Below are 57,671 nucleotides of genomic sequence, written 5' to 3'. Positions count from 1 at the left end.
ATTGGCGTAACCGATTCGCTCAGTTCCTTAAATCCGTTGACGATTGATGCAACGGAAATCAATAAATACGCCACTTCCATGATGTTTCTGCCGCTGGTGGAGCTGAACAGCAAAATGGAGTTTGAGGGTGCGCTTGCGGACTCCATCACAACCAAAGACAACAAAACCTTTACTGTTGCGCTCAATAAAAATGCGGTTTGGTCAGATGGCAAGCCGGTCACTGCGGATGACGTGGCGTTTACGGTGCTGCGGCTGTGCAGTCCGGTGATTGCCAACACCACCATGTCAATGAGCGCGCTTGTGGGCACCGGCGAGGACGGCTTTGTAAAAAAAGGTGCCACCTCGGTTTCCGGTGTGAAGGTGCTCAATGACAAAACGCTGACGTTTACCATGAAGCAATCCATGGCACTGACAACCTTTGAAAACAGCTATGCGCGCTACATGATGCCGGTACCCAAGCACGTTTTGCAGAATGTTTCGGAGGAACAGCTTGCCAAGTATGCGTGGTTCAACAGCCCCACGGTGGTGGACGGCCCGTACATTGCAACCGCTGTCGATACCAATCATTATATTTCTTATAAAGCAAATGAGAAGTATTGGAAAGGCGCCCCGAAAATCAGCAAGATGAATATTAAAATTCTGGCGGCAAGTCAGATTTACGCGGGGCTGAAATCCGGCGAAATCGACTTTGTGCAGCAGACCATGGCCGCCATTCCGCAGGAGGACTACACCAACATTGAAGCGCTGGACAATGTCACCGCCAAGTACGGTAAGCCGGTGACGACGCAGTCACTGTTTTTGAACACCAAAACCATTCCGGACGTGCGCGTGCGCCAAGCAATTCAGTATGCGATTGACCGGAACCTGCTGCTGAAAAATCTGCTTAATGGCAAGGGAGAGGTTGTGGACGGCTTCCTGACCTCTGCCAGCCCATTTTATAACAAATCTTTGACACCTACGACGTATGACCCGGAAAAGGCGAAGACCCTGCTGCGGCAGGCGAACTGGGGCAGCGGCAAGACCCTTTCCTTTTATGTGAATTCCGGCGATACAACGTTTGTCAATGGCAGCAGCGTGATTAAGGAGGAACTGCGCCAAGTGGGCATTAATGTGGAAATTCATACCGTGGATCTTTCCACCCTGATGTCTACGGCAGGTTCACAGAAGTTTGACCTGCTTGCGGTGCAGTACACCTATGCGCCGGTAGACCCGTACCCGGATGTGCGCTGGCTGCTCGGCGGTGCGGGCAGCTGGACCAACTTCAGCTCTCCGGTTGTGGACAAAGCGCTGGCACAGACCCAGCAGACCAGCGACAAAGCGGAAATTGCCAAGCAGTACCTAACCATTGATCAGACCGTGCAGAAACAGGTGCCCATGATTAACACCTATGTAATCAGCGCGCTGGGGGCGGTCAGCAAGCGGTTAGAAAATGCGGAGCCGACGGTTTACGGTTCTTTTATCAATATTCAAAACTGGGAAATTCAGTAAGGCAGATACAGGGGGCAAGCGGCTGCTTTGCGGGCCGCTTGCCCTTTTGCGGAAAGGACAAGCAAGTGGCAGATTTGTTGGAAGTAGAAGATCTGGAGGTCACCTTTGCCGGTGAGGCGCAGGCAGTGCGGCTGGATCGCGTCAGCTTTTCGGTCAGGCAGAAGGAAATCCTCTGCATTGTCGGTGAGTCTGGCTGCGGCAAAAGTATTACTTCGCTTGCGGTGATGGGCCTGCTGCCGGTCAACGGCGGTGTGACCAACGGCCGGGTGCTGTTTGAGGGACGCGACCTGCTGCAGCTGTCGGAAAAAGAATTGGATACTGTACGCGGCAGCGAGATGACCATGATTTTTCAGGATGCGCTCACCTCTTTAAATCCGGTATTTACCATTGGCAGCCAGCTCACGGAAAGTATTCGTGCCCATACACAGATTGACCGGAAGCACGCGCAGGCGCAGGCGGTTTCTCTGCTGGAGAAAGTGGGCTTGCAGGATGCGCCGGCGCTGATGAAAAAATACCCCTTTGCGCTTTCCGGTGGGATGCGGCAGCGCGTGATGATTGCCATGGCGCTGGCGTGCAGTCCGAAGCTGCTGATTGCAGACGAGCCGACCACCGCGCTGGATGTGACCATTCAGGCGCAGATTATGCAGCTGCTCAAGCGGCTGCAGCGCGAAACCAATATGTCGGTTGTCCTAATTACACACGACATCGGTTTGGTGGCACAGATGGCGGATCGGGTGTTGGTGATGTATGCCGGACAGATTGTGGAGCAGGCACCGGTGCCGGAACTGTTTCACCACCCGGCACACCCGTACACGCAGGCGCTGCTGCAGACGGTTCCCGGCATTCATGACGAACCGGGGCGCAGGCTGGCATCCATTCCTGGCAGTGTGCCGGAAGCGTACCAGAACATCACCGGCTGCCGGTTTGCGGGGCGCTGTCCCTATGCACAGGAAGCCTGCGCCGCGCCGCAGCCGATGTATCGTGTGACGGCAGAACACGCCGCCCGCTGTTTGCGCTGTGCACCGGAGAAAGGCGGTGAGGCAGATGGGTGAAAAAAGTCCGCTTTTAAAGGTGGTCAACCTGAAAAAAACATACCCGATTCGCGGCGGTATTGTGACGCATACCGTTGGGCAGGTGCGTGCGGTGAATGGTATCAGCTTCTCTATTGACCGCGGCACCACACTGGGGCTTGTCGGGGAGTCTGGCTGCGGAAAGTCCACTGTTGGCAGGCAGATTGTTGCATTGGAAAAGCCGACGGCGGGAGAAATCTGGTTTGACAGCAGGGAAATTTCCCGCTTTACGGAGAAGCAAATGCGCCCGCTGCGCACAGACCTGCAGATGGTTTTTCAGGACTCGTACTCCTCGTTAAACCCGCGCAAGCGTGTGGTGGATATTTTGGCGCAGCCCATGCGGTACCACAAACTGATTGCACGCGGGGAAACCGAGAAAGAGGTGAATCGCCTGCTGGAAATGGTCGGTCTGCCGAAAAGCAGTAAGGAGCGTTTTCCGTATGAATTTTCCGGCGGTCAGCGGCAGCGTATCTGCATTGCGAAAGCGCTTTCTCTGCGGCCAAAGCTGCTGGTCTGTGACGAACCGGTCAGCGCATTGGATGTTTCTGTGCAGGCGCAGATTTTAAATCTACTGCGTGACTTGCAGAAAGAACTGGGCTTGACCTGCCTGTTTATCGGGCATGGGCTGGGCGCGGTGCATTATGTCAGTGACCGCATTGCGGTGATGTATCTCGGCCGCCTGATGGAGGTTGCAGATGCGGATGCGCTTTTTCACCATCCGGCGCACCCCTACACGCAGGCGCTTTGCGCGGCGGTGCCGAACCCTGACCCGGATGACCGTGCCCCGGCAGTGCTGCTGCAGGGCGAAGCAGCAACAGATACCGCGAACGCCCGCCGTGACACCGGCTGTCCCTTTGCGGGTCGCTGTTCGTATGCGAAGGAGGCCTGCCGGCAGGTGAAAGCCGACCTGCAGCCGGTGACTGCAGGCAGCACCCACCTGACTGCCTGCCCGTTCGTGCGGGCGGAAAGCACAGAGGAGGTGCAGGCAAATGGGTAAATACTTTGTAAAGCGGCTTCTCATTGCGGTGCCGGTGCTTTTGGGCATTACAATCATCGATTATGCGCTGATGAGCCTTGCGGGCAGTCCGCTGGATATGGTGCAGGGCGCGCGTGTTTCGCAGCAGGCGCTGGCGGAAAAAAGTGCGTCGCTGGGGCTTGACCAGCCGGTTGTGGTGCAGTACTTAACATGGCTCGGCCAGATTTTGACCGGCAATATGGGAACCTCTATCAAAAGCCATGAGGCGGTCACCGCTATGATTGCCTCGCACTTGGGGCCGACGCTGCTGCTGATGGGGGTATCGCTGCTGCTGAGCATTCTGTTGGCGGTTCCTGCCGGCATTTACAGCGCAACGCACCAGTACCGCAAGGGGGATTACACCATTGTGGGCTTGTCCTTCCTTGGCACCAGTATTCCCAGCTTCTTTCTGGCGTTGGTACTGATCTATTTCTTTTCTGTGAAATTCAGTATCTTGCCTTCCAGCGGCATGACCACCCTTGGTGCAGGGGGCGGCGTGGCGGATGTACTGCAGCACATGATTCTGCCGGTGATTGTGCTGGTGGTCAGCATGACCGGCACAAACCTGCGCTACATTCGCAGCGCGGTGCTGGAGATTCTGCAGCAGGACTACCTGCGCACGGCACGCGCCAAGGGAATCGGGCACTTTAAAGTCATCAATAAGCACGCGTTGCGCAATGCATTGGTGCCGGTGATCACGGTGTTCGGTATGCAGATTCCGGCGCTGTTTGGCGGCGCGATTATTGTGGAGCAGGTCTTTTCCTGGCCCGGACTGGGGCTTATGACCATGAACGCTATTTTGTCGCGCGATTATCCGGTGATTATGGGCGTCAGTTTGGTATCTGCCTTGGTGGTTCTGCTCGGCAATTTGCTGACGGATCTTTTGTACGCGGCAGCGGATCCGTCCATTCAGTATCGGTAAGGAGGAGAGCAGCGTGAAAAAACGAACAGAGCCGCAGTCCCGTGCGGGTGAAAGTTACGGACGCTTGGTGTGGCGGCGTTTTTGCCGCCACCGAGCAGCTTTGGTGAGTCTGGCGGTGGTGGCGGTCCTCGCGGTGGCTGCTATTCTGGCGCCGCTCATTGCGCCCTACGGACCGGATGAGTTGGCGGGGCCGTTTAACGCTGCGCCCAGCGCGCAGTTTGTGCTGGGAACCGACCAGATTGGCAGGGATGTTTTCACCCGCCTGCTGTATGCCACGCGGGTTTCGCTGTTGGTAGGTGCCATGGCGACGGTGATTTCAACCGCAGTGGGCGTACTGCTGGGCTTGGTTTCTGGTTACTTCGGCGGTGCGGCGGATATGCTGATCATGCGTTTTACGGATATGGTGATGTCGTTTCCGTACATTCTGCTGGTGCTGGTGGCGGCAGCAATCTTTCAGCCGGGACTGTGGAATATCATTTGGATTCTCGGCTTTGTGGATTGGCCGGGGGTGGCGCGCCTGGTGCGCGGCAGCACACTTTCCCTTCGCGAAACAAATTTTGTAAAAAGCAGTATCGTGGCAGGAATGCCGCGGCGGCACATCCTTTTTTCAGAAATTCTGCCGAACACAGTTGCACCGATTCTGGTGTATTCCACGTCTGTACTGGCGCTTTCCATGTTGGATGAAGCCGCGCTCAGCTTTCTGGGCATGGGCGTGCAGCCACCGGATGCGAGCCTTGGCAATATGCTCAACGGCGCGCAGTCCCTGACGATTCTCACCTCGAAACCGTGGCTTTGGGTACCGCCGGGGGTAATGATTATTGTGTTGGTAACGGCGATTAACTTCATCGGCGATGCTTTGCGTGACGCGGTGGACCCGACTGCGGCGGGCGGCGGTCATTTTACGTTAAAAAAGAAGCGCCTTTCCGCTAAGAAACGGAAAGCGGCATAAAGTACGGCGGCATACGGATTTTTTCTGTATGCCGCCGTTTTGCAACATTTTGCCAACCTGCGGCGTTTGTAGGGCAGAAGGGAGGAGAAAAGCATGGAAGAAAAAACAGGACGACCGGAAACCTTTTTGCAAAACGCAATGGAGCAGTATGGAAGCACCGTGTACCGCACGGCGGTCAGTATGACAGCCAACCGCGCAGACGCGGAGGATGTGTACCAGGATGTTTTTTTGCGTCTGCTGCGCAGTACGCGGGATTTTCAAAATGATACATATCTAAAGGCGTGGCTGCTGCGTGTAACAGTGAATCGCTGTCACGACTACACGCGTTTTTTTGCCCGTCACCGAACGCTGCCGCTTGCAGACCTGCTTGTGGAGGATGCGGCGGTGCAGCCGGAAGAAACGGAAATTTGGGAGCTGCTGCAAAGTTTGCCCCCAAAGCAGAGAACGGTACTTTACCAATTCTACTTTGAAGGGTACACGACAGAAGAAATTGCGCAGATTTTTAGGTGCAGACCAGCTACTGTGCGCAGTTGGCTGCACCGTGCCCGGAAAAAACTAAAGCTGGAGATGGGAGGTCTTTCAGATGGATCTGGAATCATACAAATTGCTTTACCAAAGGATTGAAGTGCCGCCGCAGCTTTCTGAAAAAGTACTGCAGCATGCCGGCAGGCAGCCTGCATCCACACCGGTTTTTCGGTGGAAAAGGGTAGGTGTGCGGATTACAGCGGTTTGCTGCGCGCTTGTGCTTGCTGTGGGTGCGGTAGTTATTGGTATGCGCCGGTCAGCGGTTGCCCCCACTCCGGTGGCTTCCCAAAATGCTGTGGTGCCAGCCAAACAGCAAAACTTTTTTGACCTTGCGGTTTACGCAGCGAAAGGGGGAAACAGCCGGGGCAAAACGGTTTCTCTAAATATGACAATGGATTGGGGCCTCAATGGCGGTTCGTATTGGGCAACCGGACCTGACGGCGTATGGGTAGAAAGTCAGCGTGTTGAAGCTTTGACTTACCACCCCAATATCCTGTGTACCGGAACCAACCTAAAGTCTGTGCAGTACAGCTGGGATACTTCCAAGCTCAGTAAATGGGAACTGGTGAAATTTAATAAAGAATTTTTGAGCGCTGTGGACAAAAACGGGAAGAAAATTGCGGACCCGCAGAAATATGGGCAGTATGATTGCCGCTATTCCATGGACAATACCACTTTAACTTCCAAATTCACAGTGGATTATACGAAGAAGGACATTTCGTCACAGATTTTGCCCTTTTATATCCGTATTGAAACACCGATGACTGCTGCACAAGCGAAAGCATATGACCAATCAGTAACAGAGCAGCAGAAAAAGGAAGCCAAAAGCGGAAGCACGGAAATAACTGCAAATCCACAGGATATCGCTTGGCGTTTGAAAAATGCGAAAACATTGGAAAAAGCACGACTGGTGCTTAAAGCAACCTTTACGGATGGCACAACACAGCAAAAGAGGTACCGCATTTCTCCGATTGAAGAAAAGGCGTACAATGCCAACTGGGATGCGTTTTACAAGTTCGCTTCCGCACTCTATGCAAAACAACAAAAGCTGGTTGCTTCCTGGCCGGTGGAAACGGATGCAGACGGCAAACAGCAGCCAAAAGATGAGGAAAAACTTAACGCAACACTCAAGGAACAAATCAACCAGCCAATTTACGACTTTGAGGCCAAGCATCCGCTTTTTACGCTGATGCAGGTAGATAACTAAACACAACTTTGCAAATACAACCACACAAAACAGACCGCCGTGGGAAATCCACAGCGGTCTGTTTGCTGTTAAGCGGTGCGCCCGGTTTTTGCGGCGGTGCGTACCATATCCAGAAAGTATGCGTGTACGCGTGTATCTGCGGTCAGTTCGGGGTGGAACGCCGTGACCAGTAGGTTTGCCTGCCGCGCCGCCACTACTTTGCCATCTACTGTGGCAAGCGGCTGTGCGGCGCCAAACGTGCGGGAAATGTACGGCGCGCGGATAAACACCATCGGAATTTCGCCAACATCTGCAAACGCGGCCTGCGCGGTGAAGCTGCCGAGCTGCCTGCCGTAGGCGTTCCGTTTGGCTGCAATGTCCATTTTAGCAAGGTAGGTGGTTTCCTGGTTTTCAATTTGCTTTGCCAGCAGCAGCAGACCGGCGCAGGTGCCGAAAACCGGTATGCCGCGGTCAATCTGTTCTTCCAACGGCTGCTGCAGCCCCAATTCGCCCAGCAGTTTGCCGATGACGGTGCTTTCTCCGCCGGGCAGAAGAAAACCGTCAAAGGAGTCGTCCAAGTCTGCGCGCTGCCGGATTTCCCGAACTTCTGCGCCCAACCGGCGCAAAACCACTTCATGCTCCGCAAAAGCGCCCTGCAGTGCAAAAACACCGATTTTCATGGCGCACCTCACTTTCCGCGCTCTGCCATGAGCAGTGCAATTTCCTGTTCATTGATACCGACCATCGCGTCGCCGAGGTCGGTAGAAAGCTGTGCGAGCATCTCTGCGTCTTGATAATTGGTGACCGACTTGACAATGGCAGCGGCGCGTTTGGCGGGATTGCCGGACTTAAAAATACCGGAGCCGACGAAAACGCCCTCTGCGCCGAGCTGCATCATCAGCGCGGCATCCGCCGGGGTTGCAATGCCGCCTGCGGCAAAGTTCACCACCGGCAGGCGGCCGTTGTCGTGGACAGACAGCAGCAGGGCGTAAGGAACCTCCAACTGTTTGGCGGCTTCAAACAGTTCGTCCGTGCGCAAGTTTTGAATGCGGCGGATTTCGCTGTTCATTTTGCGCATATGGCGCACAGCCTGCACCACGTCACCGGTGCCCGGCTCGCCTTTCGTGCGAATCATAGACGCGCCCTCCGCAATGCGGCGCAGGGCTTCGCCCAAATCTTTCGCGCCGCAGACAAACGGCACGTCAAACTTTGTTTTGTCAATGTGGTACACATCATCCGCCGGAGAAAGGACTTCGCTTTCATCAATGTAGTCGATTTCGATTGCCTGCAGAATCTGTGCCTCCACAAAGTGACCGATGCGCACCTTTGCCATGACCGGAATGGAGACCGCCTGCTGGATGCTGTGAATCATTTTCGGGTCGCTCATGCGGGAAACACCGCCTGCCGCGCGGATGTCTGCCGGAATCCGTTCCAGTGCCATGACTGCGCAGGCGCCTGCCTGTTCCGCAATTTTTGCTTGCTCCGGGGTGGTCACATCCATGATGACGCCGCCCTTGAGCATCTGTGCAAGATTTTTGTTCAGCTCATATCGTTCAGACATTTCAGTACCTCCGTTGCTGTAAACTGGTTTTATTATACTGCTATCTGTACCCTTTACAATATACAATTTATAAAATTTTTAAATACACAGTAAATGAACAGATTTCAGACAGACCGTGCGGCAGCCGGTATCTTACCTGCACTTTTTTGCATCTTACCCATTGTCGGTTGTATTCCGCGACAGCTTCTGCTAGGATAAAATGGGGGAGGCGAAACGCATGAAACTGGTGGTGGAGCAATCCTCTGACTGCCCGGAAACGGAAATTCACATCCGCTGCGGGTTCATTGATGAGCGCCTGCAGCATTTGATTGCGCAAATCCGGCTGCATTCCTTTTCTGTCATGGCGGAAAAGGACGGCGCTTCGGTGCCGATTGCTCCGGAACGGATTTTTTACTTCGATTCGGTGGACAACAAAACGTATTTATATGTGGAAAAAGAAGTTTATCGCTGTGCCAAAAAGCTTTATGAACTGGAGCAGGTGCTGGCAGGGACACCTTTTGTTCGTGTGAGCAAAAACTGCATTTTAAATACGGCGATGGTGGCGTCCGTTCGGGCGCAGCTGAGCGGACGCCTGGAGGCCACTTTGCAAAATGGTGAAAAAATTTTAATTTCCAAGCATTACATCAAGGAATTTCGAAATCGCTTTGCGTAACAGGAGGCAAATCTATGAAAGGTGCATGGCGGCATTTTTGGACGATTACCTGCAGCAGTTTTACCAGCGCAGTTTTGTGCTCTATCCTTTTTTCCAGCTGTGGGCTGATGGCGCCGCTCAACAATTCTCTGGTTCTGGAGCTGCTCTGTATGTGTGTCAGTACAGCGCTGGGCATGGCGGCGGCGGATAAGATTCTAGACGTAGCGAATGTGGAAACATTGCTTCCAGAGGTTTTGCTGCGCTTTGGCATATGCTATGTGCTGATTTTTTCAGAGGGAGCGCTGTTCCAGATGTTTCCGTTTGATTTCCGTCACATGGCGGAGGTTTTGCCGGTATTGGTGCCGACTTATGCGGTTACTCACTTTGCGGCTTACCGAATGAGCGTGGCGTGCGCAAGTGAAATTAACCATAAAATCGAGCAGGAAACGAAGAGTCAAAAGTCCTGAAAGCCGGTGTGGAGCTGCGAGCTATACCGGCTTTTTGCACGCGCTTTTCGGTACCTTACCGTGCAGTTTTGGCGTGTTGCCGCTTTTGCCCTTGCGGGAATCCGGCAAGCTGTTTGCCTTTCTGGGGCCGAACGGCGCCGGAAAGTCCACTACAATTGATATGCTGTGCACCTTGCTGAAACCGACTGCCGGTGCGGTTACGGTGGATGGGCATCGGCTGGGGCGGGAGGACAATGCGATACGCAACAGCATCGGGGTGGTGTTTCAGGACAGCATTCTGGATTCGCTGCTGACCGTACGGGAAAACCTGATGATTCGCGCCGGGTTTTACAAAGGTATGGACAAATCATCCAGAAAGGCGGCGGTGCGGCAAGCAGCCGTGACGGCAGACGTTATGGAATTTTTGGACCGCCCTTACGGAAAACTGTCCGGCGGGCAGCGCCGCCGTGCGGATATTGCGCGGGCGTTGGTACATACGCCAAAGGTGCTTTTTCTGGACGAACCAACCACGGGGTTAGACCCCAAAACCAAGGAAAGCGTGTGGCAGACAGTTTTTCAGTTGCAGAAGCAAACCGGCATGACAATTTTCCTGACCACGCACTACATGGAGGAGGCTGCCTGCGCGGATTACATTCTTTTGATGAATCGCGGAAAAATCGCGGCAAAAGGCACGCCTTACGAACTGAAACAGCAGTACAGCTCCGACCGCCTGCGGCTGCTGCCAAAGGATCGGGAAGGACTGCAAAACATTCTGGAAACGTATCACCTGCCGTACACGGAGGAAAAAGGTGTCTGGGAGGCCGACCTGCCCACAACGATGGCAGCAATTCCGATTTTACAGAGCGCACAGATGTATTTGGAAAGCTTTGAAGTCCTGCATGGCACCATGGAGGATGTGTTTCTGAAGATTACAGGAGGAGAAAACCCATGTTGAATTTTGCGGCGAGAAACATCAAGCTTTTTTTTCGGGAGAAAAGCGCCGTCTTTTTTTCCTTTTTAACTGTGCTGATTATCCTGGGGCTGTATGTGGTCTTTCTGAATGACATTTGGCTGCAGTCGCTGCCGGAGGGGATTCCGCAGGTAAAGGTCCTGGCAAACAGCTGGCTGATTGCGGGCATTGCGGCGGTTGCTTCTGTGACAGCCGCGATGGGTGCCTTTGACCGAATGGTAGAGGATAAGGCTCGCAAAATCAGCCGCGATTTTTTTGCCGCTCCGGTCAGCCGTGTGCGGATTGTCGGCGGCTACATCCTCAGCACCTTTGCAATCGGCACGCTTCTGTGCCTGTTTACGTTTATATTGGGCGAGGTTTATATTGCGTCAAACGGTGGCAGTATCTTGGCGGCGGTGCCGATGCTGCAGTTCCTGGGGGTTTTGCTGCTGGCAACCTTTTCTTCCTGCTGCTTTGTGTTTTTCATCGTCAGTTTTTTTGAGAGGACCAGTGCATTTGCCACGGCGACCACGATTGTCGGTACGCTTATCGGCTTTTTAATGGGCATTTATCTGCCAATCGGCGCGCTGCCGGATTCTGTACAGACGGTAATCAAGCTGTTTCCACCGTCTCACGCGGCGGTACTGATGCGGCGAATCCTCATGCGGCAGCCGATGGAGGTCGGCTTTGCAAATGTCCCATCAAGCACCGTCCGGCAATTTCAGGAGTACATGGGTGTGGTTTATGTGTATCAGGGACATACTATGCCGGCTTGGGGGCACGGCTTGGTACTGGCGATTTCCGGTGCCCTGTTCTTTCTGCTGGCGCTTTGCAATGTGCTGCGCAAAAGCAAAAAGGACAGTACCTAAGCGGTTTCCTATGCCCTTTTCCTCTTGACGAACGGGAGCCGTTCTGCCATAATAGGGAAAAATCTTCTGTATACCGGAGGCGGTTATGAACGGAATCCTGCCTGCTGCTGTTGGGGCCATTACAGCGGCGCTTGTGTTTTATACAATTGGTGTGTTTTGGGAGCGAAGGCGCGGTACTTTAACCGGTGCGCACGTGGTGCTGTTTTGGCTGGGCTTTTTGTGCGACACGACCGGCACGCTGCTCATGCGGCAGCTTGCGCAGATTGGAACCGTACAGAAGCCGGCGTGGGAGCTTGCCCTCCACGGCGTTACTGGCACAGCGGCGATTCTGCTGATGCTGTTCCATGCGTGCTGGGCGGTTTATGTGCTGGTCAAAGGTTCCGACAAGCTGCGCGCAAACTTTCATCGCTTCAGCATCGTGGTTTGGGCTGTTTGGCTGGTGCCTTATGTGCTGGGGATGCTTTTGGGAATGGTTTAAGGAGGCAGAACGATGACGATTGCGACTGCCGTGCATCAAGGACGCCGTCGGCAGAATGTCCAATGTGTGAAGGAGGTTGGCAAATGAATCAAAAAGAACGGATGCAGGCGGGTTTGCCGTACAAGGCATGGATGGACGGACTTGCTGAGGAGCGTATGGAAAACAAACGGAAAATCCATGCCTACAATCTCTGCAGTCCGGACCAAACGGGGGAACTGACACGGCGCATCAAAGAAATTTTAGGCAGAACGGGAGAAGCAATTTGTGTGGAGCAGCCGTTCCACTGTGACTACGGAAAAAACATAGAAGTCGGTGAAAACTTTTTTGCCAACTACAACTTTACGGTGCTGGATGTCGGCAAAGTCGTGATTGGCGCCAACGCACAGATTGCACCGAATGTGTCGATTTACACGGCGGGGCACCCCATTCACCCGGATTCCCGCAACTCCGGCTATGAATACGGCATCGGTGTGACCATTGGCGATAACGTCTGGATTGGCGGCAGCAGCGTTATCAATCCGGGCGTGCACATTGGCAGCAACGTGGTGATTGGTTCGGGCAGTGTGGTGACCAAAGACCTGCCGGACAACGTGATTGCGGTCGGCAGTCCCTGCCGGATTCTGCGGCAGATTACCGAGGAAGACCGGAAGTATTACTATAAAGACCGCGTTTTTGATGTAAAGGATTATTGATTTGGTTTGACAGCCTGCCGCGTTTTTGCGGTGGGCTGTTTTTGGGCTGCGGCGCAACTTGGAAAGGCAGGAATAGTGTGGTATAATAAAGCCGCAGTTTTTGCGGATGGAACAGGGGGGTCAGGGATGGTTCGAATCAGACGTGGGGCGGCGGCTTTCTTTTCTTTGCTCCTTTTGGTGTTTCTGCTTGGTATGGCAAAGGCGGGGACGGTGTTTGTGGCAGTGCCCGACAGCACACAGGGGAGCCGCGCCATTAGAGTTGGCTGTCCGGAGATGAGTGGCTTTTTTGAGGTGGACGACCAGGGAAACAGCACCGGCTATGCCTGCGAACTGATGCGTGAGATTTCAATGTATACCGGACAGACCTACACCTTTGTCAAAACTTCTTATGAAGACGGATACAAGCAGCTGCAGGCAGGGAAGATTGATTTGTTTTTACCGGTGCAGAAAACAGAGCAGGCAAAGAAGCAGTATGAGTTTTCTGCGGATGTGTTCTGCAGGGACAATGCGGTGCTGCTGGTAAAGCCGAATGCTGGCTACTATTTTAATGATTTTGCGCGCTGGAACGAGATGACAGTCGGTGCGCTGCGCAGCAGCCAGGACAACAGCAGCCTGGTTCAGTACCTGCAGAAACACGGGTGCAGTGTCAAGCTGAAAGCGGTTTACTCTGACCTCCATGCGCTGCGCAGCGCTTTGGAAAACGGAGAAATCAACGCAATGCTGGCGAGTTCGAACCAAACGCTCACAAACTGCAAAGTAATTGCGCAGCTGCCCAGTTCGGATGTTTACATAGCCGCCAAAAAGGGAAATACCGCCCTGATGAAAACTTTTAATTACGCGCTGCGACAGGTGGAACTGAATACGCCGCACTTCATGGACGACTTGGAGATGGATTATTTTTCAGTTGGAAAAAATGTGATGCCCGCTTATACCATTTCGGAAGCAAAGTATCTTGGGCTGAATCCGGAAGTCACCGTTGTGGTGAACGGTGAGTTTCAGCGGGAGCGGGAACTGCAAAGTATGCAGACGTTTATTGACCAGCTCAAGCAGAAAATGGGCATCCAAATTCGCCTGCTGCGGGTGGATTCTGTGCAGGCAGCTTACGATAAGTTGGCATCCGGGGAGGCAGACGCCATCCTGCCAATCAATCGGGATGTGAATTGGACAAAGACGCAGAATATGTGGCTGACGCAGCCGTTCCTTTCCATGGGCAGTTACCGCATTACACTGGCTGGCAGTACCGCACAGCAGACCGCCGCTGTACTGAAAGATTCCTATCAGATGTACCTTTGCAGCAATGTCAAAGGGCAGACTCTGATTCCCTGCGACACAACCGACCAGGCTATTGATTTGGTACTGCGGGGAGAGGCGGATGTGACCTACTGCAACCGTATAGAAGGGGATTACTTTTCCTCACAGCCGAAGTACAGCAGCAGGCTGTCGTTTATCATGGATGACAAGGGCCGGCAGCAGTATGCGGTCGGCATTTCTAAAAAAGAGAATGCAATTTTAATTTCGATTTTTAATAAGGCAATCGGCTGCATTCCGCCATCACAGATTAAAAGCATCTTTGCGGTTACCTATGAATCGGAGAAAATGTCTTTGTTTGATTATTTTCAACTGAATCCAGAAATTCTCGTTGGGTTCAGCATTTCCGTGACTGCGGCGGCGGTGCTGCTGGTTCTGTTTGGGGTGTCCAATGCGGCGGTGAAGCGAAAGAACAAACAGCTGGAGTCTGCCATGCGTGCCAAAAGTGATTTTCTGGCACGCATGAGCCATGACCTGCGCACGCCGATGAGTGCCATCTTAGGGTTGGCACATTTGGGCAGTGAGGAATGTACGGAGCCTCCCGTAAAAGAATATTTTAGCAAAATCAATTCTTCAAGCACCTACCTGCTCAGTTTGATTAACGATATTTTGGATATGTCGCGTATTGAAAATAAAAAAGTACAGTTGCACCCGGAGCCGGTGGAACTGGAACCTTTCTATCAATCAATTGATACCATCATGCGACCGCTGTTGGAAGAAAAGCAGATTCGGTTAGTGACGGACAAAAAGGGCGCGCAGGTGTCCTGCCTGCGGTTTGACAGGCTGCATATGCAGCAGGTGCTTTTAAACCTGCTTACAAATGCGGTGAAATTTTCAAATCACGGCGGCAGAGTGCGCTTTACACAGAACTATGTTAGAGAAGAGAATCACATGGTTCATGTCTGTGTGACTGTGCAGGACTATGGAATTGGGATGAGCGAGGCATTTATGCAGCGGATATTCCACCCATTTGAGCAGGAGCACAACCGGCGGATGCCGGAACAAACGGGCACTGGACTGGGACTGTCCATTGTCAAAAATTTGGTGGAGATGATGGACGGTACCGTGTCGGTACAAAGTGAATTGGGTGAAGGCAGCACCTTTACCGTGGATCTGCGGCTGCCAGAGGTGCCGCATACACTGCAGGGAGAAGAAACAGATACAGCCTCCTGCCAGCTTGCCTTGGCAGGACAGCACGTGCTGCTTGCGGAAGATCATCCGCTGAACGCGGAGATTACCTGCAGGCTTCTGCGCAGCCGCGGAATCCTGCCAGAACGCGCGGCAGACGGCAGGGAAGCAGTTGAACGGTTCGCCGCGTCGCCGGACCATTACTACAGCGCGGTGCTCATGGATATCCGTATGCCGATTATGAACGGTCTGGAGGCGGCGCGTGCCATTCGTGCCCTGAATCGTGCAGATGCGAAAACCGTTCCAATGCTTGCGATGTCAGCCAATGCATTCGATGAGGATGTGCGCGAGTCCATGCAGGCGGGCATGAATGCGCATCTGGCAAAGCCGATTGAGCCGCGGCAACTGTTCGAAGAACTGGAGAAATGGCTGGCGAACGGCTCAAATTAACCGAACGGGTCGGTGGCGGAGGGTTCCGCTGCCGACCCGCTTTTTTGCGTTTTCTATGGGGAAATGTAATCGGTTACATAAGAATTAGTCAAATTAGCATAGCAATTTATCAGCTGCTTTCGCAGGCTTTTCAGGGGATTCAGAAAAAAAGAATTCTTTTTTGCAAAAGGTCTTGTATTCCCTTTCAAAACCCCTTATAATACAGTGGTTTTGAAAAAAAGGTGGTCGTTTCACCGAAAACGAGGAGGAAAAAGAATGCTGGAGCTGAAATGGCTTTGGAAGTACATGGGCCCCAAGCGGCGCTACCTGATTATCGGTTTGTGCCTATCTGCGGTGACCTCGGCAATGCTGATTATCAATCCCATGCTTTCGCAAAAGCTCATTGATGAAGTCATTACCCCGCAAAACACCGCAAAATTGCTGCCGCTGCTGGGGCTGATGCTTGCGGCGGAGGTGATTCGGCTGTCCCTTCGCTACCTGATGATTGTCCTGTTGGAAAAGAACAGTCAGCAGATGCTGGACGATGTGCGTACGCGGCTTTATGATGTGATTCAGAACGAAGATTATCGTTTCTTCGGGCGGATGCGTACAGGCGACCTGATGACCCGCATGACAAACGACCTGGACATGATCCGCCACTCCACGGCGTGGATTTCTTACAGCGTGGTGGATTCTGTCGTCATTTTTGCCGTCACGATTATTTACTTTTTTACCGTCAATGTTCCGCTCACGCTGTGCCTGGCGGCAATCACGCCGTTCATTCTGCTGATTACCATGGCTTTTTCCAAAATCGTTCACCCAATGTATGTGAATCTGCGCGCAAAGCTTTCAAGCTTAAACACGGTTGCGCAGGAAAACATTGAGGGAAACCGCGTGGTCAAAGCTTTCGCGCGGGAAGCGTTTGAAAAGCAGAAGTTTGAAGAGCGGAACGAAGAGTTTCGCAAGGAAAACCTGAAGGTCAGCTATGTCGGTGTAAAAATTCAGCCGTTTATTGACCTGCTTTCGCAGTCACTGTCAGTGACAACGCTGCTGGTCGGCGGGTATTTTATGATTCAGGGGACGCTTTCCGCGGGCGAAATGCTGGCATTTTCGTCCCTGACCTGGGCGCTTGCCAACCCGCTGCGAAATCTCGGTATGCTGATTAACGATATTCAACGTTTCTTTGCCTCCTGCGATATGGTTATGGAGGTGTTTTACGCGGTGCCAAGCATTGTGGACCACAGCGATGCGGAGGCGCCAAAGCAGCGCGCCAAGGGCGACGTTGAATTTCGCGGCGTCACGTTCCGCGTGGATGGGAAAGACGCTGTGACAGACGTCAGCTTTCATATAAAGCCGGGGGAAACGCTCGGCATTATGGGAACCACAGGCAGCGGAAAAACCAGCCTTGTCAACCTGATGACGCGCGCTTACGAACCAACACAGGGCACGGTGCTGCTGGATGGAAAGGATGTACAGAAGTATCCGCTTTCCTTTCTGCGCAAAAACATGGCGGTGGCTATGCAGGATGTGTTCCTGTTTTCCGACACCGTGGAGGGGAACATTGCATACGGGCAGGCTGACCTTTCGGAAGAAGGCGTGGTGGCGTGTGCCCGTGCGGCAGATGCAGACGGCTTCATCCGCCGGCTTTCCGAGGGGTATGACACGCTGATCGGTGAGCGCGGTGTCGGTCTTTCCGGCGGGCAGAAGCAGCGCATTTCTCTGGCGCGTGCGTTGGCCATGCGGCCCTCCGTGTTGGTTTTGGATGACACGACTTCCGCAGTGGATATGGAAACGGAGCAGTACATACAAGGGCAGCTGCACAGTCTTGACTTCCTGTGCACCAAAGTGGTGATTGCCCAGCGCGTTTCTTCTGTACAAGATGCGGATGAAATTCTGATTCTGGATAACGGCAGGATTATCGAGCACGGCACACACGAGGAACTGCTGAAAAACCGCGGATTTTACTATAAAATCTGGGCGCTTCAGAACAGTGTGAAAGAGGGTGAGCCTATTGGCGCGTAACCGCTACGATGTAGATGAAGAACTGGAAACTCCATTTAATATGGAGAACCTCAAAAATGTTTTTGTGTATGTTGGGCGCTACAAGTGGAAGATGATTTTTTCGCTGCTGCTCAGTGCTGTGGGCAGTGTGATTGGCCTGACCGGCCCCATGCTGGTGCAGCGCGCTATGGATGTTGCCATTCCGCATAAAAATATGCAGCTGTTAATCCAGCTTTCCTGCCTGCTGCTGGGAACCATTCTCATCAACATCGGCTTTAACGCCATCCGCACCATTTTAATTGCACAGGTTGGGCAGAACATTGTTCATGACATTCGCAAGGATTTGTTTGACCACCTGCAGGTTCTGCCGTTTTCCTACTATGATAACCGCCCGCACGGAAAAATCCTTGTGCGTGTGGTGCATTATGTGAATTCTGTTTCCAATGCGCTTTCCAACGGAATTTTGAACTTCATCATTGAAATTATCAATATTATCTTCATCATCGTTTTTATGTTTCAGGTCAACGCAACCTTGGCAACCATTACCGTGGCAGGGCTGCCGGTGGTTGCGGTGTTTATCCTGCTGATTAAGCCCCGCCAGCGCAAGGCGTGGCAGAGGGTGAATGATAAAAATACCAATGTCAATGCGTTTGTGCAGGAGTCCATTGAGGGTGCGCGCGTGATTGAGTCCTTTGACCGGGAGCAGGAGAATGACCAGATTTTAAACCGCCTGCTGGATGCCCGAAAAAAAAGCTGGATGGGCGCGATTTATATTTCCAATACCGTGTGGTTCACCACACAAACGGTTTCGCAGATTGTGTTTTCGCTGGTGTATATTGCCGGTGCGTACTGGTTTAATCCGATGGTGTCTTTCGGCGTGCTGCTGGCTATGGGGACTTACGCCAGCCGCTTCTGGCAGCCGATTATCAACCTCGCTAATATCTACAATGACTTTGTCAATGCGGTTGCCTATCTGGAACGCATCTTTGAAACGATGAATGAGCCGGCTGTCATTGAAGATAAACCGGACGCACAGGAGCTTCCGCCGATTCAAGGCAGGGTGGAATTTCGCGATGTCAGTTTCGGCTATGAGCCGGGGCAGACCATTCTCAAGCACGTTTCCTTTACTGCCGAGCCGGGCGAGAGCATTGCGATTGTCGGCCCGACCGGCGCAGGGAAAACCACCATTGTCAATTTGATTTCGCGTTTTTATAACATCGAGGACGGTGCGGTCTGCATTGACGGACACAGTGTTATGGATGTTACGATTCATTCGCTGCGCAGCCAGATGGGCATTATGCTGCAGGACAGCTTCGTGTTTTCCGGCACGATTGCGGACAATATTCGTTACGGCAGACTGGACGCGACCGATGAGGAAGTTGAGCGCGCCGCCAAGCTGCTGCACGCGGATACATTTATTCGCAGTCTGCCGCAGGGGTACCAGACAGTGGTCAAGGAGCGCGGCGGCGGACTTTCGCAGGGGCAGAAGCAGCTGCTGGCATTTGCGCGCACGCTGCTTTCTGACCCGCGGATTCTGGTGCTGGATGAGGCGACTTCTTCTATTGATACTTCAACGGAGCAGCTTGTGCAGGAGGGCATCAACCTGCTGCTGAAGGGCAGGACCAGCTTTATTATTGCGCACCGGCTTTCCACAATTCGGGACTGCACGCGCATTATGTATGTGGCAGATGGGCAAATCTTAGAAAGTGGAACCCATGAGGAATTGATGGAGAAAAAGGGACTGTACTACCGCCTGTATATGTCCCAGTATCAGCGCACAGCCGTAACACAGCCGGCCCAGATTTAAAAGCAAATCCCGGTGCTTTGCCGGGGTAAAGTAAGATTTTCTGAAAAAAAGGTTGCAAATGAAAGCGCTGTGCAGTATAATAGCGCATATGATATGGCAAAGACGCCGTTGGGAAAATTCCCAACGGCGTCTTTTTTTGCCGAAAAACAACAGGAGGGTTTGCGATGAATTCAGGAGATACTGCTTTTGTGCTGGTTTCAGCGGCGCTGGTGCTGCTGATGACCCCCGGACTTGCATTTTTTTACGGCGGCCTTGGGCGGCGCAAAAATGTGGTGAACAACATGATGAATTCCTTCTTCATCATGGGGGTTGCCATTGTCATGTGGGTGGCAGTGGGGTATTCGCTGTCGTTTGGCAGCGATCACGGCGGCGTGATTGGCAGCCTGCAGTGGGCATTTTTTCAGGGAGTCGGTGAGAGTGCGGGGCCGTACAGCAAAACCATTCCGCACATGGCGTTTGCTGTGTTTCAGATGATGTTTGCGGTCATTACGCCGGCACTGATTACCGGTGCTGTTGCGGGGCGGATGCGGTTTAAAGCGCTGTTCTTTTTCGTGATTTTTTGGTCGCTGCTGGTCTACTATCCGGTTGCGCACATGGTCTGGGGGCAGGGCGGTCTTTTGGCGAAGCTTGGTTCGGTAGACTTTGCCGGCGGCAATGTGGTACATATCACCTCCGGTGTGAGCGGCCTGGTGCTGTGTCTGCTGCTTGGAAAGCGCAACGGTTACGAACACGTGAATTACCGGGTACATAACATTCCGTTCGTCGCGCTCGGTGCGGCACTGCTGTGGTTTGGCTGGTTCGGTTTCAACGCCGGCAGCGCACTGGCAGCAAACGGGCTTGCGGTGCACGCTTTCACGACAACGGCGCTTTCTGCGGCGGCAGCCATGGTGTCCTGGATGCTGATTGACGTGCTGACCAACAAAGCGCCGACGCTGGTGGGCGCCAGCACGGGGCTGGTGGTTGGTTTGGTTGCCATTACGCCGGGCGCCGGTTTTGTGCCGGTGTGGGCGTCCCTGATTATCGGTCTGCTGGTCAGCCCCATTTGCTACTTTGCGGTTTCGGTGCTCAAGAAAAAGTTCGGCTATGACGATGCACTGGACGCTTTCGGCTGCCACGGCGTCGGCGGTATCTGGGGCGGGATTGCGACCGGCCTGTTTGCACAGAAGAGCATCAATCCGGTTGCCCAGTGGGACGGCTTGGTCTTTGGCGATGTGCGTCTGTTTGGCGCGCAGCTGCTGAGCATTGTCGTGACCATCGCGGTTGCCGTGGTGGGAACCCTAATTTGCGCGGCGGTTGTCAAGCTGATTACGCCCCTGCGCGTGGATTCGCGCGACGAGCAAATCGGGCTGGATCTTTCCCAGCACGGCGAGCGTGCGTATCCGTCCTTTAACGGACTGGACGACTGAGTGAGGAGGCAGACGGCATGATTAAAATTGAAGCGATTGTGCGCGAAGAAAAGATGGAAGACGTCAAGGAAGCCCTGCAGAAAATCCAGGTGCGCGGGCTGACAGTTTCCCAGGTTATGGGCTGCGGTACCCAGATGGGTTACACGGAGCAGGTTCGTGGCAGCAAAATACACATCAATATGCTGCCGAAAATTAAGTTTGAAATCATTGTTTCTACTGAGGAATGGGAGCGCAAAACCATTGATGCCATTTGCGCGGCGGCGCATACCGGCAATGTCGGTGACGGCAAAATCTTCAGCTACGAAATTCGCGAAGCGGTGCGCATCCGCACTGGCGAAAGCGGAACTGACGCAATTCAGCCCGGTGAGGATCCGGCTGACGATTAACGGATCTTCCATTTCTGTTTACACACGGAATCCGCGGGAGGGGCGCTGCCTTTCCTGCGGATTTTTCTGTCTGCTGAGCGGCGCAGATTTATTCTGCCGCTGTACGGACTTTGACAAAATACCGGCTTTGGGCTGGCTATACTGGTTAGCAAGGGGGTGATTTTTTTGCAGACGGTGTACGTGGATGTGCTGGTCGCGGTCAACCTGCTGATTGATTATCTGCTGCTGCTGCTTGTGACCAAATTTTTGCACATGACCGTGCACCGACGCAGGCTGCTTTTGGGTGCGCTGGTTGGGGCAGTCGGCTCGCTGGTCATCTTGCTGCCGCCATTTCCGCCAGCGGTCGATTTCCTGGTGAAGCTGAGCCTTTGCCTGCCGGTTGCACTGGCCGCATTTGGGTTTCAGGGATGCCGCGCGTTTTTTCGGCAAGTGTTTTCTTTCTTTCTGCTGAGCTTTGCGTTTGCCGGTGTTCTGGTGGCAATCTGGTATTTTCTTGCGCCCAGCGGTCTGTTTGTCAAAAACAGCGTGGTCTACTTTGATGTGCCGCCGCTGCTGCTGATTGGTCTGACGCTGCTCAGCTACTTTGTGCTCCGCCTGCTGCAGCGGGTGACCGGCCGCGGCCCGCTGCAGCACACCGTCTGTCAGCTGAAGCTGACACTGGGCGGACAGACCTGCGTGCTGCAGGCGCGGGTAGACACAGGCTGCTCGCTGAAAGAGCCTTTTTCTGGGCTGCCGGTGGTGGTTGCGGAAAAGGATGCGCTGCCGCCGCCGCCCAAAACGCCGGCCAGGGTGATTCCGTTTACCTCGGTCGGTGGGGAAGGGCTGCTGCAGGCGTGGCGGGCAGAGTCCTGCACGCTGGTGTTCCCAGGGGGTGGCATCTGCCGCGCAGCGTGTTACGTTGCTTACGCAGAAAAAAAGCTTTCCGGCGGCGAATATCAAGCGCTGATTCCGCCGTATTTGCTGGAGGGTGGAATCGAAAAAACACAAAAATCCGTGGAATATGGAAGAAAGGAAAATGGGCATGCTGGAAAAACTGAAAAGATGGCTCCGCCGCTTGCTTGCCGCACCGGTTCATTACATCAACGGCCCCGAAACGCTGCCGCCGCCGCTCACAAAGGAGGAAGAGGCAAAAATTTACGCGGAAATTGAGGCGGGCACACCCAATGCAAGGGAACCGCTGATTACACACAACCTGCGGTTGGTGGTATACATAGCCAAAAAGTTTGAATCACCGGGTGCAGGTGCAGAGGATCTCATTTCCATCGGTACCATTGGTCTGATTAAGGCGGTCAATACATTCCGCCCAGAAAAAAAGATTAAGCTGGCGACTTATGCGTCGCGCTGTATTGAAAATGAGATTTTGATGTACTTGCGGAAGTCCAGCCAACTCAAAAATGAAATTTCCATTGATGACCCGCTGAATGTGGATTGGGACGGAAATGAACTTTTGCTTGCGGATGTGCTTGGCAGCGCTGACGACACGGTCAGTGTCGGTCTGGAAGAAGAAAGCGAGCGTCGGGTGCTGCTTTCTGCCGTGTGTGCCCTGCCCGCGCGCGAGCGTCAGATTATGGAGATGCGGTTCGGATTAAATTGCAGAAAGGAGCATACACAGAAACAGGTCGCAGACGCACTGGGCATTTCGCAGTCGTATATTTCACGCCTGGAGAAACGAATTATTGCCAGACTAAAGCGTGACCTTGAAAAGGCCGGCTGAGCCTGCGTCGCTTTTTAACAGAAAACAGGGAGTCCCCGCCGTAGATTTTTATGCGGCGGGGATTTTTTCTGCAAATTTGCGCGTACTGTTTTTTTCACAAAAACACACCGGTTACTTTTAAGCGGATTGGTTAAACTGTAAACAGAAAAACCTTCCATCTGATTTTTGAATGTTCTGAAGGTTGTTCAAATGGGAGGATATCTATTCAAAATAACCGTTGTTCATTCAAAAATCAGACGTTGCGTCATTTTATTTGTGCGTTTATACTAAAATTGCACCGAGAAAGTGTGGCAAAAGTCATCAATATTCAGGCGCAGCACAGGAAGGGCGCCGAACAGGAAAAGGAGTTGTTTACAGATGAAAGGAAAGCGGATTTTGGCAGCGCTTCTTGCGGGCTGTATGGTCACTGCGGGCTTGGCGGGCTGCGGAGAAAGCACGGGGGGCGGCAGCTCAGGCAGCACCGGCAGCACCGCCACAAGCGGTAAAGTAAAACTGACAGCCCTGTTTGTGAAGCATTCCTTAACAAAGGATGTTACTAAAATGAAATGGCTGCAGCAGCTGGAAGACAAGGCCGGCGTCGAAATCGAGTGGCAGCAGATTTCTGCTGACTGGGATCAGAAAAAGAGCGCGATGTTTGCCAGCGGCGAAATTCCGGATCTTCTGTTTAACGCGGTCGATGCTTCTGGCTCCGACTTTGTACAGTATAACGGGCTGTTTGCAGACATGACCTCCCTGATTGAAAAGGACGCTCCGAATATTTCGCAGATGTTTAAGGACCATCCGGAAACGAAAACCCTGGTTACCACCACAGACAGCAAAATCTACGCAACACCGTCTTATCAGGCACTCTGGCCCAAGACCAACGGAACCATGTATATCAACAAAACCTGGCTGGATAACCTCGGCTTGAAAGTGCCGACCACGTGGGATGAGCTGGAGCAGGTTCTGCTGGCTTTCAAGTCAAAGGATGCCAACAAAAACGGCAGTACCTCTGATGAAATTCCGATGGACTTCAACGGCTTTGACGGCGCTTACGGGCTGAAAAACCTGCTGGGCAGCACCGGTATGCAGATTACCGGCATTTCTCCGCTGGGATATTTTGCAGAGGACGGCAAGATTAAAAATTACTATGTTGACGACCGCTTCAAAACGGTGATGAAGTTCGTACAGAAGCTGTATAAAGAAGGCCTGATTAATAAGGAAGCCGTTACACAGGACTACTCCAAATTCCAGTCTGTGGCACGCGGCAGCGGCAAAACCGCCAAGGTTGGCTTTACCTGGGGCTGGGAGGCTGGCGACCGCTTCGGCAATGAGCTTAAAGACCAGTACGTTGCCATTCCGCAGCTGAAGGAAAGCACGGATACCCAGAAAGTCTGCTACTCTTACGATTACTATGACTTGAACTACCGCTCCAACAGCGTCGCCATGAGCAACCAGTGCAAGGATAAGGACGCCGCCATGAAGTTTATTGATGCGTTTTATAACGAGAAAAACAGCATTCAGGTGCTGTTTGGCGGCATGAACGATACCGACAAGGGGACCAAAGAAAACAGTGACGGTACGTATGAAGTCCTTGCTCCGGCAGACACCTCCATCGACCCTGGCACATGGAAGTGGACCAATACCTTTGCGGATGACGGCCCGCTGTATATCCGCGATGAAATGAAAACCAAACTGAAGCTCGGCACGGATATGCAGGCAGTCACCAAGGAAAAGTCGGTTTACGACGACGTGCTGAACACGGTCGACCCGAAGAAGAACGTGTATCCGCAGCAGTTTATGAAGTACAACCAGGATGACATCAACACTATGGCGATGAATCAGGCGAACATCACCAACATTACCGACCAGACATGGTCCACCTGGATGACAAATGCCAACAAAAACATTGACAGCGAGTGGAGTGCTTTCGTAACCTCACTCAACAATGCAGGGCTGACCAAAAACCTGGAAATCCGTCAGAAGGCTTATGACGAATACCTGAAAACCGTCAAATAAAATCTGAATCGACAGGCAAAGGCGGGATGCTGCAGGTTCACATCCTGCCTTTGCTTATCAGGAAAGGGGTCTTTTTTGTGCGACAGGCATCTGCGGGGGGCAGTTTTGCCGCCACTACGCGAAAGCGGAGCGTGGGGTACTATCTGAAGCGGGACTGGCAGCTGTGGGTCATGATTCTGCCCGCGATTGTTTATATCCTTATTTTCTGCTACGGGCCGATGTATGGGCTGCAGCTGGCGTTTCGCGACTATGATTTTAGCAAAGGATTTACCGGCGGCCAGTGGAGCGGTATGAAATACTTCATGCAGTACTTCACCAGCCCCATGTTCTGGCCAACGCTGCGGAACACATTTCTGATTGCATTCTTTTCGCTGGTCTGCGGGTTTCCGGTGCCGATTCTTTTGGCGCTGGTCATCAACTCGATTCACAGCAAAAACGGCAAGCGCGCGGTGCAGACGGCGGTTTATATGCCGTACTTTATTTCTACGGTTGTTATGGTGGCCATTCTGCAGATCATGCTGTCGCCGACCACCGGTATGCTCAGCAATCTGCTGAAAGCCATGCATCTGGTGCCGCAGGCTGCCAACCTGATGGGAGACGCCTCTTCCTTCATTCCCATTTATGTGATTTCGGGCATCTGGCAGGGAGCTGGGTGGAACAGCATCATCTTCATTGCGGCGCTCGCTGCCGTGGACAGCCAGCTTTATGATGCGGCAAAAGTGGATGGCGCCAACCGCTGGCAGCAGGTCTGGCACGTGGAACTGCCGGCGATTCTGCCCACGATCATTATTCTGCTGATTCTCAACATGGGCAATATCTTGAGTGTTGGATTTGAAAAAACATTCCTGATGCAGAATGCACTCAATAAATCCGTGTCGGAAGTCATTGCCACGTATGTTTTCAACGTCGGCATCAAGTCCAGCCAGTTCAGCTTCGGCACAGCGGTCGGTTTGTTCAACACGTTGGTCAACTTCATCTTTCTGGTAGTTGCTAACCAGATTTCACGGCGTGTTGCAGACATCAGCCTGGTATAGGAAAGGGGGATGCAAAATGAAAAAGAATCAAATGACTGCTAAGCATACGCTTTCCGCGCACAACGGGCCGGACGCAGCGTTTCAGATTGTGGTGGTGGCGGTGGCGGTTTTGTCCTTTATCATGGTGGTTTACCCCATGTATTTCATCGTCATTGCCTCTTTCAGCGACTCGACGCTGGTGAACCAGGGGCAGGTCATTCTGCTGCCGAAGGGTGTCAGTCTGTATGGCTATCAGCATATTTTCGACAATGCGCAGATTTGGACCGGCTACAAAAACACCATTTTTTATTCGGTGGTGGGTACGGCGCTGAATATGGCGGTCACGCTGCCGGCGGCATACGTGCTTTCCCGCAAGGCGTTCCGTCCGCGGCGTATCATTATGGCGCTTTTCGTTTTTACCATGTACTTTAACGGCGGCATGGTGCCGACCTATATGCTGGTCAAAAACCTGGGCTTGCTCAATACACCTTGGATTCTGATTGTCATGGGTGCGCTAAACGTGTTCAATCTGATTATTACGCGGACGTTCTTTGAAAACTCCATTCCGGAGGATTTGTACGAAGCGGCCACGCTGGACGGCTGCTCGCACTTCCGGTATTTTTCCACCATTGTACTGCCGCTTTCCAAGGCGGTCATTGCCGTCATTATGCTGTACTATCTGGTGGGGCATTGGAATGATTTCTTCAATCCGCTGCTGTACATCAACAAAGACAGCCTGCAGCCGCTGCAGATTATTCTGCGCAACATTCTGCTCAGCAATCAGGCAATGGCAGGTTCGAGCGGCGGCGGCGCCAGCGGCTATGCACAGCAGTTTGCGGATCAGATTAAGTTCGGCGTGATTATTGTTTCCACACTGCCGGTGCTGTGCGTCTATCCGTTTATTCAGAAATACTTTGAAAAGGGTGTCATGATCGGCGCGGTGAAAGGCTGATTTTCCAAATTTGGTTACATGATAAAGGAGCGAACCATGAAACAGGCAAAACTGCACGTTGAAAAGGATTTTCGCGTTGCACAGGTGGATGACCGGCTGTTCAGCTCGTTTTTGGAACATCTGGGCCGCGCCATTTACACAGGCATTTATGAGCCGGAGCATCCATTGGCGGATGCAAACGGCTATCGGACAGATGTGCTGAAACTCATTCAGCAGCTGGGCATTTCCCATATCCGTTACCCCGGCGGTAACTTTCTTTCCGGTTACGACTGGAAAGACGGCATCGGCCCCAAAGCAGGCCGTCCGCGCCGGTTGGACTTGGCGTGGCACACGATTGAGAGCAACCAGTTCGGCATTGATGAATTTTACGACTGGAGCCAAAAGGCGGGCACGCAGATTATGGGCGCGGTCAATATGGGCACCGGCACACCCAAAGACGCAGGGCAGCTGGTGGAGTACTGCAACTATCCCGGCGGCACGTACTGGAGCGACCTGCGTGCAAAGAACGGCCATAAGGACCCGCTGAACATCAAGCTCTGGTGCATCGGCAACGAGATGGACGGAGAATGGCAGATTTGCCATCTGGATGCGGACGACTACGGCAAAAAAGCAGTGGAAGCCGCGAAAATCATGCGCTGGATTGACGACAGCATCGAGTTGGTCGCCTGCGGCAGTGCCAGCACAATGCAGAAGACATACCCGGAGTGGGATCGCAAGGTGATGGAATACACCTACGATTATGTGGACTATCTGTCGCTGCACCGCTACTATGAAAATGAGGGCAATGACTTCGATTTCCTTGCGTCGTTTGTGGATATGGACCGCTTCATTCACACCTTGGAGGGTACCGCAGACTATGTCAAGGCACTCAAGCGCGGCACCAAAGACATCAACTTCTCCTTTGATGAGTGGAACGTCTGGTATCAGCTCAAGCAGAAGGCACATCCGTGGCAGGAGGCGCCGGAGATTCTGGAAGACCACTACACACTGTTGGATGCACTGGTGTTTGCCGGGATGAGCATGACGCTGCTGAACCACGCAGACCGTGTGAAGATTGCGTGCTTAGCGCAGCTGGTCAACGTCATCGCGCCGATTTTCACGAAAAAGGGCGGCGGCGTTCTCAAGCAGAGCATTTTCTACCCGTTCGCTTATCTGTCGAAGTACGGCCGTGGCACGGTGCTCAAGCCGGTCGTCACAGCGCCGGCCGCCGAGAGCCGCTACGGTGAAACGCCGCTGCTGCAGCAGAGCGTGGTTTACAACGAGCAGGAAAAGACGGTCACCGTGTTTGCGCTGAACATCGGCGCGGAAGAGATGCAGCTTACGCTGAACCTGCGTTCCTTCGGGGAAGTGACCATGCAGGAGCACATCTGCATGGCAGGTGACCTTTCCGCTGTCAATACGTTTGCACAGCCGGACGCGGTTGTGCCAAAGCAGCTTCCGGTACAGCAGGGGACGCTGCGCACCTGCGACGTCATTTTGCCGCCGCAGTCCTATCATGTGCTGCGCTTCCAATTATAAAGCGACCAGCTTTTTCAAAGCCTCTTTTCTGTGGCAGAATGTCTGCTGGAGAAGAGGCTTTTTGCGCGGCTGGCGTGCATGGCTGCCGGCGGAGTGTATTACGCTGTTTGTCGGGAACTGCCCCTGCGTCGCAGCCGAAACCACAGATTTTTTCATCCGGCACTGGGAAAAGTTTTTTGCGTTCCAGGTGAGATTGTGTTAAACTGATTCTCAGCAAGCACTTGCAATCTAACTCGATAGGAGATCAAAATGAACGAAATTGAGACATTGCAAGAGACATTAAATTGTATCAATCAAAATCTGGTGGTTCTGGTGCGTGAACAGCAGCTGCTCTGTATTCTGCTGGAAAAGCTGCTTGATCAATAAAGTAAATCAGCAGTAGACAAAGCCCCCTTTTCTTGACAACCGTTTCGGCTGCCGTGCGAAGGGGGCTTTCCACTGTTCGATTTATTTTTGAAGCCGCGCAAACAGACTCTTGCGGGAGAAGCAAGAAACGAGTAAAATAGAGGCAGCGCTTCCTGCGTCAGACCGGCATGAAGACTGTGAAAATGCGGAGGAATGTATCATGGAGCGAATGCGTGTACCCACGAAAGCAGCAGCAGAAGCCCTGCTGGCGCAGGCCGGAGAGCGAAACCCCGGTCCGTGGACGATTCACAGCAGGCTGACAGCGGCATGTGCACAAAAAATTGCGGAGCACTGTGCGGGGCTGGACTCGCAGACCGCGTATGTGCTGGGCTTACTGCATGACATTGGCAGGCAATTCGGCATTTCCGATATTTGCCATGTTTATGACGGGTGGCGTTACCTGAATCAGCTTGGCTATCCGGATGCGGCGCGCATTTGCCTGACGCATTCCTTCCCGTACCAGGAGATTGATTCTTATATTGGGAAAATGGACGTGACCAAAGCGCAGAAAGCGGACATGAAAGCCGCACTGGATGAATTGACGTATGACGATTATGACAAGCTGATTCAGCTGTGCGATGCACTTGCTTATCCGGCAGGCATTACGCTGCTGGAAACAAGGCTGGTGGATGTGGTACTGCGCCACGGTGCCAATCCGTATCTGCAGCAGAAGTGGCAGGCAACCTATGTTTTGAAAGCATACTTTGAGCAGCAGACCCAACAGAATCTGTATACCCTGCTGAATGCGAAAATTGGCGTGGACAATGCGCTGTAACTTGCAGGGGGTTAAAACGGAGATTAGAAAATGAAAGCATTTAATACGGCACCAAAAACCATCCTGTTCCTGATTGCAGCTGTACTCCTGTTTACACTGGCAGTCGAGCTTTTTCGGTATGTGGTGTACCGAAAAAGTATGCACTTCACCTGCCCGAAGTGCCGGTACGCTTTTAAACCGACTTTAAAGAATTTTTTGCTTTCGGGTGCTTCTAACTCTGCGTCAGCCGGCAAAACGCTGACCTGCCCGAAGTGCGGCACACGCGTTTTTATGGACCCGGAAAAAGACCAGCGTTAAGGGGCCTCCCGCCGGGTGCTGCCCCGGATGGTTAAGTGCGGGTAAAGCTCCGTGACCGGCGCGCATGGTTCCTGATGGATTCCACGCATCAGCAGGTCAAAAATGCGCTGCGCAAAGTCTGGATAATCGAATGCGGCGGTTGTGATGCCGGGGTCAACCACTTCACTGAAAACTTCTCCGTCAAATCCGGTCAGCAGCAAATCCTGCGGTATCTGCAGACCATCGCTGCGCAGCTGCTGCAGAGCACCTGCTGCAACCATATCGTTGATGCAGCAGACAGCGTCGGGCAGTTCGCCGCATTGCAAAAGCTGCGCGGCCGCCTGCCTGCCGCTTTCGATGGAAAAGCCGGTGTCGGTCAAAGCCCACTTGGGCTGTGTAACCATGCCGAAGCGGCACCCGCACGCCAGCATCAGTGCACGACGGCGGTGCAGGACGCTGACATCTTCCGCTCCGCCGAGAATGGCAAAGGTTCGGCAGCCCTGCTCACTGAGGTGTCGCATCAGGGCCAAGACAGCGCCGTCTTCTCTGGAACACAGCTGTGGAATGGAAGTGCCCTCCACACGGGAGGTCAGCAGAAGCGGAACCATCCGGTTAAACTTCTCCAGTTCGGCAATGCCAGCTGCGCTGCAGGGGAATGCGTCAATGCGCCCGCCCATGAACACAATCGCGTCCACCCGCCGACCGGTGAGCGCCTGCAGAATCCGGCTTTCATTTTCAAACGCACCGCGAGAGTTCGCCAGCAGAACGGCATAACCGTTCTGCGAAGCGAGAATTTCAACGTGGTAGTAAATGCTTGAAAAGTACGGGTTCTTGATGTCCGGCACCAGGAAGCCGATGGTGTGTGTTCGGCTGCTCGCCAGACTTTGTGCCAGCGCGTTCGGCAGGAACCCGGAGTCTTGCACCGCTTGCAGAACCGCTTTGCGCTTTGCCTCAGAAACGCGGGCACTGCCGCTGAGCACCCGCGAAACCGTGGCGGGCGAAACGCCGGCCAGACGGGAAATGTCATAGATGGTAACAGCTTTGTGAGGGGAACCGGCTGCGTGATTGCGCACGGGAAAACTTCCTTTCTCAACAGCAAAGTCAGGGCGGCACAAGAAAATGACCGCATTTTTTAGTTTCATTATAATAACATTCTGCGGAATGTCAAATTTTTGGAGTGCTTTGAAAGCCTGCGCCGTAGTGCGGAAAAATACGGTAAGGCAGGAATGTCGCCGACTTTGCGGAGAGAAAATTGGGTCGGCGCAAAATGAGAGAGGCGAGAATGATGGAGCGGGTCAAAAAGTTCATTTCGCACAATTTGCTGACCTTTGTGCTGTGCGGGGCGGTTTTGGTGGTCTTTAACCTTTTTCTATTCTTTTTGTGGGGAGAGGGCATTGCCCGAAACGACAGCGTGCAGAACACGCCGTGGGTACTGGCAGATACTACGGCGGCTGCTCTGCACAGGAACGGAACTCGGTATGTGATTTCGGCGTCACAGGAAACCGACCTGCACAAAAAGCACGTTTGGGCGATGTTGATTGACAATCACACCGGAAGTGTGGTGTGGAGCACCGCCTTGCCGGGGGAGATTCCACGTACCTATTCCCTTTCGGATGTGGCGGAAATGTCCCGTTCCTATTTAAAAGGGTACCCCACGTTTACCAGCCCGCACAAGGATGGTCTGGTGGTGCTGGGCTACCGCAAGAACAGCTATTTTAAGCTGCCCCGCAACAATTTGAACAATGCCTTTCTTGCCAATCTGCCGCCGTTCCTGATTTTGATTTTTCTCTGTGACGGTTTTCTGCTTTTCTTTATGTATATACTTATCAAGCGAAAATTTGTACAGGCGGTGCGGCCGCTGGTGCGGGGGCTGAACGCGCTGCGGGAGAAACAGCCGGTGCATCTGCAGGAAACCGGCCCGCTGGCGCATCTGGCGGCGGCGATCAACCAGGTTTCCGACCGCCTGGTGAAGCCGGACAAAACAGACAGCGGAGAGTAGGAGACCTTTGGAACGGCTTGCATTCTTTATCCTGCTTTGCTACAATGAATGTACCAAAAAACGGATGTAAGAGGCAGAAGGGGACGATGTACATGAAAATTCAGGAGTCGAGGGAAAATTATCTGGAAACGATCCTCATTCTGCAGAACCGCAACGGCTATGTCCGCTCCGTGGATATCGCCAGAGAGATGGGTTTCAGTAAGCCCAGTGTCAGTCGTGCCATGTCGGTGCTGCGGAAAGCCGGCAGCGTCGTTATGGAGGACAGCGGGCTTATTACGCTGACAGATTCCGGCAGAAAGATTGCGGAAAACATCTACGCCCGGCACCGTCTGCTGACGTCTTTTTTTATTTCTCTGGGCGTCAATACGCAGACGGCGGCAGAGGATGCCTGCCGGGTAGAGCACGATATCAGTGAGGAAACGTTTGAGCGGCTGCAGGTATATATGGAACAATCCGGCAAAAAATAGTGTGGCGCAGGCATGATTTATGACAATTTCATTTATCTGTCATACTTTAAGACTTTATTTTCAGGTTGTCTAAGGACAAATGCAGGATTCATTCTTATAATGGAAACCGTAAATGAACAAGACGGCATCGGCCGCTCGGCAGAAACCCGCGGAGCATATGAATGTCTGATTTTTTAGGAGGAAGTATTTCATGGCAGATTACGGAATCAAAGAGCAGCTCCAAAAATTTGGTATCAAAAAAGCGCTCGGCTATTTGGGCAAGGATCCGGACAAAAACATCCCCAAGCTGCTGGAGATGGTTGACAAATTCGATAAGGACGATATGTATAAAGGCCAGCGCGCCATGTTCCACCGGATTGTTGACAATCCGGATAACAACTGGTTTAAGCTGATTAAGCGTCTGTACATGAACATTGACCTGCACGTGCTGCAGACCATCTTCTCCAACTTCATTGTCAACGCAACGCTGATCGGCGGCAAAAAGCAGGATGTCATCCGTAAGGAGCATGGCTGCAATGTGCCGTGGACCATTCTGCTGGATCCGACCAGCGCCTGCAACCTGCATTGCACCGGCTGCTGGGCAGCAGAGTATGGCAACAAACTGAACCTGAGTTTTGACGAGATTGACGATATCATCAATCAAGGCACAGCCATGGGCACCTATATGTACATCTACACAGGCGGCGAACCGCTGGTGCGCAAGGATGACCTGATTAAACTGTGTGAAAAGCACAGCGACTGCGTCTTCCTGTGCTTTACCAACTCCACCCTGATTGACGACAAGTTTGCAGAGGATATGCTGCGCGTCGGCAACTTTGTGCCAGCCATCAGCGTAGAGGGTACAGAAGCCTCTACCGATGCGCGCCGCGGCGAAGGTACCTTTAAGAAAGTTGCCCGCGCAATGGAAATCCTGCGCAACCATAGGCTGCCGTTTGGTGTTTCCTGCTGCTACACCAGCCAGAATGTCGACATGGTTGGCGATGAGAAGTTCTTTGACTGGATGATTGACCAGGGCGCTCTGTTTGCCTGGTTCTTCACTTATATGCCGGTTGGTGCGGACTCCCCGACGGATCTCATGGTTCCTGCCGACAAGCGCGAGTTCATGTATCACCAGGTTCGCAAACTGCGTAACACCAAGGAGCTCTTTACGCTGGACTTTTTCCTTGACGGCGAGTATGTTTATGGGTGTATTGCAGGCGGACGTTACTACCTGCACATCAACGCAAACGGTGACATCGACCCCTGCGTGTTCATCCATTACTCCGACTCCAATATCCGCGAAAAAACACTGCTGGAGGCGTACACCTCTCCGCTGTTTATGGAGTACCACAAGAACCAGCCGTTCAACGAAAATATGCTGCGCCCTTGCCCGCTGCTGGATAACCCCTACAAGTTGGAGAAGGTTGTTAAGGCAACCAATGCACACTCTACAGACTTGGTCAAGCCGGAAGATGTGCATGACCTGTGTGCAAAGTGTGAGATGCGCGCCAACGAGTGGGCGCCGGTTGCAGAGCGCCTGTGGGTGAACAGCGAAGGCAACAAGCATGGCCTTGGCTGCGAAAACACCATTCTGCCGGAAAACCGCATTGACCACAGCAAGGTGCGCCTGATGCGTGATGTAATCCAGGAAGATATTGAGGAAGACAACGCGAAGCGCGCGGCACAGGGCAAAAAGTAAGCATTTGTGTTTTACAAGATTTTTTCTTGTTCTTTCAGAGGAGTCTCTTTGGAGGCTCCTTTTTGTTTTTGCTTTGTTCTGCATAGTTTTTTGTCCGAATGGGGACAAAACTTCACAGACTTTGCTGTATTTCTTTGTGCAGGGATTTGTGATAAACTAAAACAGGATGCGGAATGCGACATAAGGAGAGGTGGAAAAAGTGGTGCAGGCTTGTTTATTGGTTGCGGCTGGCGGTGCGCTGGGGGCGGTTGGACGCTATCTGTGCGGACTGATTCCCTTGCCGGTAGAGTTCCCGCTGATGACCATGCTGATTAACTTTCTGGGAGCCGTGTTGATCGGCTTTGTGACCACTGTACCCAATTTGTCGGCAAATGCCGCCCTGTTCTTAAAAACAGGCGTCTGCGGCGGCTTTACGACGTTTTCCACATTTTCTCTGGATACGGTGAATCTGCTGCAGGGCGGGCGGCCGCTTTTGGGCGTGCTGAATGCCTCTGTCAGTGTGGGAGTCTGCCTGATTGGGGTTCTGCTGGGCAGCGCTTTGGGCCGCGCAGCATACGCTGCGGCAGGATAGAAACCAAATGAAAAGCGAAGCGGAAAGTGCGGCTTTCCGGCTTCGCTTTTTGTCTGCGGGCGGTTTTGTGTTTTCTGCCTTTCCTTGCGCAAGGATTTATGATAAAATGAAAAAACACGGCACAGAGTTTGAAGAACTTCCTTTTTGCGGCACACCCGCACAGCGCCGCGGAAAGTGTGAGCTTCAGCACACAGAAAGCCGGGCAACCGGCGGAACGGGGGAAACGATGTCTAACGTTAGCAGAGTTTTTGTGGAAAAGAAGCCCGGCTTCGACGTAGAAGCGCAGCATATTCGGGAGGACTTGGTCAACAATCTAGGACTGAAGGGAATTACAGCCCTGCGGCTGCTGAACCGCTATGATGTATCCGGCCTTTCGGCTGAGGAATTTGCCCGTGCCCGCGACACCATCCTTTCGGAACCGAATCAGGATCTGGTATACGAAGAAACCTGCCCGTTGGAAGACTGGCAGGCGTTTGCCATGGAGTACCTGCCCGGTCAGTACGACCAGCGCGCAGACAGCGCCGCACAGTGTGTGCAGCTGCTGACACAGGGCGAGCGCCCACAGGTGGTTACGGCAAAGGTGGTTGCGGTGCAGGGCACGCTTTCTGCGGCAGAGATGGAGCGCATTCGCAGCTATCTAATCAACCCGGTGGAAAGCCGGTTGGCCTCCATGGAAAAACCCGACACACTGGAAATGCGCGTGCAGCGCCCGGAAGATGTCGCGCGCGTGCAGGGCTTTACGGTGTGGGGAAGCGACCAGATGCAGGCCTATTATGCACGCATGGGCTTTGCCATGACGTTGGAAGATCTGCTGTTTGTGCGGGACTATTTTAAAAATGAAGAGCAGCGTGATCCTTCGGTGACCGAACTGCGCGTCATTGACACGTACTGGAGCGACCACTGCCGTCACACCACATTCAGCACGTGCCTGCGGCACATCACTGTGGCACAAAGCGCGGTCAGCGGTGCCATTGAACAAGCGCTGCGCGCGTACTATGCAGTACGGGATGAGGTGTACGGCAAGGAAACGAAGCGGCCGGTTTCGCTTATGGATATGGCGGTTATCGGCATGAAAGTGCTCAAGAAGCGCGGCTTGATTCCAGACCTTGACCAGAGCGAGGAAATTAACGCCTGCTCCATTGAAGTACCAGTGACGATTGACGGCAAAACAGAGCCGTGGCTGGTGCAGTTTAAAAATGAAACCCACAACCACCCCACGGAAATTGAGCCGTTCGGCGGTGCTGCCACCTGTCTGGGCGGCGCGATTCGCGACCCGCTTTCCGGCCGTGCCTATGTGTACCAGGCTATGCGTGTGACCGGCAGCGGCGACCCGCGCGTTCCGGTGGAACAGACGCTGCACGGCAAGCTGCCCAGCCGGAAGATTACCACCGGCGCGGCGCACGGCTATTCCTCTTACGGCAATCAGGTTGGGCTGGCAACCGGTCAGGTGCAGGAGCTTTATGATCCCGGTTACGTTGCCAAGCGCATGGAAATCGGCGCGGTGGTCGGCGCTTCACCCAAAGCCAACGTGGTGCGCGAGGAGCCGGTGCCCGGCGACGTGATTGTGCTGCTGGGCGGCGCGACCGGGCGCGACGGCATCGGTGGTGCGACGGGCTCCAGCAAGGCACATACGGAAGAAAGTGTGGAGGAATGCGGCGCGGAGGTGCAGAAGGGCAACCCGCCGACTGAGCGCAAAATTCAGCGGATGTTCCGCAAGCCGGAAGTGGCACATCAAATTAAGCGCTGCAACGATTTTGGCGCGGGCGGTGTCAGTGTGGCAATCGGAGAGCTTGCCCCCGGTCTGCGCATTGATTTGGATAAAGTTCCGAAAAAATATGAGGGATTGGACGGCACGGAACTCGCCATTTCAGAAAGTCAGGAGCGCATGGCGGTTGTGCTGGCTCCTGGCAATGTGGATGCGTTCATCGCACAGGCGGAGCAGGAGAACCTGGCAGCTACCGCAGTGGCCATTGTAACGGAAGAGCCGCGCCTGCGGATGTTCTGGCGCGGAGATGAGATTGTGAGCATCACGCGTGCGTTTTTGGATACAAACGGCGTTACGCAGGAAACCAAAGTAGAAATTGCACCCGCAGACCTGCAGGACGACTACCGAGAGCAGGTTCCGGTATGCCTTGCGGGCAAGCCACTGGTGCAAGCCTTCCGTGATAACCTTACGCGGCTGGAAGTCTGCGGGCAGAAAGGACTGGCGGAACGTTTTGACGCTTCCATCGGGGCAGCAACGGTGCTGATGCCTTTTGCCGGAAAGTATCAGTTGACACCGGAAGAAGGCATGGCGGCAAAAATTCCGACGGACGGAGAAACGGACGATGCAACCGCAATGGCGTTCGGCTTTATTCCCGGCATTTCCAAGTGGAGTCCCTTCCACGGTGCGGCATGGGCCGTGACCGAAAGTCTGTCCAAGCTCTGCGCCATGGGGGCTGACCCGCTTACGGCACGTCTGACCTTTCAGGAGTATTTTGAGCGCATGACCGAAGACCCGAAGCGGTGGGGCAAGCCGACCGCCGCGCTGCTGGGCGCGCTTTCCGCACAGCTCGGGCTGGGACTGCCGGCGATTGGCGGCAAGGACAGCATGAGCGGCACGTTTGAGCATTTGGACGTACCGCCAACACTGGTGAGCTTTGCCGTGACGATGACCAAGGCAAGCCGGACACGTTCCGCGGCACTGCAGGGTGCGGGACACGCAGTTGTGCTGCTGCCGCTGCCGGTGCAGGCGGAAACACATTTGCCGGATTGGAAAGCACTGAAGGCATACTACCAAATGGTCGCGAAGCTGACGGATTCCGGCGCGGTGCTGTCCGCTTCCGTTGTGAAGGAAGGCGGCGTGGCGGCTGCTGCCGCAAAAATGGCATTCGGCAACCAAGTCGGCATCGCGTTTGACCCTGCCATGGAGCGTGCACAGGCACTCTTTGCACCGCGCTGCGGCGCACTGTTGCTGGAGCTGAAAGCGGGTGCCGCTTTGCCGGAAGGTGCGGTAAAAGTCGGCGAAACCGTTGCGGAGAAAGCCGTCATTCTGGGCGGCGTTTCCATGCCGTTGGCAGACTTGACCGCCGCGTGGAGTGGAACACTGGAAGCTGTTTTCCCAAGCTGTGCCGCGGAGGTACCGCTTTCGCGGGACATTCCGCTGTATCAAACCCACTGTGCGCAGGGGCCGGTGTTGAAAACAGCCAAGCCGCGCGTGTTCATTCCGGTATTTCCGGGAACTAACTGCGAGTATGACAGTGCCAAAGCTTTCCGCCGCGCGGGTGCACAGGTGGAAATCCTGGTTGTCAAGAACCGCACGCCAGCAGCCATTGAAGAAACCATTGACGCCATGGCGGCGGCGATTGCCCGCAGTCAGATGATTATGCTGCCCGGCGGTTTTTCCGGCGGCGATGAGCCGGACGGCTCCGGAAAGTTTATCGCGACCACGTTCCGCAGCCCGAAAGTGGCAGAGGAAGTGGCGCGCCTGCTGGAACAACGCGACGGTCTGATGCTGGGCATCTGCAACGGTTTTCAGGCGCTGATTAAGCTGGGACTGGTTCCGTACGGAAAAATTACAGAGCCGAGCAAGGATGCGCCGACGCTGACTTTCAATACGTTGGGACGCCATGTTTCACGTATGGTTTATACGCGCGTTACCAGTGTGAAGTCGCCGTGGTTTGCAGCGGTACAGCCGGGAGAAGTGTTCACAGTGCCTGTTTCGCACGGTGAGGGCCGTTTCGTGGCAAGCGAAACAGTGCTGGATGAACTCGCCGCAAACGGACAAATTGCCACACAGTATGTCACACCGGATGGCAGCCCCAGCGGAAAAATCGAGTGGAATCCGAACGGCTCAGTCTGCGCGATTGAAGGCATTACCAGTCCGGACGGTCGGATTTTGGGAAAGATGGGGCACAGCGAACGCCGCGGTGCCCATCTCTATCAGAACGTACCCGGCGAAAAGGACCAAAAATTGTTTGAATCGGGTGTAAAGTATTTTGAATAATTCACTGAAACGAACCTGGGCGGAAATTGACCTGGATGCTGCGGCGCATAACTACCATGAAATTCGGGAAGCGCTGCAGCCCGGTGTGAAAATGTGCTGTGTTGTGAAAGCGGATGCTTACGGGCACGGAGCGGAGCAGCTGGCGCATTTGTATGAACGCCTGGGGGCGCAGTGGCTGGCGGTTTCCAATTTGGAGGAAGCTATTCAGATTCGAGCCTGCGGGGTTGGTCTGCCAATTTTGATTCTGGGTTACACACCGCCCACCGAGGCGAAAAGGCTTGCCGACCTCAACATCGCGCAGGCGGTGCTTTCGGAAAAGTATGCGCAGCAGCTCAACGCGCAGGCACAGGCAGCCGGTGTCCGGGTGCGTGCGCACATCAAATTGGACACCGGCATGAGCCGCATTGGGTTCCTGTATCAAGATGCACAGCGGGATGCGGGATCCCTGCAGGAGATTGCCCGCGTTTCTGCCCTGCAAAATCTGCTGCCGGAGGGCATTTTTACACATTTTGCCGTTGCGGATGAGGGCGGCGACGGAGAGAATTTTACGCGGCAGCAGTACCGGTGCTTTACCGGTGCGATTGAGCAGCTGGAGAACATGGGGGTGCGTTTCCGCATCCGCCATTGTGACAACTCCGCAGGTTTGATGGATTATCCGGAGTTCCAGCTGGATATGTGCCGCCCAGGCGTGATTCTGTACGGGATGATGCCCTCCGGCAAGGTACGCAGACAGCTGGATCTGCAACGAGTGATGCGGCTGAAAAGCGTGGTGTCTTTGGTGAAAACACTGCCGGCCGGTGTGCCGGTCAGTTACGGCTGCACGTATCGCACTGCGCGCGAAACCAAGGTGGCAACCGTGCCGGTAGGCTACGCGGACGGCTACCCGCGCCTGCTTTCCGGGAAGGTGGATGTGCTGATTCGCGGCAGGCGTGCGCACAGCATTGGCCGAATCTGTATGGACCAGATGATGGTGGACGTGACAGATATTCCGGATGTGCAGGAAGACGATCTGGTAACGCTGATTGGCGCGGACGGCAGCGATGCGGTGACAGCAGATGAGATGGCAGAAAAAATTGGCACCATCAATTACGAGATTACCTGCGGTATCAGCAAGCGTGTGCCACGCATCTATTACCGAAAGGGTCGCGCAGTCGCGGAGATGAACTTGATTTGCGGCGGCTGAGCAAAAAATTTCCACAGAAAAAAGACGTTCTCACCAAGAAAGTGGGAACGTCTTTTTTGCAATGCCGTACAGTTACAGGCGTGGGAAAACGGCAGCGTTCAGCGAATGACCTCCTCATAAAAATCGTATCGCTTTAACAGCCGCATAACCGTCAGACGGTTGCGTACATAAGGCGACAGACGTAGGGAATCTGTTTTTCGCGCAAGGTCCAGACCGATGTCCGCCATGGTACGTACACCGCCGACCTGTTCCAGAATCGATGAAAGTGACGCGGCAGAGGGAACCGCATCCAGAAGGTCAGCAAGTGCGGGGGCTTTTTCCAGCAGGGCAGCATCGGGAATCTGCCCCATGGGGTCCGGCTCATTTTCCACCAGAATACTGTGCAGAAGCCGTTTCGGCAGCTTTTCCCGCAGCAGAGCGGTTTCAATGCCGTGATACGGAACAACGTTTGCGCCGGCGCGCAGCTTTGCTGCGGCACGGTGATAAACTTCTGCTACCAGCAAAAGACCGACACCAACTTTTTGACCGTGGTAGGCATCTACATAGGAATTAAGGGCTTCCATTTCCCACAGATGGGACAGATGGTGCTCCGCACCGGAAGCTGGTCGGCTGTTGCCTGCCATCTGCATGGCCAAGCCGGACAGCAGCAGACCGTACATCAGGGTTTCGTACGCCTGCTCGCTGCCTTTCGCAAGGTCAGGAATGCAGTCCTGCAGTGCCTGCAGCGCTTTGTCCTCTAGTTCGCAGATGTGCGGGCAGATGAATTCGCCTGTCAGCAGGTGTGCGGCTTTCCAGTCTGTTAGGGCGGTGTATTTTCCAAGCAGGTCTGCTACACCAGAGGCGGTGAGCCGCTGCGGTGCCTTGGAAAAAACAGCGGTGTCCGCCACTACATACAGCGGGGAAACCGCAGGGAATGTCTTCTTGAATCCCTCCCAGGTCATGGCCGCAACCGTGGAGACAAAACCATCCACACTGGCTGCTGTCGGTACGGAAATGAATGGAATTTTCTGTTCATGCGCGATGAACCGGGTCAGGTCGTGAATGGTGCCGGAACCGACTGCCACCAGAAGTTCCGGCGCACTTCCCTGCAGGTGCTCCTTGGCAAGCGCAACGCCGCGTTCGTTTGCGTGCAGGCCCGCAGCAGGCAGTTTCACACAGGTGCACCCGGGCAGCAGGGCACAGACAGTCTTGCCGGCTGCGGCAAAGGTGTTTTCGTCGCAGAGAACCGCGGTGCGGCTGCTGCCGGTCAATTCCGGAAGCCGCTGCAGGGCACCGGATTCAATCCAAAGGTCACGAACGTAAAGCGGGTGTGTTTTGCCGCAGATACAGGGCTTCTTTAAGGATGCGATTGAAATTTCCATGTGGGTTCCTCCACTATTTTTGTTGGGATCTGTCGTTGTCATTGTAGCGCATCCTTGGCTGAAAAACAAGCAGTAAAAAGCCGTTCCGGCAGGGCAGAGGCCTTGCGCGGGGCGGCTTTAATTATGGCAGAGCAGAATAGATTCCATTCTTTCCTTTTCCAGGCAGATGGCTTTGTGCTGCTGCACGACATTAGAAAACTCTTTGGCGCGCAGCGCTTCCACCAGGGTACTGATGGTGTTGAACAGCGGAGTCAGCCCAAGGTTTCCCGCCACGCCTTTTAGCGTGTGAGCAGCGTTGAATGCAGCGGTAAAATCCTGTTTCTGCAGAGCGCGTCGCAGCTCGTCAAAGGCCGGGTCTGCGCTGAAACTCTGCAGGCAGCTTTGGTACAGAGCCTCATCCTGCAGAAAGCGCTCCATGGTAACGGCGGTATCAGCACCGTAAACGTTCAGCAAGTCGATTAGCCGGCTCATCAGGCAACCTTCCTTTCTGTGCGGTCAGGCAGTCGTGGAACTGCCCAGTTCCAGAGAACTGGAGAGAAACTGCGCTGAGGCGAGCACCAGTGTCTTCTGGGTGTTGCGGCAAATGACCTGCATCCGCATCGGCACTGTGTACTCTTTACGCGGAATGCTGTAAAATGTTTCAGTCAGAGGCTCACCTGTGCGCACACAGTGCTCCAACCTTGTTTGAAAACGCGCCGGGTCATCCACACAGAACATCGTGGTCAGACTTTCTCCTATGTAATTTCGGACAAAGCTGCAGGTGCTGCAGAAAGCATCATTGGCCCGAATGAGCAGCAGCTTGTCGGTTTGGTACTCAAACAGCGCCAGTGGCCCGATAAAGGAGTGAAAAATTCGGTTGAAAATGGAATCCATCTTCCAGATTTCTTTCTGCGAAATCAGGCAGTTGCTGCCACCCAGATAAGTGGGCTTGACTGAAACGCACTGATTCCGGTCAAGCTGACTGCACAGCAGATTCTGAAAGTCTGCATACGGCATCGGTTTGGCAAAGTAGTATCCCTGTCCATAATCACAGCCCAGACTGCCCAAATACAGCATCTGCGCTTCGGTTTCAATGCCTTCGGCAATCACGCTGACTTCCAGCCATTTGGCAAGGTTCATGATGAAGAATAGGATGTTGCCGCCGCGGCTGCTTTTCTGGGTGTTCTGCAGGAAGCGCATATCCAGCTTGAGGGTGTCTACCGGCACTTCACTGAGCATATTCAGAGAGGAGTAGCCGGAGCCAAAGTCATCCATATCAATATGCAGGCCGTAAGCTTTCAATTTTTCCACGGTTGCAATCAGCTGCTTGGGATTGTCTGTATAAGCGGTTTCTGTGATTTCCAGATGGATGCATTCCGGCGCTAGCTTTTGCTGGTTCAGAATGTCCATGATGATTTCCGGCAGGTGGGGATTGTAAATATCTACGCGCGAGATGTTAATGGAAACTGGAACATAGCGGTGCCCTTGGTCAATCCATTCACGCATCTGGCGGCAAACGGTTTTCCACACAAAAATGTCAAGCTGCGTGATAAAGCCATTCTGCTCGAAAAGAGGAATAAATGTATCTGGCGGCAGAAACCCCCGCGTGGGATGCTGCCAGCGCACCAGGGACTCCGCACCAATGAGAGTGCCGGTTTTTAGGTCGTATTGCGGCTGATAATAAACTACAAATTCCCCGTTCTGCAGTGCACTGCGCATCTCTGCGGCAATCTGCTGCTCTTCATTTAAACGGTTGCCGATGGCTTTGTTGTAAAAGGCAATCTGCGCATCATACTTGCGAGTGATGGATTTGCAGGCAATTTTGGCGCGGTCAAACATGGCACGCACGGTGATGTCAGTGTCTTCAATTGGGTACACGCCGAATTTTAGCTGTACGTGCATATACTGCATGGAGCTTTCCGCCAGTTCGTTCTGAATGCGCGAGAGCAGGGTGGAGTAGCAGGATTGGCGCGGCAGAATGGCGGCAAAGATGTCACCGCCATGCCGGCAGACGTAGCCGTCTGAAATACAGCTTTGCAAAACCTTGGCAAGGAAGCAGAGCAGACGGTCGCCTTCGGTTTCTCCGAATACATCGTTGACGAGTTTGAAATTTTCAATATCCATGCAGAGCAAGTCATACGCTGTCTGTTTATTTTGGCTGAGCAGTTCTGCAGCGTGCATATAGAATGCTTCTTTGTTATACAGGCGGGTCAGTGCATCATGTTCGATGCTGTTGGCAAAGGCAGCGGTTTCATGCAGCTTGATGATGTTGGCAATCTGCTGTTTAATCAGCGCAGGATTATACGGTTTTGTCAAAAAGTCTGACGCGCCGCGCGCCAGAGCGTCAATTTCAAATTTTGAATCCTCCCGCTGGGTTTCCACAATGACTGGAACGGCCGCCAGCCTTTTGTCTGCCTGCTGAATGTCCAAAAAGGTGTATCCACTCATGACTGGCATTACCAAGTCCAGCAGGATTGCGGAAATCGCTTCGGGCTTCTGGCGCAGGATCTGCAGACCTTCCTGTCCGTTAGCGGCTTGTACAATGTCGTATTCGTCTGAAAGGATTTTGCAGAGAATCTGGCGGTTCACCTGATTGTCGTCTACAATTAGAATGAGACGCTTGTTTGAAATCATTCCCGAAATCTCCTCCTTTTTTCAGGCAGGCGAAAACTGCCTGAAATTGCTTCACGCAAGCGAAAAGCAATACTTTACACGGGCAGCAAGAGAAAGCCCATGCACGCATAGATATATAGAATCATTCTTTGAAATTCTGCAAAACAATAAATCTTGTATGAAAATGAAGCTTTATCCCTGTTTCAGCTGGATTTTAAAAAGGCTGATGATAAAATAGAGAATCTGTATAGAAAAAATTATATACTTTTATGAATCTTATTTCAATATGGCAAGACGCAAAAGTTGAGAGAAATTTTATAAGATTCGGACGAATCCCTAATAAAACATACAGAATTATAGGTGAAGGTGAAAAAGAAATAGAATATTTTATAAATCCACTCTATTCTGCTTTTAAAAGCAGATAATTGGTGTGGCAGCGCCGCATAGAAGCCGGAGCTTCCGCCGCACTGAACAATCGAAACTAATATTTATGCAGGATGCAGTTCTGCAGACGGTTAAAAAAGGTGTCAAAAAGCGACTTGCATCATCCATCTGTACCGCGCTTCCAAACAAAAGGGCTCGCTGCACCTTTTAGACAGCGAACCCTTTATGCACTTTTTGGCTGCAAGTACTGTTGGGCAAACTGTTCGGCAGGAATGGGACGGCTGACGTAGAATCCCTGAATGATGTCACAACCGTATTCCAGCAGCAGCTGTGCCTGCTCCGGTGTTTCGACCCCTTCCGTGACAATGCGCAAACCAAGTTCGCGTGCCATGGCAATCATGTGCCGCAGAATAGTGCGGCTGCGCTGTGGTGCCACACCGCCTTTCAAAAAACCGCAGTCCAACTTTAGCACGTCCACTTCTAAGCCGTCCAGAAAGTTCAGGGAGGAGTAGCCGGAACCGAAGTCATCCATGTTAATGGCAAAGCCATCGCTGCGCAGTGTCTGCAAAACGCCGGTCAGCCGGTTAATGTCCTGTACAAACAGACTTTCCGTCAGCTCCAGCTCCAGCATTTTGGGGGAGAGCCGGTAGCGGCTTGTCAGGCTTAGCACTGTGGAGCAGAACTGCGGGCTGCACAGGTGCAGGCGTGACACATTGACGGAAATCGGCACAGCTGCAAGCCCATGATCCAGCCAGAGGCGCTGCAGGCGGCAAGTTTCCTGCCAGATGTAGGCATCCAGTTTCAGAATGAAGCCGTTGCGTTCAAACAGCGGAATAAACCGGTCAGGAGGGATTAAACCGAGCGTGGGATGGTTCCAGCGCACCAGTGCTTCCGCGCCGACGACGTTTTGCGTCAGCAGGTCGTACTTCGGCTGCAGGTAGACCACGAACTGCCCGGACTGCAGGGCATCTTCCATCTGAAATTCCATCATGCTTTCGCAGCGCTGCTGCTGACGAACCTGTTCATCATAAAACCGGTAGTGCGGCAAAGCACCGACTTTTGCAAATTTATGTGCAAATCCCGCTTTCTCCAAGCACACAGCGGAAGGTTCCCCACTTGCGGCGGGGCGGTAAATGCCGGTGGAGGCCAGCAGAGAGGTGTGCCGCAGCGGATGTATACTGCCGATACGATCCAGAAAGGCAATTACGGCTTCATCCGTATCAAAATCGACCATCAAGCAGAAAACATCGGCAAACATATGGCCGCAGCAGTCGTGCGGGCCGATTTGCTGCCGCAGCATTCGCGCGATGCCTGCCAGTAGCCGGTCACCTTCCTGTATGCCGAATGCATCGTTAAAAATGCGAAACTTATTCAGATCCGTGCGGATATAAACATACTGTGCTTGCGGAAAAGCCGCACGCAGCTGATCTGCGCGTTGGCAGAACGCCGTTTGGCTGTACAGCCCGGTGACCGTGTCACGTTCGGCAAGGGCACACGCGCTGCCGCTATTCGCCGAGCACAGCGGCAGTCCGGTGATGTCGGTTCCGGTCACCACCTCGACTCTGCGGCCGCCGGTTTGCGCGCTATGTCCGCGCATGAGGTACCGGCGGCTGGAAGCGGCGTCTGTGTACTGCTGTGTAAAGCAGGGAGCTGTGTCTGCAGTACAGCAGGTGCAGGGTTCGCTGCGACCGTAAAGCGCCTTGTAGCACTTGCGGTTCTCGCCGGTGCCGATATGATCCGCGCGGGCAAAGCAGCGCGCGGCAGAGTTCCAGTAAAGCAGTTCATAAGTCTGTGCGTCACGAACGTAGGTCAGGATATCCAGCATATCCGGCAGGCGCTTTTCCATTCCGTTCTCCTTACTGCTGAAGATAGCAATTTAGAAATTTTTAGCGTTTCTAACCAATGCTATTTTACTACAGATTCGGCAGAAAGGGAAGTGCTTCTTTTCATTTTTCTGTATTTTTGCACGCCGCTTAGTTTTGAGACAGATGCAACGCAAAACCGCCGAATTCCTCTTGCAGGTAAATCAGCCGCAAGCTGCCGTCTTCGGCGTACTGCCGGCTGCTGTCATCAAAGGAAACGCCGCGCAGCTGCAGGTAATCCACCGCACGCTGCAAGTGGCTGACACCCAGTGCCACGTGTCCGTTTGTGCCGCGTCCGGGGGTTTTCATCAGTTCAAACAAACTGCCGCTGAAGTAAGAAACCAGCTTTTCTTCTTTTGAAAGTGAAAGTGCGCGCAGCGCGTCGCCCAGCGCAGATGCTTCGCCGCTGTTTTTGCAGTTAATGCCCACGTGCTGGACGCGCAGCCCCAGCATGGTCTGCACGGCTTCACGCGTCAGCTGTTCGATGCGGTCAAACTGATGGGCTTCAATCAGCGACTCTTTTACCATCCAGGTACCGCCGCAGGCGAGCACTTTATCAAAAGCAAGGTAGCTGTCCAGATTTTCCGGCTTGATGCCGCCGGTCGGCATGAAATGCAGGTTGCCGTAAGGCGCGCTCATGGCTTTAATCATGGGCAGACCGCCTGCCGCTTCCGCGGGGAAAAACTTCACAGTGTCCAGCCCCAGTTCCATAGCGCACTCACACTCTGCAGGGGTTGCGCAGCCGGGCAGCATGGTTACGCCGTGTTCCAGCACATGGCGGGTCACTTTGGGGTTCAGCCCCGGGCTGACCAGAAACTGCGCACCTGCGTCAATGGCGCGGTCTGCCTGCTCGGTGGTCAGCACGGTGCCGGCGCCGACCAGCATTTCCGGAACGGCACTGCGAATCCGGCGGATGGCTTCCTGTGCACCGGCGGCACGAAACGTGATTTCCGCAGCGGGCAGACCTCCGCGGCAGAGAGCCTGCGCCAGCGGCACCGCGTTTTCTATGTCACGGACTTTTATGACGGGCACAATGGTGACTGCACCGATTTTTTTCAAAATTTCATTCATGGTAACAACTCCTTTATGCATCAGAATACCATAATCGACTGTAAAAAGAAAGTGCTATGCGTGCTATTCCTGCATTTTCGGCAGATCAAAATAGGTTTCGGCATTATGAAAGCAGATATCCTCCACCATGCCGCCCAGCAGGTCGTAATCCGTGGGCAGTTCGCCGCGCTCTGTCCACTCACCGAGCAGGTTGCACAGAATACGACGGAAGTACTCGTGCCGCGTGTAGGACAGGAAGCTGCGGGAATCGGTCAGCATACCGATGAAGCCGGAAAGCAGGCCAGTGTTTGCCAGTGCCCGCATCTGCGCTTCCATGCCGTCCCGGTGGTCGTTAAACCACCATGCCGCGCCCAACTGCATTTTCTGCGGGAAAACGTTTTCTTGGAAGCAGCCGAGCACGCTGGCAAGTTTGTCGTTGTCGTTGGCATTGAGAGAGTAAACAACGGTTTTGGGCAGTTCACCGGTACGGTCCAGCGCATCCAGCAGAGCGGCGAGAGAAGCGGCGGAGATGCCATCTCCCACGGCGTCAAAACCAGTGTCGGCACCGCACTGTGCCAGCATCCGGCTGCTGCAGCTGCGGATGACGCCGAAGTGCAGCTGCATGACAAGCCCCAGCCTGTGGTATATGCGTCCCAGTGCCAGCAGCAGCTGTACTTGGTAAGCGTTTGTTTCAGCATCGGTCAGGGATTTTCCCTCCATGCGTTTCTGGAACGCAGCCTCCGCTTCCGCGCGTGTTCCGCAGCGGAAGTCCGGCGATGCCAGACTCTGGTCGGCAGAAAGGCAGCCTGCCTGCCGGAAAAAGACCGCGCGTTTTTCCAAAGCGTCTTCCAGCTCACGCAGCGTGGTAATGGATTGACCGGTCACCTGCGAAAGCTGCTGCACCCAGACTGTAAAGTTCTGATTTTCGGGATGCAGCGCTGTTTCTGGTCGGAAGGAGGGCAGCACCCGCACGCCGAAGCTTTTGTCGGCGGCCAGTGCCTTATGGCAGTGCAGGTCGTCCACGGGGTCATCGGTGGTGCAAAGCGCGGCGACGCCGCTGCGGCGGATTAACTCTCGAGCCGAACACGCCGGGCTTTGCAGCTGCTCTCCGCTGCGCTCCCAAATGCGCGGCGCGTTTTCCGGGTTGAGCAGGTCGTCAATGCCGAAGTAGCGTTTGAGCTCCAACTGTGTCCAGTGATACATCGGGTTGCCGGCACAGCGGGGAACCGTCTTGGAAAATTGCAGGAATTTGTCGTAAGGGTCGGCGTTTCCGGTGATGTACGCTTCCGGTACACCGGCAGCGCGCATCAGGCGCCATTTGTAGTGGTCGCCGGAAAGCCAAACTTCTGTTAGATTGCGGTAGGTTTTGTTTTCGAGAATTTCTGCCGGACTCAGGTGGCAGTGATAGTCAAAAATCGGCGCTTTTTCCGCGAAGCGGTGGTACAGCAGCGAGGCGGTGCCACTGTGCAGCATGAAGTCGTCTTGAATGAGTGGTTTCATGTGTGTATTCCTCCTAAAAGCTCTTTTTGCCTGTCATTTCTTCATTTTAGTATACACGCATTTTTTGCAGAATACTTTGCGAAATTTGCGGATATACACTGCAAAAATTGCGCAGTTTGCGGGAAAAATCCTTGCCTTTTCTTTGCGCTCGCGGTACGATGGTAAAAACACGCAGGGAGGGGCACTGTGAAACAACTGTTTGGGGAATTTACGGACAGACAGGAAATGATCCGTCCGGATTTTGAGTATTTTCATTCTGTCAACCACGAGCCGGTCGAGGTGCCTTATCACAGCCACGATTTTTATGAAGTGCTGTTTTTCCTTTCTGGTAATGTCACATATCTGGTCGAGGGGCGGCAGTACCGCCCCCAGTCGGGGGATGTTCTGCTGACCAATAACCGGGAGCTGCACCGCCCACAGGTGTGGAAGGGGCAGGTTTATGAGCGGGTTGTGCTGTGGCTGCAGCCGGCGTATGTCCGTTCCCTCGGCGGCAGTGACGATTTGTCACTGTGCTTTGAGGTTTCTGCCCGCCGCCGCCTGAACCTGCTGCGGCCGGTGCCGGAGGTGCGGGATGCACTGCACACCCTTTGCCGGAAACTGGAGCAGGTGTATGTCAGCGATGCTTACGGCAGCGCGGCACTGCGGCGCGCTTACTGTGCGCAGCTTTTAGTCTTGCTCAACCGCGCTTGCTTTGCGGCGCCGCTTGATTTGGGAAAAACGGTGGAGCAGGATGCAAAAATGGACGCGGTTGTGCAGTATATCAACCGGCATTTGCGCGAGGAACTTTCTCTGGATTCGTTGTCCGCCCGTTTTTATTTGAGTAAATATCATTTAACGAGGCAATTTAAAAAATACACCGGCTTTTCCGTCCATCAGTACATTGTGCGCAAGCGGCTGATTGCCGCTCGGCTGGCGCTGCAGGCGGGCGCCGCTCCGGGCGAGGCTTACCTGCAGAGTGGTTTTGCCGACTACACCAACTTTGCGCGCGCGTTTCATGCGCAGTACGGCATTTCTCCGCGCGAAATGCAGCAGACAGCAAAAAACCGCCCCGAAGGGCGGCCCGTTTACGCTAAAACGTCCAGTTGATGGTTGGAAGCCTGCATGGTCTGAATCAGTGCGGCACTTTGTGTTTCCTGCAGGTTCATCGCCTTTTTTGCAACAGAAACGCTGGCGGTCTGCTGGGTTTGTGCCAGATGCATACTGGTGCTCATGGCGGCAATAGAAGAAACGTCCATTTTGTCATCTCCCATCTTTTTCTTTCACTATACCACAATTTCATCGGAAAAGAAAGGAAAAATTAAGAAGCCTGACAAACGTTTTTTGTGACGCGCAGGTAGCTGTTGCAGCCGGCTCCTGCTTGGTTCTCTTTTCCCGAAGTACGCATACACTGTACTATAAAAATACGCTTGGAAGGGAAGGAAAGCGATGATGGATAACCGGCAGTGCCCCTGCTCCGGCAGTCGGCAGAGAAATCCGATTGTACACCTGACGGATCACGGACCGGAGCCGTATGCGCTCAATCTGGCCAAAGCAACACGGGATAATCGGATGTTTCGAACAGCCCTGTGGACCGGAAAGCACCTGCAGCTTACGGTCATGAACATTAACCCCGGGCAGGAAATCGGGCTGGAAATGCACCCCGACACGGACCAGATGCTGTATGTGGAGGACGGCCACGGCATGGTTCGTATGGGGAAAGAAAAAGACAATCTTGATTTTCGCACGAATGTTTTTGTGGACGATGCATTCTTGGTGCCGGCGGGTTATTGGCACAATGTGATAAACTCCGGTGTGCGTCCGCTCAAGCTTTTCTCCGTCTATGCACCGCCAGAACACCCTCGCGGAACTGTTCATGCCACCAAAGAGGACGCAGAGGAGCAGCACTGAACCAGTGTGCCATTATGGGTAAAAACGCGGCGGTGTGGGGCGGCGCAGAGGGTCATCTTGGTTCTTTTCTTCCGGCGTGGGAAAGGGGGCAGCAGACCGCTTTGCTTTTTTGGCGGCGCGGTCGGCACGCTCGTCTGCGTTGGCGTGGGTTTGACCGGTGGTGCAGACACCGCCTTCATAAGCGACATCTGTGCTGTTGGTGCCGGAAAGCGCATCCTCCATGCTGCAGTCGGGAATGTGGCAGTACCGGTCGTTGTTTTGCTCAAAGCCGCTGATGTGCTCGCCCTTGGGAAAGCGGCAGTCCCTGAAAAGTTCGTCTGGTTTGTAAACCATAAAAAATCACCTCATGCGTAGCTTTCCCACCGCATGGGGTGATTTTTCGTCTCAGAATCTGTCGGTTTCTGTCCCTATTTTTTGTTGAGATGATTTTTGGAGTGCGGTTTCTGCGGGGGATGCCGCAAATCCCATCCGCACAGCCACAGGTATTTCCACTGGGGTACGGTGACTTTTTTCATACGCATTTCCGAGCGCATTTCCAGGTAAATGCCGTTCACTTCCGCACCGAGAATCAGCACAAATCCACTGAAGTACAGCCACAGCAACAGCACAATGACCGCACCGAGCGTGCCGTACAGCAGGGAGTAATTGTTGATATTTTCTACATAAAACGCGTAAATTACGGAAAATGCCAACCATGAAAACATGGCCAGAAAGGTGCCGGGCAGCACCCGCTTAGGGGTGTGCACACGGCCGGGCACCAGGTAATAAATCAAAAACAAAACGGAAAAAAGGATGACTGCCAGAATGACAAAGCGGAACAGGTTCCAGATGTCAATGGAGGTGGAGGTCAGGTGCAGAACAGGGGACAAAAAGTGCAGTACCCGCCGCCCGACGTTAATCAAAATGAGGGAAACCAGAATACCGATCATCATCAGGAACGTTGCCGCAAACAGATTCAACTGCTGCCGCAGGGGCGATTTCGTGGATTTGTAGCCGTAAGCGGTACGGATAGTGCGGATTACACAGTTCATGGCACGCATGGTAAAGTAAAACAGCAGCAGGATGCTGCCGAGAAACAGCGAAAAGTTTTTGGTGCCGCTGTTGACTTGATTGATGTGCTCCATATAGGTGGCTGTAATGTCCAGAATGTCCTGTGGCACGATGCCTTTCAGCATTTCCATAAACAGCGGCGGCAGCTTTAGCCAGGTGAGCAGCATGGTCACCAGAATCAGTGCCGGAAACATGGAGAAAAGGAAATAGTAAGCCAGCGCCGCCGCCGAGCGACCAATGTCGTGCAGCATATACCGGCTGAGCAGCCGAATAAAAATCGGCTGCTCCGTGTAGGGCAGCGTCAGGTTTTCTTTCACGGGAGCACCTCCTTTTCTGGGTTTAGGGATGATTCCTTTGCGGAAGCTGTGGCTCTGCGGCGGGCGCGCTTCGGTTCACCAGAATAATGCCGGCACAGACCAGCACCAGCGCCGCCGCGGTTTTCCAGCCGGAAAGGGACTCACGCAGGAACAGCGCTGACAGCAGCACACCGAACACCGGTGTCAGAAAATTGTACACAGCAACCTGCCCCGCCGGGTGCTTCTGCAGCAGAACCGTCCAAATGGTAAACGCAATACTGGAAAGCGCCGCAAGGTACAGAAAAATCCCCCAACTCTGCGCACCGGTCGGTGCCAGTCTGCCGCCGCCGAACAACCCGATGACCACCAGTACAGCACCGCCCAGAAACAGCTGCCACCCGGTCGCGCAGAATGGGTCTACCGTGCGGGTAATTCCTTTGCTCAGCAGGGAGCCGACTGAAAACATGGCGGTGGCGAGGAACAGCAGACCCTCGCCGTCCAGACGGAACCCGCCGGCGGCACCGTCCAGATTCACCAGCACCACGCCCACAAACCCAACCAGACAGCCGAGAATCCGGCGGCGGGTCATGCGGTCCTCGCCGCGCAGGAAAAAGTGTGCCAGTATGACAGTGAGGAAGGTGCCGGTGCCCTGAATAATGGAACCGCGCACACCGGTGGTGTTGGCAAGTCCCAGATAAAACAGCAGGTACTGCGCGGTGGTCATCACCAGCCCCAGACCAAAAACAGAAAGGCAGCTTTGCCGTGGCGGCACCGGCAGTTTCTTTTCCCGCACAAGCTGAAAAAGCAGCACCAGCAGCCCCGCAAGCGCAAAGCGCAGCCCGGCAAACAGAATCTGAGAGAACGCCCCCTGCACCCGAAAGGCAAGGTACCCGATTTTAATGCACGGAAAGGCGCTGCCCCACAGCAGCGTGCACAGCACGGCGGGCAGCACAACGGCGGCGGTTTCTTTGGCGTTTTCGGTGGTTTTCAACATTTAAAAAAGTCCTTTGCATTCAATAGGTAAAATAGCCATTACAATTTCGTATTATACCGCAGACGCGAAGGAATTTCCAGTCTGGAAAGAAAGAACAGCGAATGCGGAGGGCAGAAGAATCGGTTTACTTTTGTCGTTTGCGCGCGTACAATGAAATGCGGAAAACAGAAGTGTGTTTTCTAAAATCAATTTTAGACATATGGAATCTTTCTGGGGGTTGGAATGAAACAGCGGGAAAACCTGTTTACAAGGCAGGAATTGTGGCGGCTAATCTGGCCGCTGGTGATCGAGCAGCTTTTAGCGGTGACAGTGGGTATGGCGGATGTGACCATGGTTTCATCTGTTGGAGAGGCGGCTGTCAGTGCGGTTTCACTGGTAGATATGCTCAATGTACTGATGCTCAATGTTTTTGCCGCCATGACCACAGGCGGTGCGGTGGTGGTCAGCCAGTATCTGGGGGCAGAGAACCGGCAGGGAGCGTGCCGCGCGGCATCGCAGCTGCTGACGGTTTCCCTGCTGATTAGCCTGCTGTTCATGGTGCTGTGCCTGACGCTGTGCCGACCGATTCTGCGCCTGTTTTTCGGTGCGATTTCAGACGAAGTCATGCAGAACTGCGTGCTGGTTTTTACCATTTCCGCGCTTAGCTACCCGTTTATCGCTTTGTACAATGCGGGCGCGGCGCTGTACCGCTCCATGGGCAACAGCCGCGTTTCCATGCTGACTTCCGTTTTTATGAATGTGCTGAACATTGCCGGAAATGCATTTTTCGTGTTTGGCCTGCACATCGGTGTGGCGGGTGTCACAGTTTCCTCGACATTGGCACGTATTTCCGGCGCCATCGTGATGATGCAGCTGGTGCGGCGGCGGGATAATATGGTGTATGCCTCCTTTACCTGGGAACAGCTGAAACCGAATCTGCAGATGATCCGTCGGATTCTGCGCATCGGGATTCCCAGTGCACTGGAAAACAGTATGTTTCAGTTGGGGCGCACGCTGGTGGTCAGTATCATCTCGGTTTTCGGCACGGTGCAGGTTGCGGCAAACGCAGTTGCCAATAATCTGGACGGTGTTGGCTGCATTCCGGGACAGGCTCTCTCCTTAGCGATGATTACGGTGGTCGGGCGGTGTGTGGGCGCCGGGGATCTGCAGCAGGTGCGGCACTACGCCAAACATTTGACCGGAATTGCCTATGCCAGCATGATTGCGGTCTGCGGTTCCGTGCTGCTGTTCCTGCAGCCGATTTTTCTTTTGTATAACCTGACACCGGACACCTTGGCACTTGCGACCAAGCTGGTCTTTATTCATGATGGCTTTGCCATGCTGTTCTGGCCGCTTGCGTTCGTGCTGCCCAATGCTTTGCGTGCGGCAAACGATGTCCGCTTCCCCATGATATGGTCTATCATTTCCATGTGCGTATTCCGGATTTTGTTCAGCTACATTTTAGGGCAGCATTTCGGTATGGGCGCGGTTGGTGTGTGGATTGCCATGGTGCTGGATTGGGTGTTCCGTGCGCTGATTTATACCATCCGCTTTTTGTCTGGAAAGTGGCAGGCATATGCACGCCTGCATTCGGTTGTGCAGACCCCGCCGGCAGGCTGACAAAGGTCTTAAAAAGCAGAAGGATTCCACAAAATTGTGGATGCGCGCCTGTACGATATGTAGAAAGTACAGGCGCGCAACATTTATCCATAAATTTGAAACATTCCGTGCTTGCACCTTCTGTAAAACCGGATTACTATAAATGTGCAGAAAGCAAACATGAATTTCGGAAAATCTCACAATTTGTTAGAAACGGTCAGATAAGGAGATGTAGAAAATGAAACGGATTCAGGCAAAGGACGCCTTCCTATTGGGAAGCCTAAATGAGAAAATAAAGCATATTTACGCCTGCGGGGAGGATGGCTGTGAAGCGGTCGCGCAGCGCTACGCGGATGCGATTGACTGTTTTGCTTCCCTTTATGGGGAAGAGCGCGAGGTATTTGTGTTCAGCGCGCCGGGGCGTACGGAAGTTGGCGGAAACCACACCGACCACCAGCGCGGCCATGTGCTGGCGGCGGCGGTGAATCTGGACGTGATTGCTGTTGTTTCTCCAAACAGCGATTATAAAATTCGTGTGAAGTCGCAGGGCTATCCGGAAGATCAGGTGGATCTGACAGACCTTTCCGTACACGAGGAGGAAAAGAACACCAGCCAGGCGCTGCTGCGCGGCATTGCAAACCGCTTTGTGGAAATGGGATATCCGGTTGCCGGGTTTGACGCGTACACCACATCACAAGTGCTCAGCGGCAGCGGGCTTTCCAGCAGCGCAGCGTTTGAGGTGCTGATTGGAACCGCCATCAACACGCTTTTCTGCGGCGGCAAGGAAAGTGCCATGAAGATTGCGCAGGTGGGGCAGTATGCCGAAAATGTCTATTTCGGCAAGCCGAGCGGTTTGATGGATCAGGCAGCCAGCAGCATTGGCGGTTTTGTCGCCATCAATTTTGCCAATCAGGAGCATCCGCAGGCACAGCAGGTGGCGTTTGACCTGAATTCCTGCGGCTATGCGCTGTGTATTATCGACACACACGCGAGCCATGCGGACTTGACGCCGGATTACGCGGCGATTCCGGCAGAAATGCGCGAAGTAGCGGCGTACTTTGGCAAAGAGGTGCTTAGCGAAGTGCCGGAAACGCAGTTCTATGCACATATTCCGGAGCTGCGCAAGGCGGTTGGCGACCGGCCGATTCTGCGTACCATGCATTTTTATCAGGATGACCGGCGTGCGCAGGAAGAAGCGCTTGCATTGCGCATGAAGGACTTTGAGAAGTTTAAGCAGCTTGTCCGCGCATCCGGCGAATCTTCTTTTATGTATCTGCAAAACATCTACAGCGCCGAGCACTGGAATCAGCAGGCTGTTTCGGTGACGCTTGGATTGATTTCACACTTTGCGCAGAGCCTTGCAGACAAAGATGCCATGGCGTGGCGCGTACACGGCGGCGGTTTTGCTGGTACGGTACAGGTGTTTGTGCCCCAGAATCACGCGGCGGCATTTGTCCAGGCCATGAATGCATGGCTGGGTGATGGTTCTTGCCATCTGTTACGCATCCGTCCGGTCGGTGGTATCCAAGTTGCAGGCTGAGTGGGGAAGCCTCCGCCGGCAGTGTGCGGAAGCGCATGGAGCGCGCTTTTGCCTTTTTATAGTCTGCGTCAAAGCGGCGTGAGTGGGGAAGCCTCCGCTGGCAGTGTGCGGAAACGCACGGAACGCGCTTTTGATGCTTTTCAGGGTTTGGGGCAAAGCCCTAAAACCTTAAATGAGATAAGAGAATGGAGGACGTTTACATTGGCTGAGTTAAGATGGAATCCGTTTTTACAGGATTGGCATATGATTGCGAGCAATCGGCAGAACCGCCCGCAGATGCCGAAAGATTACTGCCCGTTCTGCCCAAGTTTCGGCAATGTGCCGGATTATGAAGTATTGGAGTATGACAACGACTTTCCGGCATTGACGCAAAACCCGCCCACGCCGGATGACGTGGCGACCGACTTCTTTAAAACCGCGCCGAACTACGGAAAATGCGAGGTCATTCTTTATTCCCCGGGACATACCACAACCCTGCCGGAGCTTTCCGACAGCCATATGCGCAAATTGGTTGACCTTTGGTGCGAGCGGTTCGCGAAAATGGCGGAAGATGAAAAAATTAAATACGTGTTCCCATTTGAAAACCGCGGAGAGGCAGTCGGCGTGACCATGCCGCATCCCCATGGCCAGATGTACGGTTATTCGTTCATTCCGAAGCGTATTCAGCTGGAGTCCGGCAGCGCGAGAAAGTATTACGAAGAAAACGGTTCCTGCCTGTTCTGCGACACGCTGCAAAACGAACGGAAAGAGCAGAAGCGGGTCATCTTTCAGAACGGCCATTTTACCGTCTATCTGCCGTTCTATTCGGATTATCCCTACGGCGTGTACATCATGGCAAACCGCCATGTGGCATACCTGACGGACCTGACCGACGCGGAAAAAGACAGCCTCGGTATCACGATCCGCGACACCGTGGGGATGCTGGACGCGCTGTTCGGTTATCGTTTCCCGTACATGATGTGTATGTACAGCGCGCCGGTCAACAGCGGCGATTACAGCAAAGATTTTCACTATCACATCAAATTTTTTCCGCCGATGCGCAGTGCGGAAAAGCAGAAATTCAACGCTTCCAGCGAAACCGGTGCGTGGGCCAACTGCAACCCGACCTGCCCGGAAGACACCAGCGCACAGCTGCGGGAAGCGTACAAAAGATACCTCGCCAATCGCCCGGCACAGAATCTGTAAAACTTGACGGCGGCGCGGCTTCGGTGTTATGATGACCAGAAGAAAATGTTCCAAAGTGCAGGGCCGGTTTTTCCGGCGGAAAGGAAGGACAGCAATGAAAACGATTCTTGTAACCGGCGGTGCCGGCTTTATTGGCAGCCACACCTGTGTGGAACTGCTGAATCATGACTACAATATCGTTGTCATGGACAATTTTGCAAATTCCAGTATGGATGCCGTGAAGGCGATTCAGACGATTACCAAACGGGAGTTTCCGTTTTATGAGTGCGATATGTTAGATGAACCGGCATTTGAGCAGGTCTTTGCGGAAAACAAGATTGATGCCGTGATTCACTTTGCAGGGCTTAAAGCAGTTGGGGAAAGCGTGCATAAGCCGCTGGAGTACTACCACAATAACCTGACTGGTACGCTGGTTCTGCTGAAGCTGATGCGCAAATACGGCGTGCACCAGATTGTTTTCAGTTCTTCCGCCACGGTGTACGGCAGCAAAAACCCGGTGCCGTTCCGGGAGGATATGCCAATTGGCGGTACCACCAATCCTTACGGCACCACGAAAGTGATGATTGAACGGATTCTGCAGGATGTCTGCGTGGCCGATCCGGAGATGAAAGC

51 protein-coding genes (2 of these 51 cut by a window edge) are annotated in these 57,671 nt (G+C 53.6%); 38 read left to right on the top strand and 13 right to left on the bottom strand.

Features of this window, described 5'->3' with window-relative positions:
- The 7 genes from PXC00_RS09250 to PXC00_RS09220 all read left to right on the top strand — a co-directional run.
- On the top strand, window positions 1-1,488 hold the 3' portion of the coding sequence (locus PXC00_RS09250; RefSeq protein ID WP_316934928.1) for an ABC transporter substrate-binding protein. Its footprint begins 144 nt before the window's first position; the window shows 1,488 of its 1,632 coding nt (coding positions 145-1,632); its start codon lies beyond the left edge, outside the window; it ends in the stop codon at window positions 1,486-1,488.
- Window positions 1,489-1,553: 65 nt separating this feature from the next.
- Entirely contained in the window at window positions 1,554-2,540 is a 987-nt protein-coding gene (locus PXC00_RS09245) for an ABC transporter ATP-binding protein (RefSeq protein WP_275845223.1), read from the top strand.
- A complete protein-coding gene (locus PXC00_RS09240) occupies window positions 2,533-3,555 on the top strand; it encodes an ABC transporter ATP-binding protein (RefSeq protein ID WP_275845222.1) in 1,023 nt (340 codons plus the stop codon). Before PXC00_RS09245 ends, PXC00_RS09240 begins: the two co-directional genes overlap by 8 nt.
- Window positions 3,548-4,495 (top strand): ABC transporter permease, encoded by a 948-nt coding sequence (locus PXC00_RS09235; RefSeq protein ID WP_275845221.1) that lies wholly within the window; start codon window positions 3,548-3,550, stop codon window positions 4,493-4,495. The genes PXC00_RS09240 and PXC00_RS09235 overlap by 8 nt, the downstream gene beginning before the upstream one ends.
- 13 nt (window positions 4,496-4,508) lie before the next feature.
- Window positions 4,509-5,444: an ABC transporter permease gene (locus PXC00_RS09230; RefSeq protein ID WP_275845220.1), complete on the top strand. Its 936-nt coding sequence runs from the start codon at window positions 4,509-4,511 to the stop codon at window positions 5,442-5,444.
- 93 nt (window positions 5,445-5,537) lie between these two features.
- On the top strand, window positions 5,538-6,068 hold the full coding sequence (locus PXC00_RS09225; protein WP_275845219.1) for an RNA polymerase sigma factor: 531 nt from the start codon (window positions 5,538-5,540) through the stop codon (window positions 6,066-6,068).
- Window positions 6,028-7,176 (top strand): hypothetical protein, encoded by a 1,149-nt coding sequence (locus PXC00_RS09220; RefSeq protein WP_275845218.1) that lies wholly within the window; start codon window positions 6,028-6,030, stop codon window positions 7,174-7,176. Before PXC00_RS09225 ends, PXC00_RS09220 begins: the two co-directional genes overlap by 41 nt.
- 68 nt (window positions 7,177-7,244) lie before the next feature.
- Here the strand turns inward: PXC00_RS09220 and pdxT are convergent, their stop codons facing one another.
- Window positions 7,245-7,835, bottom strand: a complete 591-nt coding sequence (gene pdxT, locus PXC00_RS09215; RefSeq protein WP_275845217.1) for a pyridoxal 5'-phosphate synthase glutaminase subunit PdxT — start codon at window positions 7,833-7,835, stop codon at window positions 7,245-7,247.
- Between the two features lie 8 nt (window positions 7,836-7,843).
- Complete coding sequence (gene pdxS / locus PXC00_RS09210) at window positions 7,844-8,716, bottom strand: pyridoxal 5'-phosphate synthase lyase subunit PdxS (RefSeq protein WP_275845216.1); 873 nt, start codon at window positions 8,714-8,716, stop codon at window positions 7,844-7,846.
- 217 nt (window positions 8,717-8,933) lie between these two features.
- On the opposite strand from pdxS, the gene PXC00_RS09205 reads away from it, so the two are divergent.
- The 19 genes from PXC00_RS09205 to PXC00_RS09115 all read left to right on the top strand — a co-directional run bounded on the left by PXC00_RS09205 (window position 8,934) and on the right by PXC00_RS09115 (window position 29,918).
- Window positions 8,934-9,368 carry a LytTR family DNA-binding domain-containing protein gene (locus PXC00_RS09205; protein WP_275845215.1) on the top strand — a complete coding sequence of 145 codons (435 nt, stop codon included), beginning with the start codon at window positions 8,934-8,936 and terminating at the stop codon, window positions 9,366-9,368.
- A 14-nt stretch (window positions 9,369-9,382) separates the two neighbouring features.
- The gene (locus tag PXC00_RS09200; protein ID WP_275845214.1) at window positions 9,383-9,814 is read left to right on the top strand and encodes a hypothetical protein; all 432 of its coding nucleotides are present in this window, start codon (window positions 9,383-9,385) and stop codon (window positions 9,812-9,814) included.
- An 85-nt stretch (window positions 9,815-9,899) separates the two neighbouring features.
- Window positions 9,900-10,748: an ABC transporter ATP-binding protein gene (locus PXC00_RS09195; RefSeq protein WP_275845213.1), complete on the top strand. Its 849-nt coding sequence runs from the start codon at window positions 9,900-9,902 to the stop codon at window positions 10,746-10,748.
- Complete coding sequence (locus PXC00_RS09190) at window positions 10,742-11,611, top strand: ABC transporter permease (RefSeq protein WP_275845212.1); 870 nt, start codon at window positions 10,742-10,744, stop codon at window positions 11,609-11,611. Before PXC00_RS09195 ends, PXC00_RS09190 begins: the two co-directional genes overlap by 7 nt.
- Before the next feature lie 85 nt (window positions 11,612-11,696).
- Window positions 11,697-12,089 (top strand): HsmA family protein, encoded by a 393-nt coding sequence (locus PXC00_RS09185; protein WP_275845211.1) that lies wholly within the window; start codon window positions 11,697-11,699, stop codon window positions 12,087-12,089.
- A gap of 83 nt (window positions 12,090-12,172) precedes the next feature.
- The gene (locus PXC00_RS09180; RefSeq protein WP_275845210.1) at window positions 12,173-12,781 is read left to right on the top strand and encodes a sugar O-acetyltransferase; all 609 of its coding nucleotides are present in this window, start codon (window positions 12,173-12,175) and stop codon (window positions 12,779-12,781) included.
- A gap of 126 nt (window positions 12,782-12,907) precedes the next feature.
- On the top strand, window positions 12,908-15,667 hold the full coding sequence (locus PXC00_RS09175) for an ATP-binding protein (RefSeq protein ID WP_275845209.1): 2,760 nt from the start codon (window positions 12,908-12,910) through the stop codon (window positions 15,665-15,667).
- A 255-nt stretch (window positions 15,668-15,922) separates the two neighbouring features.
- A complete protein-coding gene (locus PXC00_RS09170) occupies window positions 15,923-17,668 on the top strand; it encodes an ABC transporter ATP-binding protein (RefSeq protein WP_275845208.1) in 1,746 nt (581 codons plus the stop codon).
- Window positions 17,658-19,454, top strand: coding sequence for an ABC transporter ATP-binding protein (locus tag PXC00_RS09165; RefSeq protein WP_275845207.1), 1,797 nt, complete (start codon window positions 17,658-17,660; stop codon window positions 19,452-19,454). The genes PXC00_RS09170 and PXC00_RS09165 overlap by 11 nt, the downstream gene beginning before the upstream one ends.
- Before the next feature lie 164 nt (window positions 19,455-19,618).
- Entirely contained in the window at window positions 19,619-20,860 is a 1,242-nt protein-coding gene (locus tag PXC00_RS09160; RefSeq protein ID WP_275845206.1) for an ammonium transporter, read from the top strand.
- 17 nt (window positions 20,861-20,877) lie between these two features.
- Window positions 20,878-21,246, top strand: a complete 369-nt coding sequence (locus PXC00_RS09155) for a P-II family nitrogen regulator (protein ID WP_275845205.1) — start codon at window positions 20,878-20,880, stop codon at window positions 21,244-21,246.
- Window positions 21,247-21,420: 174 nt separating this feature from the next.
- Window positions 21,421-22,395 carry a sigma-E processing peptidase SpoIIGA gene (locus PXC00_RS09150; RefSeq protein WP_275845350.1) on the top strand — a complete coding sequence of 325 codons (975 nt, stop codon included), beginning with the start codon at window positions 21,421-21,423 and terminating at the stop codon, window positions 22,393-22,395.
- Window positions 22,301-22,960 carry an RNA polymerase sporulation sigma factor SigE gene (gene sigE, locus PXC00_RS09145; RefSeq protein WP_275845204.1) on the top strand — a complete coding sequence of 220 codons (660 nt, stop codon included), beginning with the start codon at window positions 22,301-22,303 and terminating at the stop codon, window positions 22,958-22,960. Before PXC00_RS09150 ends, sigE begins: the two co-directional genes overlap by 95 nt.
- Window positions 22,961-23,317: 357 nt before the next feature.
- The gene (locus PXC00_RS09140; RefSeq protein ID WP_275845203.1) at window positions 23,318-24,958 is read left to right on the top strand and encodes a type 2 periplasmic-binding domain-containing protein; all 1,641 of its coding nucleotides are present in this window, start codon (window positions 23,318-23,320) and stop codon (window positions 24,956-24,958) included.
- Window positions 24,959-25,035: 77 nt separating this feature from the next.
- Complete coding sequence (locus PXC00_RS09135; RefSeq protein WP_275845202.1) at window positions 25,036-25,992, top strand: ABC transporter permease; 957 nt, start codon at window positions 25,036-25,038, stop codon at window positions 25,990-25,992.
- Between the two features lie 16 nt (window positions 25,993-26,008).
- Entirely contained in the window at window positions 26,009-26,923 is a 915-nt protein-coding gene (locus tag PXC00_RS09130) for a carbohydrate ABC transporter permease (protein WP_275845201.1), read from the top strand.
- A gap of 36 nt (window positions 26,924-26,959) precedes the next feature.
- Entirely contained in the window at window positions 26,960-28,441 is a 1,482-nt protein-coding gene (gene arfA / locus PXC00_RS09125) for an arabinosylfuranosidase ArfA (RefSeq protein WP_316934927.1), read from the top strand.
- A gap of 565 nt (window positions 28,442-29,006) precedes the next feature.
- Window positions 29,007-29,621: an HD domain-containing protein gene (locus PXC00_RS09120; protein ID WP_275846456.1), complete on the top strand. Its 615-nt coding sequence runs from the start codon at window positions 29,007-29,009 to the stop codon at window positions 29,619-29,621.
- A gap of 30 nt (window positions 29,622-29,651) precedes the next feature.
- Entirely contained in the window at window positions 29,652-29,918 is a 267-nt protein-coding gene (locus PXC00_RS09115) for a CpXC domain-containing protein (protein WP_275846458.1), read from the top strand.
- Here the strand turns inward: PXC00_RS09115 and PXC00_RS09110 are convergent.
- Window positions 29,915-30,970, bottom strand: coding sequence for a LacI family DNA-binding transcriptional regulator (locus PXC00_RS09110; RefSeq protein WP_275846460.1), 1,056 nt, complete (start codon window positions 30,968-30,970; stop codon window positions 29,915-29,917). The two genes, PXC00_RS09115 and PXC00_RS09110, sit on opposite strands and share 4 nt — an antisense overlap.
- Before the next feature lie 194 nt (window positions 30,971-31,164).
- Here PXC00_RS09110 and PXC00_RS09105 point away from each other — a divergent pair, with 194 nt between their 5' ends.
- The 6 genes from PXC00_RS09105 to alr all read left to right on the top strand — a co-directional run bounded on the left by PXC00_RS09105 (window position 31,165) and on the right by alr (window position 39,780).
- Window positions 31,165-31,896, top strand: a complete 732-nt coding sequence (locus PXC00_RS09105; protein WP_275846462.1) for a hypothetical protein — start codon at window positions 31,165-31,167, stop codon at window positions 31,894-31,896.
- A 92-nt stretch (window positions 31,897-31,988) separates the two neighbouring features.
- Window positions 31,989-32,363, top strand: a complete 375-nt coding sequence (locus PXC00_RS09100) for a metal-dependent transcriptional regulator (protein ID WP_275846464.1) — start codon at window positions 31,989-31,991, stop codon at window positions 32,361-32,363.
- A gap of 190 nt (window positions 32,364-32,553) precedes the next feature.
- Entirely contained in the window at window positions 32,554-34,041 is a 1,488-nt protein-coding gene (locus PXC00_RS09095; protein ID WP_275846466.1) for a radical SAM protein, read from the top strand.
- Window positions 34,042-34,231: 190 nt separating this feature from the next.
- Entirely contained in the window at window positions 34,232-34,612 is a 381-nt protein-coding gene (crcB, locus tag PXC00_RS09090; RefSeq protein WP_275846468.1) for a fluoride efflux transporter CrcB, read from the top strand.
- Between the two features lie 226 nt (window positions 34,613-34,838).
- Entirely contained in the window at window positions 34,839-38,597 is a 3,759-nt protein-coding gene (locus tag PXC00_RS09085; protein ID WP_275846520.1) for a phosphoribosylformylglycinamidine synthase, read from the top strand.
- Window positions 38,590-39,780 carry an alanine racemase gene (alr, locus tag PXC00_RS09080; RefSeq protein WP_275846470.1) on the top strand — a complete coding sequence of 397 codons (1,191 nt, stop codon included), beginning with the start codon at window positions 38,590-38,592 and terminating at the stop codon, window positions 39,778-39,780. Before PXC00_RS09085 ends, alr begins: the two co-directional genes overlap by 8 nt.
- Before the next feature lie 98 nt (window positions 39,781-39,878).
- Here the strand turns inward: alr and PXC00_RS09075 are convergent, their stop codons facing one another.
- The 6 genes from PXC00_RS09075 to uxaC all read right to left on the bottom strand — a co-directional run bounded on the left by PXC00_RS09075 (window position 39,879) and on the right by uxaC (window position 48,529).
- Window positions 39,879-41,141: a sn-glycerol-1-phosphate dehydrogenase gene (locus tag PXC00_RS09075; RefSeq protein WP_275846472.1), complete on the bottom strand. Its 1,263-nt coding sequence runs from the start codon at window positions 41,139-41,141 to the stop codon at window positions 39,879-39,881.
- A gap of 117 nt (window positions 41,142-41,258) precedes the next feature.
- Window positions 41,259-41,612 (bottom strand): Hpt domain-containing protein, encoded by a 354-nt coding sequence (locus PXC00_RS09070; RefSeq protein ID WP_275846473.1) that lies wholly within the window; start codon window positions 41,610-41,612, stop codon window positions 41,259-41,261.
- A 24-nt stretch (window positions 41,613-41,636) separates the two neighbouring features.
- Window positions 41,637-43,754 (bottom strand): two-component system response regulator, encoded by a 2,118-nt coding sequence (locus tag PXC00_RS09065; protein ID WP_275846475.1) that lies wholly within the window; start codon window positions 43,752-43,754, stop codon window positions 41,637-41,639.
- A 586-nt stretch (window positions 43,755-44,340) separates the two neighbouring features.
- A complete protein-coding gene (locus tag PXC00_RS09060; RefSeq protein ID WP_275846477.1) occupies window positions 44,341-45,963 on the bottom strand; it encodes a putative bifunctional diguanylate cyclase/phosphodiesterase in 1,623 nt (540 codons plus the stop codon).
- Between the two features lie 127 nt (window positions 45,964-46,090).
- The gene (locus PXC00_RS09055; RefSeq protein WP_275846480.1) at window positions 46,091-47,050 is read right to left on the bottom strand and encodes a bifunctional 4-hydroxy-2-oxoglutarate aldolase/2-dehydro-3-deoxy-phosphogluconate aldolase; all 960 of its coding nucleotides are present in this window, start codon (window positions 47,048-47,050) and stop codon (window positions 46,091-46,093) included.
- A gap of 63 nt (window positions 47,051-47,113) precedes the next feature.
- Window positions 47,114-48,529 (bottom strand): glucuronate isomerase, encoded by a 1,416-nt coding sequence (gene uxaC / locus PXC00_RS09050; protein WP_275846482.1) that lies wholly within the window; start codon window positions 48,527-48,529, stop codon window positions 47,114-47,116.
- A gap of 186 nt (window positions 48,530-48,715) precedes the next feature.
- On the opposite strand from uxaC, the gene PXC00_RS09045 reads away from it, so the two are divergent.
- Complete coding sequence (locus PXC00_RS09045; protein WP_275846485.1) at window positions 48,716-49,615, top strand: AraC family transcriptional regulator; 900 nt, start codon at window positions 48,716-48,718, stop codon at window positions 49,613-49,615.
- On the opposite strand, the gene PXC00_RS09040 is transcribed toward PXC00_RS09045, so the two are convergent.
- Window positions 49,594-49,764 carry a YjfB family protein gene (locus tag PXC00_RS09040; RefSeq protein ID WP_316934925.1) on the bottom strand — a complete coding sequence of 57 codons (171 nt, stop codon included), beginning with the start codon at window positions 49,762-49,764 and terminating at the stop codon, window positions 49,594-49,596. The genes PXC00_RS09045 and PXC00_RS09040 overlap by 22 nt on opposite strands.
- A 190-nt stretch (window positions 49,765-49,954) precedes the next feature.
- Here PXC00_RS09040 and PXC00_RS09035 point away from each other — a divergent pair, with 190 nt between their 5' ends.
- Window positions 49,955-50,416, top strand: a complete 462-nt coding sequence (locus PXC00_RS09035; protein WP_275846490.1) for a cupin domain-containing protein — start codon at window positions 49,955-49,957, stop codon at window positions 50,414-50,416.
- Between the two features lie 12 nt (window positions 50,417-50,428).
- Here PXC00_RS09035 and PXC00_RS09030 read toward each other — a convergent pair whose 3' ends face one another.
- The 3 genes from PXC00_RS09030 to PXC00_RS09020 all read right to left on the bottom strand — a co-directional run bounded on the left by PXC00_RS09030 (window position 50,429) and on the right by PXC00_RS09020 (window position 52,756).
- Window positions 50,429-50,749, bottom strand: a complete 321-nt coding sequence (locus PXC00_RS09030; RefSeq protein WP_275846492.1) for a hypothetical protein — start codon at window positions 50,747-50,749, stop codon at window positions 50,429-50,431.
- Window positions 50,750-50,823: 74 nt separating this feature from the next.
- Window positions 50,824-51,783, bottom strand: a complete 960-nt coding sequence (locus PXC00_RS09025) for a YihY/virulence factor BrkB family protein (protein WP_275846495.1) — start codon at window positions 51,781-51,783, stop codon at window positions 50,824-50,826.
- A gap of 22 nt (window positions 51,784-51,805) precedes the next feature.
- Entirely contained in the window at window positions 51,806-52,756 is a 951-nt protein-coding gene (locus PXC00_RS09020; RefSeq protein ID WP_316934924.1) for a DMT family transporter, read from the bottom strand.
- Window positions 52,757-52,978: 222 nt separating this feature from the next.
- Here PXC00_RS09020 and PXC00_RS09015 point away from each other — a divergent pair, with 222 nt between their 5' ends.
- The 4 genes from PXC00_RS09015 to galE form a co-directional block, all read left to right on the top strand.
- Window positions 52,979-54,355 (top strand): MATE family efflux transporter, encoded by a 1,377-nt coding sequence (locus tag PXC00_RS09015; RefSeq protein WP_275846501.1) that lies wholly within the window; start codon window positions 52,979-52,981, stop codon window positions 54,353-54,355.
- A 217-nt stretch (window positions 54,356-54,572) separates the two neighbouring features.
- On the top strand, window positions 54,573-55,874 hold the full coding sequence (locus PXC00_RS09010; RefSeq protein ID WP_275846504.1) for a galactokinase: 1,302 nt from the start codon (window positions 54,573-54,575) through the stop codon (window positions 55,872-55,874).
- A gap of 201 nt (window positions 55,875-56,075) precedes the next feature.
- The gene (gene galT, locus PXC00_RS09005; protein WP_275846506.1) at window positions 56,076-57,059 is read left to right on the top strand and encodes a galactose-1-phosphate uridylyltransferase; all 984 of its coding nucleotides are present in this window, start codon (window positions 56,076-56,078) and stop codon (window positions 57,057-57,059) included.
- A 94-nt stretch (window positions 57,060-57,153) separates the two neighbouring features.
- Window positions 57,154-57,671, top strand: the 5' portion of a protein-coding gene (gene galE, locus PXC00_RS09000; RefSeq protein ID WP_275846507.1) for a UDP-glucose 4-epimerase GalE. The gene runs 493 nt beyond the window's last position; 518 of the gene's 1,011 nt are visible here — the first part of the coding sequence; it begins with the start codon at window positions 57,154-57,156; the stop codon falls past the right edge of the window.

The organism is Caproicibacterium argilliputei (assembly GCF_029211325.2).
Classification (GTDB): domain Bacteria; phylum Bacillota; class Clostridia; order Oscillospirales; family Acutalibacteraceae; genus Caproicibacterium; species Caproicibacterium argilliputei.
The sequence above is the reverse complement of the archived record's forward strand: the minus strand, read 5'-3'. Positions and strand labels throughout refer to the sequence as shown.

What these genes read in the sequence shown, in the direction of transcription:
- PXC00_RS09240 (WP_275845222.1), top strand. Translation starts at nt 2,533, where the DNA reads ATGGGTGAAAAAAGTCCGCTTTTAAAGGTGGTCAACCTGAAAAAAACA.
- PXC00_RS09235 (WP_275845221.1), top strand. Translation starts at nt 3,548, where the DNA reads ATGGGTAAATACTTTGTAAAGCGGCTTCTCATTGCGGTGCCGGTGCTT.
- PXC00_RS09225 (WP_275845219.1), top strand. Translation starts at nt 5,538, where the DNA reads ATGGAAGAAAAAACAGGACGACCGGAAACCTTTTTGCAAAACGCAATG.
- PXC00_RS09220 (WP_275845218.1), top strand. Translation starts at nt 6,028, where the DNA reads ATGGATCTGGAATCATACAAATTGCTTTACCAAAGGATTGAAGTGCCG.
- pdxT (WP_275845217.1), bottom strand. Translation starts at nt 7,835, where the DNA reads ATGAAAATCGGTGTTTTTGCACTGCAGGGCGCTTTTGCGGAGCATGAA.
- pdxS (WP_275845216.1), bottom strand. Translation starts at nt 8,716, where the DNA reads ATGTCTGAACGATATGAGCTGAACAAAAATCTTGCACAGATGCTCAAG.
- PXC00_RS09205 (WP_275845215.1), top strand. Translation starts at nt 8,934, where the DNA reads ATGAAACTGGTGGTGGAGCAATCCTCTGACTGCCCGGAAACGGAAATT.
- PXC00_RS09200 (WP_275845214.1), top strand. Translation starts at nt 9,383, where the DNA reads ATGAAAGGTGCATGGCGGCATTTTTGGACGATTACCTGCAGCAGTTTT.
- PXC00_RS09190 (WP_275845212.1), top strand. Translation starts at nt 10,742, where the DNA reads ATGTTGAATTTTGCGGCGAGAAACATCAAGCTTTTTTTTCGGGAGAAA.
- PXC00_RS09185 (WP_275845211.1), top strand. Translation starts at nt 11,697, where the DNA reads ATGAACGGAATCCTGCCTGCTGCTGTTGGGGCCATTACAGCGGCGCTT.
- PXC00_RS09180 (WP_275845210.1), top strand. Translation starts at nt 12,173, where the DNA reads ATGAATCAAAAAGAACGGATGCAGGCGGGTTTGCCGTACAAGGCATGG.
- PXC00_RS09175 (WP_275845209.1), top strand. Translation starts at nt 12,908, where the DNA reads ATGGTTCGAATCAGACGTGGGGCGGCGGCTTTCTTTTCTTTGCTCCTT.
- PXC00_RS09170 (WP_275845208.1), top strand. Translation starts at nt 15,923, where the DNA reads ATGCTGGAGCTGAAATGGCTTTGGAAGTACATGGGCCCCAAGCGGCGC.
- PXC00_RS09160 (WP_275845206.1), top strand. Translation starts at nt 19,619, where the DNA reads ATGAATTCAGGAGATACTGCTTTTGTGCTGGTTTCAGCGGCGCTGGTG.
- PXC00_RS09155 (WP_275845205.1), top strand. Translation starts at nt 20,878, where the DNA reads ATGATTAAAATTGAAGCGATTGTGCGCGAAGAAAAGATGGAAGACGTC.
- PXC00_RS09140 (WP_275845203.1), top strand. Translation starts at nt 23,318, where the DNA reads ATGAAAGGAAAGCGGATTTTGGCAGCGCTTCTTGCGGGCTGTATGGTC.
- PXC00_RS09130 (WP_275845201.1), top strand. Translation starts at nt 26,009, where the DNA reads ATGAAAAAGAATCAAATGACTGCTAAGCATACGCTTTCCGCGCACAAC.
- arfA (WP_316934927.1), top strand. Translation starts at nt 26,960, where the DNA reads ATGAAACAGGCAAAACTGCACGTTGAAAAGGATTTTCGCGTTGCACAG.
- PXC00_RS09120 (WP_275846456.1), top strand. Translation starts at nt 29,007, where the DNA reads ATGGAGCGAATGCGTGTACCCACGAAAGCAGCAGCAGAAGCCCTGCTG.
- PXC00_RS09115 (WP_275846458.1), top strand. Translation starts at nt 29,652, where the DNA reads ATGAAAGCATTTAATACGGCACCAAAAACCATCCTGTTCCTGATTGCA.
- PXC00_RS09105 (WP_275846462.1), top strand. Translation starts at nt 31,165, where the DNA reads ATGAGAGAGGCGAGAATGATGGAGCGGGTCAAAAAGTTCATTTCGCAC.
- PXC00_RS09100 (WP_275846464.1), top strand. Translation starts at nt 31,989, where the DNA reads ATGAAAATTCAGGAGTCGAGGGAAAATTATCTGGAAACGATCCTCATT.
- PXC00_RS09095 (WP_275846466.1), top strand. Translation starts at nt 32,554, where the DNA reads ATGGCAGATTACGGAATCAAAGAGCAGCTCCAAAAATTTGGTATCAAA.
- PXC00_RS09085 (WP_275846520.1), top strand. Translation starts at nt 34,839, where the DNA reads ATGTCTAACGTTAGCAGAGTTTTTGTGGAAAAGAAGCCCGGCTTCGAC.
- PXC00_RS09075 (WP_275846472.1), bottom strand. Translation starts at nt 41,141, where the DNA reads ATGGAAATTTCAATCGCATCCTTAAAGAAGCCCTGTATCTGCGGCAAA.
- PXC00_RS09070 (WP_275846473.1), bottom strand. Translation starts at nt 41,612, where the DNA reads ATGAGCCGGCTAATCGACTTGCTGAACGTTTACGGTGCTGATACCGCC.
- PXC00_RS09065 (WP_275846475.1), bottom strand. Translation starts at nt 43,754, where the DNA reads ATGATTTCAAACAAGCGTCTCATTCTAATTGTAGACGACAATCAGGTG.
- PXC00_RS09060 (WP_275846477.1), bottom strand. Translation starts at nt 45,963, where the DNA reads ATGGAAAAGCGCCTGCCGGATATGCTGGATATCCTGACCTACGTTCGT.
- PXC00_RS09055 (WP_275846480.1), bottom strand. Translation starts at nt 47,050, where the DNA reads ATGAATGAAATTTTGAAAAAAATCGGTGCAGTCACCATTGTGCCCGTC.
- uxaC (WP_275846482.1), bottom strand. Translation starts at nt 48,529, where the DNA reads ATGAAACCACTCATTCAAGACGACTTCATGCTGCACAGTGGCACCGCC.
- PXC00_RS09040 (WP_316934925.1), bottom strand. Translation starts at nt 49,764, where the DNA reads ATGGACGTTTCTTCTATTGCCGCCATGAGCACCAGTATGCATCTGGCA.
- PXC00_RS09035 (WP_275846490.1), top strand. Translation starts at nt 49,955, where the DNA reads ATGATGGATAACCGGCAGTGCCCCTGCTCCGGCAGTCGGCAGAGAAAT.
- PXC00_RS09030 (WP_275846492.1), bottom strand. Translation starts at nt 50,749, where the DNA reads ATGGTTTACAAACCAGACGAACTTTTCAGGGACTGCCGCTTTCCCAAG.
- PXC00_RS09020 (WP_316934924.1), bottom strand. Translation starts at nt 52,756, where the DNA reads ATGTTGAAAACCACCGAAAACGCCAAAGAAACCGCCGCCGTTGTGCTG.
- PXC00_RS09015 (WP_275846501.1), top strand. Translation starts at nt 52,979, where the DNA reads ATGAAACAGCGGGAAAACCTGTTTACAAGGCAGGAATTGTGGCGGCTA.
- PXC00_RS09010 (WP_275846504.1), top strand. Translation starts at nt 54,573, where the DNA reads ATGAAACGGATTCAGGCAAAGGACGCCTTCCTATTGGGAAGCCTAAAT.